The organism is Sphingobium tyrosinilyticum (assembly GCF_042654265.1).
In the GTDB taxonomy this organism is placed as follows: domain Bacteria; phylum Pseudomonadota; class Alphaproteobacteria; order Sphingomonadales; family Sphingomonadaceae; genus Sphingobium; species Sphingobium tyrosinilyticum.
Genome location: NZ_JBHSFZ010000004.1, coordinates 1 through 56,008 on the forward strand (window position 1 = coordinate 1; position 56,008 = coordinate 56,008).

Genomic DNA, 56,008 nt, shown 5'->3' on the forward strand with positions numbered 1-56,008 from the left:
CAGCGATGGCGGCGAAGCTGGTGGCGCAGCCGCGCCTGGGCAACTGGCTCACCAAGCAGGCGATCAACCATGTCGAGGAACTGATGGGCAAGAGGAACGCAATGGAGGCGCAATATCATATGCACCATTTCGCCCATGCGCAGAACGACCTCACCCAAGGCAGTTCGATCGCAGGGCTCGACGCCAAGAAGATGGCAGAGGCCAATAAGAAACAGGCGAGCGAATGATGGGCGATCCGCTGCACACGATATTGACCGAGCGGCTTGGCTGCCGCTGGCCGATCATCCAGACTGCCATGGGCTGGGTTGCCGAACCTTCGTTGGTCATCGGCTCGAGCAATGCGGGCGCCTTCGGTTTCCTGGGCGCTGCCGTCATGACTCCGCGAGAGGCGCGTGAGAAGATCTTGGCTGTGCGCCAGGGCACGGACAAGCCCTTCGGCGTCAATTTCCACAGCTTCCAGCCTGGCGCCGACCAGATTGTCGAGCTGATCCTCGCCAACAAGGATCAGGTGCGCGCGGTCAGCTTCGGGCGCGGCCCCAATGCCAAGATGATCGGCCGGTTCAAGGATGCGGGGATCCTCTGCGTCCCGACCGTCGGCGCGGTCAAGCATGCGCAGAAGATGGTGGAACTGGGCGTTGACATGGTCAATGTCCAGGGCGGCGAAGGCGGCGGGCATACCGGCTCTGTCCCCACCACCGTACTGCTCCCCCAGGTGCTCGACGCCGTCAAGGTGCCGGTGATCGCCAGCGGCGGCTTTGCCGACGGGCGCGGCCTTGCAGCGGCCATGGCCTATGGCGCGGTAGGCATCGCCATGGGCACGCGCTTCCTCCTCACCAAGGAAAGCCCGGTGCCTGACACGACCAAGACGGCCTATCTCAAGGCGACGACCGACGGCATCATCGTCACCACCAAGCTCGACGGCATCCCGCAGCGGATGGTGCGCACCCGCCTCATGGACAAGATCGAGAAGTCCGGAAAGCTGGGCATGTGGCTGCGCGCGATCGAGGCAAGCGCGGCGATGAAGAAGCTGAGCGGGGCAAGCTGGATCGACATGATCAAGTCGGCCAAGGGCATGACCGGTCATGGCCAGGTGCCCTTGAAACAGGCAATGATGGCCGCGACCATGCCGATGCTGATCCAAAAGGCCGTCGTCGATGGCGACATCGAACATGGCGTGATGGCGACCGGCGTGGTCGGCGGCCGCATCGGCGAGATCCCGAGCTGCCAGGAACTGGTCGATCGCATCGTTGCCGAAGCGCATGAGCGCCTTGCCGTCCTCGCGGGCCTCGGCCGCGAGGCCGCCAGCGCGGCCTGAGGAGCGGGCCTGAGGAAAAAGGACAAGACATGCCGATTACACTCACGATCAAGGACAAGATCGCCGAAATCCTGTTCGACCATCCGCCGGTCAACGCCTTCGACACTAAGGGCTGGGAATCGATTCCCGGCCTCGTCTGGGAAGCCTCGCGCAATCCCGATGTGCGCTGCATCCTGATCCGCGCCGAGGGCCGCGGCTTTTGCGGCGGCGTCGACATCAAGGAAATGGCCGCGCACCCCGAGCGCATCGCAAAGCTCAACAAGGATAATTATCTCACCTTCAAGGCGATCCGCGAATGCGAGATCCCGGTGGTGGGCGCGCTCCACGGCTTCGTCATCGGCGGCGGCGTCAATATCGCGGGCGCCTGCGACGCGCTGATCGCAGCCGAGGGGGCCTATTTCTCGCTGCCCGAGATCGATCGCGGCGCGATGGGGGGCGCGGCCTTCATGAGCCGCATGCTGCCTGTCCAGATGGTGCGCGCCAACTTCTTCACCGGCGGGCGCATCTCGGTCGAGGACGCGCATCGCCATGGATCGGTGCACAAGGTCGTGCCGCTCGATCGCCTCAAGGACGAAGCCTATGCTTTCTGCGAGGTCATCGCGTCCAAGAGCCGCGCGGCGCTCGTCATCGCCAAGCAGGCGCTCAATCTGATCGAGCCCACCGACCCGTCGGCCCATTACCGCATCGAACAGGGCTTCACGCTCGAAATGTACATGCATGAAGACAGCCAGAAGGCGCGCGACGCCTTCGCCGAAGGGAAAGGCACGGCAAAGTTCTAATGGATCTCACCTACACTCCCGAGCAGCAGGCGTTCCGCGCCGAAGTCCGCGCCTGGCTCGAAGCCCATGTGCCGTCCGCTCCGCTCGAGCATTTCGACGCGACCCGCGAAGGGTTCGAGGCCCACCGGCAATGGGAAAAGACCCTGAAGTCGGGCGACTGGGGCATGGTCACCTGGCCACGCGAATATGGCGGGCGCGGCCTCGACCTCATCCAGTGGCTGATCTTCGAGGAGGAATATTATCGCGCCGGTGCGCCCGGCCGCGTCAACCAGAACGGCATCTTCCTGCTTGGCCCCACGCTGATCGAATTCGGCACCCATGAGCAGAAGCAGCGCTTCCTCCCCAAAATGGCGAGCGGCGAGGAAATCTGGGCGCAGGCCTGGTCCGAACCGCAGGCAGGCTCCGACCTTGCCGGCGTGCGCGCCACCGCGACGCGGGACGGCGACGACTATATCCTCAACGGCCATAAAATCTGGTCGAGCCGCGCGGTGTTCGCCGACTGGGCCTTTGGCCTCTTCCGCGAGCCGGGCTCCGAACGGCACAAGGGGATGAGCCTCATCTTCTTCCCATTGGATGCGCCGGGCGTGACGGTGAACGCAATCAAGAAGATCAACGGCCATGTCGGCTTTGCCGAAATCTTCCTCGAAAATGTCCGCGTCCCCGCCTTCAACCGCCTCGGCGACGAAGGCCAGGGCTGGCACATCTGCATGGCGACCGCCGGTTTCGAACGTGGGCTCATGCTGCGGTCCCCTGCCCGCTACCAAGTGGCGGCGAAGAAGCTGGCGGCGCTTTGGCAGGCGCATAAGGAAACCGCCGACCCTGCGCTGGAAGCCGATGTCGTGCGCGCGCACATGAATGCCGACGCCTATGCGCTCAACATCTACCAGACGGCCTCGCGCCTGATGGCGGGAGCGAAGATCGGGCCGGAAGCTAGCACCAACAAGATCTTCTGGTCGGAACTGGACATTCATCTGACGCAGACCGCCTTGTCGATCCTGGGGCCGCAGGCCGAACTCACCCACGAGGCGCCGGACGCCAGCCCCGTCGATTGGATCGACGACTATATCTTCGCGCTCGCCGGGCCCATCTATGCCGGGTCGAACGAGATCCAGCGCAACATCATCGCCGAGCGCATGCTCGGCCTGCCGCGCTAAGGGGGAATAGGACATGGATTTCACCCTCAACGACGAACAGCTGATGTTTGCCGAGACGGCGCGCTCGCTCTTCGCTGACAGCTCGACGCCTGATCATTGGCGGCGCATGATGGAGGCGGGCGAGGCCATCGACCCGGCCCGCTGGGCATCGATCGTCGAGACCGGCCTCACCCTCGTCCTGCTGCCCGAAAACGCAGGCGGCATCGGGCTTGCCGAATCCGACCTCGCCCTCATTGCGCAAGAAGCGGGCTATGTCGTCCTCCCTGAACCGCTGGTCGAAAGCGCAGGCGTCGCAGCGCCAACGCTCGCCGCGCTCGCGCCCGATCACCCACTGCTCGCCGATCCCGCCGCGACGATCGCGATCGCGCATCCCGCCAACCCCTACGTCGCCAATGCCGACAGCGCAGCGGCGATCCTACTGCATCAGGAGGGCGAAGCTTTCCTCGCCACCCCCGATCAGGTGACGCTGACCGCCCAGCCCAGCATCGACCCGTTCCGCCGCCTGTTCACGGTCGAATGGAGCCCGCAGAACGCGACTGCGCTCGGCAAGGCGGACTGGGACCTGGCATTTGACCGCGCGTCCCTCTTCAACGCCGCCTTCGGCCTCGGCCTCGCCCAGCGCGCCGTCGATCTGGCCGTGGACTATGCCAAGGAACGGCAGCAGTTCGGCAAGCCCATCGGCAGCTACCAGGCGGTCAAGCATCACCTCGCCTCCGCCCAGGTGACGATCGAATTCGCCAAGCCGGTGGTCGCAGCGGCGGCCGCCGAAATCGGCACGCGCGACGTTCAAGCCCGCGCCCGCGTCAGCCATGCGAAGATCGTCGCGCTGGAAGCCGCCGACAAGGCCGCCCGCGCCTCGATCCAAGTGCATGGCGCCATGGGCTACAGCTGGGAGGTGGACGTCCACCTGTTCCTCAAGCGCGCCCTTGCGCTGACCCAGAGCTGGGGCACGCCTGCCTATCACCGCGCGCGCATCGCCACGCGCATCTTCACCCAGCCCATGGGGCCGGACCAGACCTTCGCACGGGAAGCCGACAATGCCTGAAGCCTATATCATCGACGCCGTCCGCACGCCCGTCGGCCGCAAGAAGGGCAGCCTTGCCCATGTCCACCCCGCCGACCTTGGCGCGCACCCGATCAAGGAACTGGTGACGCGCACCGGCATCGATCCTTCCCAGGTCGAGGACGTCGTCTGGGGCTGCACCGAGACGATCGGCGGCCAGGCGGGCGATATCGGCCGCACCGCCTGGCTGGTGGCGGGCCTGCCTGAAGAAGTGCCCGGCGTCACCGTCGATCGCCAGTGCGGCTCATCGCAGCAGGCGGTGCATTTCGCCGCGCAGGGCGTGATGAGCGGCACCCAGGACCTGGTGGTCGCAGGCGGCAGCCAGGCGATGAACCGCATCCCGATCATGGCCGCGATGATCGCCGGCGCCCAATATGGGTTCGACAGCCCCTTCATCGGAGCTAAGGGCTGGGACGCGCGCTATGGCGACGAGGAAGTCAACCAGATCAAGTCGGCCGAAATGATCGCCGACAAATGGGGCATCAGCCGCCAGGCCATGGAAGAGTTTGCCCTTGCCTCGCACCAGCGCGCCCAGGCCGCCTGGGACAATGGCTGGTTCGACAAGGAAGTGGCACCCTTCGAGGGCCTTGGCCGTGACGAGACGATCCGCCCCACCACTACGCTGGAAGGGCTTGCCAGCCTCAACCCGGTGCGCGAAGGCGGGATCATCACCGCGGGCGTCGCCAGCCAGAATTGCGACGCGGCCGCTGCGCTGCTCATCGCCAGCGAAAATGCGGTAAAGGAGCATGGCCTCAAACCCCGCGCCCGCATCCATCATCTCTCGGTCCGGGCCGCCAACCCGATCTGGATGCTGACCGGCCCGATCCCCGCCACCCAATATGCGCTCAAGAAGGCGGGCATGTCGATCAACGACATCGACCTCTTCGAATGCAACGAGGCCTTTGCCAGCGTCACCATGGCCTGGATGAAGGAACTCGACATTCCCCATGAGAAGGTCAATGTGCAGGGCGGCGCAATCGCGCTTGGCCACCCGATCGGCGCGACCGGCGCGCGGCTCATGACCACGCTTTTGAACGCCCTTGAGCGCACCGGCGGCCGCTATGGCCTCCAAACAATGTGCGAGGGTGGCGGCCAGGCCAACGTCACCATCGTCGAGCGGCTGTAACCGAGGAAGCCCGCCCCATGCCCTGCTATGCCTATCAGGGAATCGTTCCCGCCGTTGATCCATCGAGCTACGTCCATCCGCTGGCTTCGCTGATCGGCGACGTGATCGTGGGGCCGGGCTGCTTCATCGCGCCGGGCGCCTCACTGCGCGGCGACTTCGGGCGGATCATCGTCGAGGGCGACAGTTCGATCCAGGACAATGTCACGGTGCACGCCAACCAGCTGCGCGACACCATCATCCGCCGCGGCGCGACCATCGCCCATGGCTCGATCATCCATGGCTGCGAGATCGGCGAGAACAGCCTCATCGGTATGAATGCGGTGATCCTCGACAATGCCGTCATTGGCGATGAAAATCTCGTCGCGGCGCTTAGCTTGGTGAAGTCCGACACCGTGACCCCGCCGCGCAGCCTGGTCGCGGGCAACCCGGCTAAGGTGGTCAAAAGCTTCGAGCCGCACCAGGTCACCTGGCGCAACAATGGCGAGGGCGAATATCAGAAGCTCGCCCGTGCCGCGCTCACCGATCTGGTCGAGGCGGAGCCGCTGCGCGAAGCCAGCGCAGAGCGGCAGGCGCAGCGCAGCCAGTCCGAGGCCATCGCCGTGCGCCTTTCGGGCGAGACCGCGCAGCTGCGCGAGCGCAAGGCGGCGCGCGAGGAGAGCGAGGGATGAGCAGCGCGCTTGCCATCACCAACCTCCTCTACCGCTATGCCGAGCTGATGGACGCAGGCGACCTTGAAGGCGTCGCCGCGCTGTTCGCGCGCGCCAAGGTCAAGACCGGCGGCGGCGAAGTGGTCGAAGGCGCCGCCCCGATGCTCGCGCTCTGGCGCGCCCATGTGCGGCTTTACCCTTGCGGCACGCCGCGCACCAAGCATGTCATCACCAACCCTATTGTCGAGCTGGACGAAGAGGCAGGCACGGCCACCTGCCGTTCCTATTATACCGTGTTTCAGGCGACTCCGGACCTGCCGCTCCAGGCGATCTGCGCAGGCCGCTATCATGACGCCTTCGTCCGGGTCGAGGGCATATGGAATTTTTCGCAGCGGGATTATTCGCTGCTCGATCTTATCGGCGACGTGAGCCAGCATCTGCTGATCCCGGTCGCACCATGACGCGCAAGGCATTTTGAGGAGTAAGGCAAGTGGGTATCTGCGAAGGACGTGTTGCGATCGTGACCGGGGCGGGCAATGGCCTGGGCAAAGCCTATGCGCTGGGCCTGGCGGCGCAAGGCTGCAAGGTTGTGGTCAATGACCTTGGCGTTGGCACCCATGGCGAGGCAGGCGAGACCAAGGGCGCGGCCGAGCAGGTCGTGGACGAGATCAAGGCGATGGGCGGGGAAGCCGTCGCGAACACCGATGACGTCGCCGAATGGGAATCGGGCAAGCGCATGGTCGAACAGGCGCTCGACAGCTTCGGAGGCCTCCATGCCGTGGTCAACAATGCCGGCTTCGTGCGCGACCGCATGTTCTTCACCTGCTCTCCGGAAGAATGGGACGCCGTCATCCGCGTCCATTTGCGCGGTCATTTCTGCACCGCGCGCCACGCCGCTGAATATTGGCGCGCGCAAAGCAAGGCGGGCAACCCCGTCGATGCACGCATCATCAACACGACGAGCGGAGCGGGCCTGCAGGGCTCGGTTGGCCAGTCGGCCTATTCGACCGCCAAGGGCGGCATCGCTACGCTGACCCTGGTGCAGGCCGCTGAACTTGGACGCCTGGGCATCACCGCCAACGCCCTTGCCCCCAACGCTCGCACCCGCATGACCTCGACCGGGGCGTTCGACATGGACGCCAAGGAAGGCGAGTTCGACGTCTTTGCGCCCGAGAATATGGCGCCGCTGGTCGCTTATCTGGTCTCCGAACAGTCGAAGGGCGTCACTGGCCAGGTGTTTGAATTGAAGGGCGGCCAAGTCTTCCTCTCGCAAGGTTGGACCGACAGCCCCGCCTTCGACAAGGGCGCCCGCCTCGAAGCCCATGAAATGGATGCGATTGTGCGCAAGCTCATCGAAACCCGCGAGCCTGCAAAGCCCGTTTACGGAGCCGCCTGATGGACTTTGCGCTCAGCGACGACCAGCGCGCCATCCAGGAAGCCGCGCGCGACTTCCTCACCGATGCCGCCAACCCCGAGGTCATCCGCGCCGCGGTCGAAGGGACCACCGGCTTTGACGAAGGGCTCTGGGCGAGCTTTGCCGAAATGGGCTTTGCCGGGCTGATGATCCCTGAGGCGCAGGGCGGCCTGGGCCTGGGCGCGGTCGAAATGGCGCTGGTGCTCGAGGAAACCGGCCGGGTGCTGGCGCCTGTCCCCTTTTTCGAGACCGCCGTGCTGGCGGTCCAGGCGGTGCTTGGCGCAGGCAGCGAGGAGCAGAAGGCGAGCCTCCTCCCCCGCCTCGCCTCCGGCACGCGCGCGAGTTTCGCCGGCGCGGCAAGCCGCCCTACCCTGGCGAACGGCCGCCTCACCGGCACGGCCGATTTCGTGACCTTCGGCCATGTCGCGGAACTGATCGTCGTCGCCACCGGCGATGACAGCCTCGTCGTCCTCGAAGCCGACACCCCCGGCCTCACGATCGAAGCGCTCCCCAGCCTCGACCGCACCCGCCGCTTCGCAACGCTGACCTTCGACTGCGAAGTCACGGACGCCATGCTGCTGGGCGCACCCGGCAGCGCCAAGGCGGCGATCGAACGCACCCTCACCATCGGCGCTGGCCTACTCGCCGCTGAACAGACCGGCGGCATGCAGTACAGCCTCGACGCCACCGTCGATTACGCCAAGCAGCGCGTCCAGTTCGGCCGCCTGATCGGCTCGTTTCAGGCCTATAAGCATATGCTCGCCGACATGATGCTGCTGGTCGAAGCCTCGCGCTCGGCCGCCTATTATGCTGCGGCGGCGATCGACGAAGACGGCGAGGAACTCGCCGAGGCCGCCCATGCCGCGCGCGGCTATGTGTCCGACGCCTATCGCTCGGTCTCGGGCGACGCGATCCAGCTCCATGGCGGCATCGGCTTTACCTGGGAACATCACGCCCATCTCTATTTCAAGCGCGCCCGCGCTTGCGCCACCTGGCTCGGCACCCCCGATCAGCATCGCGAGGCATTGGCCGCCCTGCTGCTCGATGGAGACAAGATCGCCGTATGACGGGCGACCGCGCCCCCTCCTCCCCCATGCAGGCCATGGCGATGGACAGCTTTGCAGGGCCGCAGGCGATCCGCGCCCGCGCCCTGCCAGTCCCCGTGCCTGGCCCAGGCGAAGCGCTGGTCCAAATCGCGGCGGTGGGCGTCAACCCGGCCGACTGGAAGGCCTGTGCAGGCTTCCTCCCCTTCTTGCCCCAAGCCTTCCTGCCCCTGATACCCGGCTTTGACGGCGCGGGCACGGTCGTGGCGACCGGGGAAGGGGTGGAGGGCCTCGAGCCCGGCGCGCGCGTCGGCTTCATGTCCGCCCTGCCCTTGGGGCGCGGCGGGACTTGGGGTGACTATGCCATCTGCCTCGCCGCCCAGGCCGTCGCCCTGCCCGACAGCCTCTCTTTTGTTGAGGCCGCCACCATCCCGGTGCCGGGCATCTCCGCGCGCGAAGCCCTGCTCGCCCAGGGCCAGCTCCAACCAGGCGAGCGCGTGCTCATCAATGGCGGATCGGGCGGCACGGGCCTCTGGGCGATCCAGATCGCGCGGGAATGCGGGGCGCAGATCGCCGCGACCGCAGGCCCCGCCAACCAGGACCTGTTCACATCGCTCGGCGTCGCCTGCCCGATCGACTATCGCCAGGAGGATGTCGCGCAAAAGGTCGCCTCATGGGCGCCCGGCGGGGTCGACCTCCTCCTCGACACCGTCGGCCAGGGCAGCCTTGCCGATCCCGCCGCTCTGATCCGTCCCGGCGGCCGCTATGTCGCGATCGAAACCATGCTCCCCAATGAAGCGCTGCCCGATGCGGACAGCTTTGCCGCCAAGGGCATCCGGGCGATCCGCGCCTCGGCCAGCTTCGAAAGCGCGCCCGCCCATCTTGCAGCGCTCGTCGCCGCCACCGCCCAGGGCCGCATGACGCCCCCGCCGCTTGAAACCCTCCCGCTTTCAGAGGCCGCCGCCGCCATGGCGCGCGTGCGCGAGGGCCATGTGCGCGGCAAGATCATCCTTGTCACAGACCATCAGGCGGCCAGTACCGCCGCAACCATGAAGGACCCCGCATGACCCCGACCTCCCCCGTGCCGCCTTATCCGACGCCGCTGGGCCTACTCAAGGGCAAGACCGTGGTCGTCACCGCAGCGGCCGGCACCGGCATCGGTTTCTCCGCCGCCAAGCGCGCCGCGGAAGAAGGGGCGCGGCTCCTCATCAGCGATTTCCACGAACGCCGCCTCAATGAAGCGGCCGACCGCATCGCCGAGGAAGTGGGCTGCGCGCGTCCCGCCCTGTTCGTCTGCGACGTCACCAGCGAAGAGGCCGTGCAGGGCTTGCGCGATGCCGCGCTCCAGGAACTGGGCAAGGTCGACGTCCTCATCAACAATGCCGGTCTCGGCGGCGAGGTCGATATCGTCGAGATGACCGACGAGCAGTGGAGCCGCGTGTTCGACGTCACCTTGACCTCGCTCTTCCGCATGACCCGCGCCTTCTTACCAAGCATGTACGCCGCCAAATCGGGCGTCATGGTCAACAACGCCTCGGTGCTGGGGTGGCGCGCGCAAAAGGGCCAGGCCCATTATGCCGCCGCCAAGGCAGGGGTCATGGCCTTCACCCGCTGCGCCGCGATCGAGGCGGCCGAACATGGCGTGCGCATCAATGCGGTCTCGCCCAGCCTCGCCATGCACCCCTTCCTCGCCAAGGTGACCACCCAGGAAGCGCTCGACAAGCTCGTCGAGAAGGAAGCCTTCAAGCGTCCTGCCGAGGTTTGGGAAATCGCCAATGTCATGATGTTCCTCGCCTCTGATCTCTCCTCCTACATGACCGGCGAGATCGTTGCGGTCTCCAGCCAAAGGGCCTGAGCCGCCATGGCGACCATCTTCGAAACACCCCGCGCGCTGCTGGCTAAGGAAGGGACCAGGCTCGACACGTCGGACTGGCTGAGCGTCGAGCAGGAGCGCATCGACGCCTTTGCCGACTGCACGGGCGACCATCAATGGATCCATGTCGATCCGGTCCGCGCCAAGGACGGTCCGTTCGGCGCCACAATCGCCCACGGCTATCTCACCCTCTCCCTCGTCAACCTGTTCATGCCCCAGATCGTCGAGGTCCGCGGCTTTTCCGCAGGGGTCAATGTCGGCATGGACAAGACCCGCTTTCTTTCCCCCGTGATCGTCGGATCGCGCATCCGCGGGACGGGCGAGATCGTCTCGGTCGAGGAAGTGAAGGGCGGCGCCATCCAGGCGGTGATCCGCGTCACCGTCGAGATCGAGGGCCCGGACGGTCAACCGAGCGCCAAGCCCGCCTGTATCGTCGATACCATCAACCGCTATTTCCCCGAATAGACACAGCATGGCCGCGCGCGCCCCACTCATTCTCGCCCTCGCGTCCGGCCTTTTCGCCACCAGTCCAGTTGGAGCAACACCCATGCCTGATCCTGTCAAGATGCCAGATCCCGCCAGGATGGAAGCCGCCGTCCACGCCTATGTCGCCGCGTTCGAAGCGGGCAGCGCCGACCAGGTCGCCGCCCTCTATGCGCAGGATGCGACGGTTGAAGACCCCATCGGCAGCCCCATCCATCACGGCCGCGAGGCGGTCCGGGCCTTTTACGCTGAATCGATGAAGACCGGCGCGAAATTAAAGCTCGAAGGCCCGGTCCGGATCGCAGGCGACTATGCGGTCTTCCCCTTCTCGGTTAACCTCAATTACGACGGCGGGGCCAAGCGCATCGACGTCATCGACACCTTTCGCTTCAACGAGGCGAACGAGGTCGTCGAAATGCGCGCCTATTGGGGGCCCGCCAACATGCACGGCTTTTAAGCATCGGGCGGAAAAGCCTGCCCTGAGCCATGTCGAAGGGTGGGACTTTTCCGCATAGAGGATGCGTCAACAAAAAATGGACAAGGACTGAACTCATGCGTGAAGCAGCCATCATCTCCACCGCCCGCACGGGTGTCGGCAAAGCCTATCGCGGCGCCTTCAACGACACCGAAGCGCCCTTCATGTCCTCCCATGTGGTCGATGCCGCCATCGCCCGCGCCGGGATCGATCCCGCGCGCGTCGATGACGTCTATCTCGGCGTCGCCAACCAGTGGAACACGCAAAGCTACAATGTCGGGCGCCTCACCGTCCATGGCTCGGTCCTCCCCGACACGACCGCGGGCTTCTCGATGGACCGCAAATGCTCCTCAGGGCTCAACGCGCTCGCCTTCGCCGCGCGCGGCATCATCGCCGACGAGATCGACTGCGCCGTCTCGGGCGGCGTCGAGAATGTCTCGCTCACCATCGACAAACATTATCCCGCCTTCCGCAACCGCTCGGAATTCATCAAGGCGCGCGATCCCAACGCCTATATGGTGATGATCGAAACCGCCGAGATCGTCGCGGACCGCTATGGTATTTCGCGCGAGGACCAGGACCGCTTCGCCGCCCAGTCGCAGCAGCGCGCCGCCGCCGCCCAGGAAGCGGGCAAGTTCGATGACGAGATCGTGCCGATCACTCTCACCAAGGCGCTGTTCGACAAGGAAGGCAATGAGACCGGCAAGGAAGAACTGACCCTGACCAAGGACGAGGGCATCCGCGCGGGCACCACTTACGAGAAGCTTTCCGAATTGAAGCCGGTGTTCAAGAACGGCCAGGTCGTCAAGGAAGGCAAGCACATCACCGCAGGCAATGCGAGCCAGCTCTCCGACGGCGCGTCGGCCCAGATCGTCATGGACCTCGCCACTGCACAGAAGGAAGGGCTGCCGATCCTGGGCGTCTATCGCGGCTTCCAGGTCGCCGGCTGCGGTGCCGATGAAATGGGCATTGGCCCCGTGTTCGCCATCCCCAAGCTCCTGGAGCGCACCGGCCTTAAAATCGACGACATTGGCCTGTGGGAAATCAACGAAGCCTTCGCCAGCCAGGCGATCTACTGCCAGCGCACGCTCGGCATCGATCCTGAAAAATTGAACGTCAATGGCGGCGGCATCGCCATCGGCCACCCGTTCGGCATGACCGGGTCGCGCCTCGTCGGCCATGCTCTGATCGAGGGCAAGCGCCGCGGCGTCAAATATGTCGTGGTCTCCATGTGCGTTGCTGGTGGCATGGGCGCTGCCGGTCTGTTCGAGGTCGCCTGATCCATGCAGCTTGCCTTCGCCCCTGAACTGAAAGCCTTCCGCCAGGAAGCCGCCGACTGGCTCGATGCTCAGCTCGCCGGCCCCTTTCAATCCATCCGCGGTCAGACCAACCAGATCGACAATGTCGAGGAACGCCGCGCCTGGGAAGCCGCGCTGGGCGAGGCGCGCTGGAGCGTCGTGGGCTGGCCCGAGCAATGGGGCGGGCGCAATGCCTCGATCGCGCAGCAGATCATCTTTGCCGAGGAATATGCCCGCGCCAAGGGTCCGCCGCGCGCAGGGCATCTTGGGGTCGAATTGCTCGGGCCGACGCTGATCGCCCTGGGCAATGAGGATCAGAAGGCCCGCTTCCTCCCCGACATCGCCCGTGGCCGGGCGATCTGGTGCCAGGGCTATTCCGAACCGGGCGCAGGCTCAGACCTTGCCAATGTCAAGACCAAGGCCCGCCTCGAAGGCGACCGCTACATCATCGACGGCCAGAAGATCTGGACCTCGATGGGGACGATCGCCGACTGGTGCTTCGTGGTCGCCCGTACCACGCCGGGCAGCGTCGGCAACAAGGGCCTCTCCTTCCTCATGGTCCCGATGGACCAGCCCGGGGTCGATGCCCGCCCGATCCGCCAGATGACCGGTGAGGCCGAGTTCGCCGAGGTCTTCTTCGACGGCGCAGAAGCCCTCGCCATCGACCGCATCGGCGAGGAAGGCGAAGGCTGGAAGGTCGCCATGGCCCTGCTCGGCTTCGAACGCGGCGTCTCCACCCTCGCCCAGCAAATGCACTTCCGCAACGAACTGGACGAGATCATCGCCATCGCCAAGGCCAACGGCAAGGCGACCGACCCGCTCATCCGCCAGAAAATCGCCAACGCCCATGCGGGCTTGAAGATCATGCGCTACAATGGCCTGCGCATGCTCTCCGACGGCGACACCAGCGCCACCCTCTCAGGCGCCGCCTATACCTACAAACTCTACTGGTCCCGCTGGCATGTCGCGCTCGGCGAACTCGCCATGGAGGTCATGGGCCAACATGGCGAAATCGGCGTCAACGACGAACGCATGAACAGCCTCACAACCATGTACCTCATGTCCCGATCCGACACCATCTACGCCGGAACAGACCAAATCCAACGCAACATCATCTCCGAACGCGCCCTCAATATGCCACGCGAACCTAGAGGATGAGAGGGGAGCAGATGAGCACATCAGCTTCCCCGACACACCTCCCCTAAACTGCCCTATCGACAAGCAGGAGAATTAAGATGCCATTGGATCCTCAACTCGAGGCGATGTTCGCCGGGCAGCCGGATTGGGGCCCGGTCCGCACTTTCCCCTTAGATGCCCTGCGTGAAGCAGTGCGGTCCAGTTCCACCCAATTGCCCCCGCCGCCAGTGACCCTGGCCGCTGTCAGCGACCGGACTATTCCCGGTCCGGCCGGAGAGATCCCGGTGCGCATCTATACGCCGGAGGGTTCCGGCCCCTTCCCGGTGATCGCCTATTTCCACGGGGGTGGCTTCGTCGTAGGCGACCTCGACACGCAGGACATGATCGCGCGCGGTCTGGCAGCCGGCGCGGAAAGCATCGTGGTGTCGGTCGATTACCGCCTCGCTCCGGAACATAAATTCCCTGCAGCCTTCGATGATTGCTGGGCCGCGACGCAGTGGGTGGCCGCTAACGCCGCTGAACTGGGTGGAGACCCAGCGCTCATCGGCATAGCAGGCGATAGCGCGGGCGGCGTGCTGGCAAGTGCTTGCGCCCTTCTGGCTCGCGATGCGGGCGCACCTCGGCTTGCTGCGCAGATCAATTGGTACGGCCCCGGCATCCATCCGATTCCGGAAGAAGGCTCCGCAATCGAGTTCGCGAACGGCCCGATCCTGCGCCTGGATGACGCCCATTATTTCTGGGAACTGCACATCAATGATGACAGCGACTTCGACGACTTCCGCGCCAGTCCGATGAAGGCGGCGAGCCATGATGGCTTGCCCCCTGCGTTCATCGCCAGTGCCGAATGCGACCCGATCCGCGATGCCGTTGAAAGCTATGCTCCAGTACTCGAAAAGGCAGGGGTTGAGGTCGAAATGAAGCGTTACCCCGGCATGGTTCACGGCTTCGTGTCATGGCTCGGCTTCCTGCCCGGCGCCCAGGCTGCGATGGCCGACGCCTGCGCCTTTGCAAAGAAGCAATTTGCAGCGGTGCGTCAGACCGCCTGATGTGGTGAGGAAAAGGGCTCGTCCAGACCGGATGAGCCCTTTTGTCTATCATTTTTATCAATCCGAAGGCAGTGGCTGCCCGGCGATAAGCGCGCGCGCATCGGCTGACCCGTCTAGCAAACTGTTGACGCGGCATGCCACCTTCCACTCTGCGCCAATGCGGACGAGATGCCACATATTGGCCGAGACGCGATGCGCCTGCCAACCATCTCCCGACTTGCGGAACACAACCGAATAGGTCCGCGCGGTAGCCAAATCCCCGTTCAAATCGATTACCGGAGGACTGAGCACATGCGCCGCCCCGCCATTGATCAGCGCTTGATGGTTCTCGCCTTCCAGTAGCGCCTGTATAGCTGCGCGACCCCGATAGACGCCAAAGCCGCCGACTTCATAAATGCCGTCCTCAACCCAAAGCGCTGCGGCACCGGCACAGTTCCCAGCATCGGCCAATGGCCCATAATTGGCGATCAGGCCGCGTATCGCCTCCCGATCTTCCAGGGCGGCGATACGAGCAGCAAGCGCTTCAGACCTGGTCAGAGCTTCACGACCTTGCATTGCGGCACCGGATGCTCATTCGCTTCGATCCAGCGCCACAGGCCCGTGCCCTTGCGGTGGCCTGACAGATCGATCCAGTTGCCATAGCCGGGGTCTTTGTCGGAACAGACAAGGACGACGCTGCCGTCCTCCTCATATTTCGCCTGGGACCCATTAACCCAGACCTTGCGGTTCACATGGTCCATCGATTCCATCCACCAGTTGTCAATCTGAAAATTCCAGAAACGGCATTCGGGCGGCTTGGCGGTGATGATCAAAGCCTCATCAGGAGCGAGATCATAATAAATGTGGCCGTACCAGATCTTCGGATCGCCGCCGGCACGCTGATAAACCGACTGCTCCTTTCCTTCATAAAAACGGTTCGGCTGCTCCATGAACCATTGCGACCAATCGGCGAAAGTATTGCCCGTGCCCCGAACCCAGGCAGCCGCCCCATTTAACTGCGCCTCGATAGTCCCAGGCGTCAGAATTGCCGGAACCGCAGGTCCCTCGCTGATCCGCTCAATCTTCACGTCAGCCGCGGCTTCCGTCCGCTTGTCGTTGAAAGTCTGGCGGATGATCAGCAGCGTCGTGTCATCCGCCATCGGCAGCCAGTTGCCGGGCTTCTGCGCTTTGCTGACTATGATCTCGAAGCTGCCGTCCGGACGCAGCTCCATATCGGCAAGCTCGATCTCGCCGGTCGATGCCATCGTCCCGTCGATAGCGTAGCGATTTGCCTTCGAGCCGATCGAAAAATATGGGACGCTGTTGCGCTTGCCGGTGATGCGGTATTCGCGATCACCGCGCACCACGATCTGCTGATACAGATTGTCGGGATTATCCGCGCCAATCTTGATGGCGTCGTCGGTCAGCAGAAAGATGCGCGGGAAATCAGGATCGCTTGAATCGACCAGCATATTAAGCGCGGTACGTGTGAGTCGGGAGAGATAGCGCAACCCTTCGGCCTGATCGATCGGCATACCCGGTGCGCTGGGGCGGTCGAGAATTTCCCCCGCCTGCGCCAGCTTGTCACAAAAGTCGCGCCATACGGCGGACAGCCGCACCTCTCCCGCGTTTGTCTCAGCCACCACTATCTCCTATCTGCGTATCTGCTGGCCTAGTTTATCCTACATCCAGGCTGTCGAACAGAGTTTATAATGCTTTAATGCGTAAGATAAGGGAGGATGAAGATGGCCTCATAATCATTTTGCTTCACAAAGATCGAGGTGAAAGACATCGCCGCCGCCGAAACTTTCTGCAGTCAAGCAATTGGCCTTGACGTGAGCGTGAGATTGGAAGCCGGTGAGGGCGAAAATCTGATGCATGAGGTCGTCATGGCGCTGCCAGGCGCGCGTCCACCAGCGCCCAATCTCATCCTGGTCAGCTTCCCGAATCGCAGCTGTCCTCCGCCCGGAGAAGCCACCACCGGCTTCCTGGTCGAAAATGTGGATGCCGCGCTGGAACGGGCGCCTGCGGCGGGCGCTACGATCGACGTCCCCGCCATGGAAGTGCCCAAACACGGCATGCGCCTCGCATTCATCCTCGACCCGCAGGGCATCGGATCGAACTGCTTCAGGTCTTGAAGTCCTGAAGCCTCACATTTCGTGATCGATGACGGCGCGAGTGACTTCTCCCGCCTTCAGCGCTGCGATCGCCTCGTTGATCCGGTCGAGCGGCCACACGCCGCTGATCTGATCGGCAAGGTTCAGCTGCCCGCTCTGGGCTTGGGCGATCAGTTCGGGGTAATCGCGTTCGGGCACCGCGCCCCCGTTCATGGTTGCGATCACTTCGCCCCCCATGACAAAGCTGGTGAGCGGCAGTGCCGCCTCCGATCCATATCTCGACATGCCGATCAGCACTACCCTGCCGCCGCGCTTGGTGCAGCGCAGCGCGGTGTTGATTGCGCCGACCGCACCACTGCATTCGACCACGACGTCGATCGGACCATGATCGCGCGCCAGTGCCTCCGCCGCCGCCGCACTGTCCTGCGCCGGGTCCGCCAGCACAAACGCTTCGGCGCCGAACTGCCGCGCGACCGCCTCCTTTGCGGGATTGGCATCGACCGCGATCACATGAGCGCCATTACAAGCGGCGCCTTGGATTGCGTTCACCCCAATCCCGCCAATGCCAAAGACAACGACGGTGTCGCCCGTACGGACCTTACCCAGAACGCGCGAAGCGCAGACGCCCGTGGATACAGCGCAACCGATCAGCGCGCCTTGCTCAAGCGGCAAGTCCTTGATCGCGAACAGCTGTGACGCCTTTACGATGATTTCACTGGCGAAGGAGGAGACGTTGGCAAAGGAGGCGACCGGCGCCCCATCAAGCGTGAACGGAAAATCAGGCGTGAAGCCCCAGTTGATGTCGCAATTATGCGGTTCGCCACGGCGGCATTCACGGCAATCGCCGCACGGCGTCTGCGTACCCACGGCCACAAGGTCCCCAGTCGTCCAGCCTGCGACCCCGGGGCCGATTTCGGCGATCTCACCGGCGGCCTCATGTCCTAGAATGACCGGCAGCTTGGGAGCATGCGGCGTCAGCATCGCGATGTCGCTGTGGCAAATGCCTGAGCGTAGCACCCGCACGCGCACTTCGCCCTCACCTACCGGCCGCAACTTGACCTGATCGCTCACGAACAGCAACTGCCCGTCCCACACTGCGGCCCTCATGCGCTGAGGCTCGCCAACAGGGGGTAGTCGAAGGACGGATCGTTGCGATCGGCACGGCCGTTGGGCGCGTCCTTGCTCATGCGATCGACAGCATCCTGATCGACCTGGACGATGGATCCATGATCGAAAACCAGGCTGCGGTAGGTGAATTTCCATTCGCCATTGCGGCGCTCATAGCGGTCGAGATAGCGGCCCAGCGCGATGAACAGCTTCGCGTCTTGCCCCCGCGTGCGATGCCACGCCTCGACATAATGTTCGCCTTCCGCATGATCCCCATTGATAACAAACAGGCTGTTGCTGATGCTGTGCCGGGTCAGGTCCCAGTGCGCCGTGACTTCGGGCAGCCATGCAACGAACGCATCCGGTCCACCTTTGAACATCGCCCCATGGTCATCGATCGCATCATCATGATAAAGCGTGCGAACCAGCGCGAAATCCCGCCGGTCGCATCCGCGGCAGTAACGCATTACCAGATCGTGCAGTGCGATCCTGTCAAGCCAAGGCTGCGACATCTTCCTCTCCATTTCGGCCAGTTGACCGCTTTTTATCAACGCTGCTGGCGGGATAGCCAGCATCTGGCCCAGAGTGAATGCAAAAATTGCCTCCTGCCTGTTTTTGCCCTTGAGGCTCGTGGAACGGTAGACGTAATTGGCATTATGTGGCGAATCCGCTATAATCGGCGGAGCCCATCGCAATAAGCGGGGAAAGAGGATGGAACCTGACAGTTCGGTATTCCTGCTCTGTCCATTTCGTTTGCTGTGTCTCGCAAGCGGATCATCTGCGCTGATAGCGTTCAGCGTCATCTTGCTACTAACCTAATTCCACATTTCCGATTGCTCCTCGGAAAAGACTTGCCTTCGCTTTATAGCAAATCCTAAGTCGTCGAAAGAGGCCGACATTGGGATTTTTATGACCGAACATCAAAGGTCGATTGCAGACACAGCCGATGCGGATGCCGTCTCACACCGGTTGGAACAAAGCGAAGTCGTAAGCCCGAAAAAGCGTCGCAGATTGCGTCTCGTGCTTGGCACGGCTGCTATGGCAGTGCTGGTCGTTGGGGCCATCTGGTTCATACGCCATCAGGTCTATGGCAAATACCAGCAAAGGACCGAAGATGCCTATCTTCAGGCCGACAGCGTTACCGTGTCAGCGCGCGTATCGGGCTATATCAGCCAAGTGCTGGTCCGGGAAAATCAAGATGTAAAGGCCGGTCAGCCGCTCCTGCGGATCGAGGCGCCGGACTATCCCTCGCTGGCTGCGCAAGGTCAGGCCCAGATCAATCTGGCGGCCGCAAGCGCCGCCAATGCCGAAGCGATGATCGGCGAACAGGAAGCGGCGATCGCGCAAGCGCGCGCTGCGCTTGCCACGGTGCAGACCAAGGCCCGCTTTGCCGCATCGGAAGTCGCCAGATATGCACCGCTCGCCGCGACTGGCGCAGAACCCGCCGAAAAGCTCGCCACCCTTCGCACCCAGGCAGCACAAGCAGCGCAGGACGTATCGGCTCAACAGGCAGCGCTCGCAGGCGCGACGCGGCGTATCGCCAGCCTTCGCGCTCAGGTGGAGCAAGCCAAAGCTCAGGGTCAGAGCGCCCGCGCGCAGTTAGAGGCAGCGCAGCGCAACGTGCAGGACATGGTCGTCGTGGCAAGTGTCGCGGGACGGGTAGGCGATCTTACGGCCCGGGCCGGACAATTCGTCCAGCCGGGTCTGAGGCTGATGTCGGTCGTGCCGCTCGAACAACTGTATCTGGAGGCGAATTTCAAGGAAACGCAGCTGGGCCTGATGCGCCAGGGCCAGCCTGCCGAGATCCAGGTCGATGCCCTGCCCGGCATCAGCTTCCACGGCCATGTCGCCAGCGTTGCGCCAGGCACCGGTGCCCAATTCTCGCTGCTGCCCCCGCAAAATGCGACCGGCAACTTCACCAAGATCGTTCAGCGGGTACCCGTACGCATTGCGATCGATGCAGACCCGGCGCTAAAAAGGCTGCTGCTGCCCGGCATGTCCGTCGATGTTTCGGTCGATACCCGTTCCGCGCGGGACGAGATCGAACGGCTTAAGAACCGCCAGCAGGTCCGGCAGGACGCCGCAAAGTGAGCGCAGCGCTGCCTGCCGCCGAACAGCGCGCAAGCGCAGCCGATTGGCTGGCCGTTGCGGCAGGTACCTTGGGCGCTATGATGGCGATGCTGGACATTTCTATCGTCAACTCGGCGCTGCCCATCATCCAGGGCGAAATTGGCGCGAGCGGCACCGAAGGCACCTGGATCGCGACATCGTTCATCGTCGCGGAGATCATCATCATCCCCTTGGCAGGCTGGTTGCAGCGGCTCTTCGGGTTACGCAACTTCCTCATCATCGCCACCGTCGGTTTTGTGGCCTTTTCCATGATCTGCGGCATGGCGCAGACGCTAACGATCATGATCGCCGGCCGTATTGGGCAGGGTGTGACCGGCGGCGCTTTGATCCCCACTGCAATGACGATCATCGCCACGCGATTGCCGCGTAACCAGCAACCGGTGGGCAATTCCCTGTTCGGCGCGACCGCGATCCTGGGGCCGATCATGGGGCCGGTGCTCGGTGGCTGGCTCACCGAAAATGTCAGCTGGCATTATGCCTTCTTTCTCAACCTCCCCGTCGGCATAGCTCTGCTGATCCTTCTGTTCGCAGCACTTCCCCATGAGCGCGCCCGCTTTGACCTGATCGGCGAAGCGGACTGGCTGGGCGTGTTCGGCCTGATCCTGGGCCTTGGCGGCCTTACCGTCGTTCTGGAGGAAGGCGAGCGGGAACAATGGTTCGAATCCTCCACGATCATTTGGCTCACCATCACGGCCGTTGCCGGCTTTGCGATGCTGCTCGCAGGGCAGATGCGCGCGCAGCGGCCTGTGATACGCCTGCGTCTGCTGTTGGACAGGCAATTTGGCGCGGTGTTCATCATGGCGATGATGATCGGCATGGTGATCTACGGCACCTCCTACGTCATTCCTCAGTTCCTGACGCTGATCGCTCATTATAATGCACTACAATCAGGGCAGATCGTACTGCTGTCGGGCGTACCTATGGTGCTGATGATGCCCTTCATGCCTTGGGCCATCCGCAACATGCCGATCCATCTGTCGGTCCTGATCGGCCTCGTGCTGTTGATCGTCAGCGCCTATATGGAGACCGCGTTGACCTCCTCCTCCAAGGGAACCGACTTTATCGAGTCCCAATTGATGCGCGGCGTGGGCACTATCTGCGTCATGATGTTCCTCAACCAGGCGGCGATCCGGTCGGTGCCGGTGTCGCTGGCAAGCGATGCCGCTGGCCTCTACAATGCTGCGCGAAACCTCGGCGGCTCCTTCGCACTGGCGGGCATCGCCGTGGTGCAGGACCAGAGGCTCTGGCTGCACAGCCGCAGGATGGAGGAAAGCCTGCGGGCCAACGGCCTAGACGTCCAAAGCTATGTGGATATGCAGGCGCAGGCACTGGGCAGCCGTGAGGCCGCCTATCGGATGATTGAGCAGACCATCCAGACGCAGGCGCTGACCATGACCTTCATCGACCTGTTCTGGATGCTGATCATCGGCATCCTGTGCACCGCTCCGCTTGTTTTCTTCCTTCGCCCGCTGCCCCAGCATGCCGCGCCCGTGGCGGCACATTGAGATGCCGATGCGCTACAAATCCGCTCTTCTTTTCGCCCCTCTGCTGACCGCCGCCTGTACGGCCGGACCCGATTATCATGGGCCAGTGGCTGCCACTCCCGCCACCCCGCCCAGCTTTGTCAGGGGCGATGCCAGCACTGGCTTGCTTGAGGCGGCGCAGCCATGGTGGACGGCTCTTCACGATCCGATCCTGGACCAGTTGATGAACCAGGCGCTCTCGGCCAATCCGCGCCTCGATGCCGCCGCGGCCCGTATCCGCCAAGCGCGCTCGTCGCTTCGCCAGCGCAAGGCCGGCGGCCTGCCGACGATCAACGGATCGGCGCTTTACGCCAAGGCGCGGCTACCCGGCCAGTCGGAGGATGGCGACGCCACCACGCTCGACCTCTATAATCTTGGTTTCGATGCAAGTTGGGAGCTGGACCTGTTCGGCGGCCATCACCGCGCGGTGGAGGCGGCGCGCGCCGACGTCGAGGGAAGCGAAGCAAGCCTGGACGTCGCGCGCGTCAGCCTGTCGGCGGAGGTAGCGCAAAGCTATGTCGATCTGCGCGACCGGCAGCAACGGCTCGCCCTCGGCACCCAGGCGCTGGCCCTGCAGGATGAAGAGGTCGCGCTGACCCGCCAACGCTTTGAACGCGGGACGATCGCGCACGGCGATCTGTTGCAGCAGGAATTCGATCGCGACGGTGCACGCGCCAGGCTGTCGCCGATCCGAGCAGAGGTTGATGCGTTGAAGGACAAGCTGGCCATATTGACAGGCGCGGCGCCTGGCACGCTCGACGCGCTGCTCGATCCGCCCGCACTCCCGCCCCTTCCCCCGGCGCAAGTCGCGGTCGGTGATCCGGCGGCACTGCTGCAACGCCGCCCGGACATTCGCGCGGCAGAGCGCAAGCTAGCGGCGCAGACGGCGCGGATTGGCGTGGCGGATGCTGCGCGCTTTCCGCACATCAGCTTCCTCGGCCTGATCGGTCTTGGCGGTTCGTCACCAGAGGATCTGGTCGATCTCGACAAGTTTACGGTTGCCGCGGTGCCACGTATCAGCTGGTCATTCCTCGATTTCGGCAAGGCGCGCGCGCGCATCAATGCGGCGGAAGCGCAGCGGGACGAGGCGGCGGCCAACTATCGGGCGGCGGTACTGACGGCGCTGCAGGATGCAGAAGGCGCGCTGTCGCGGTTCCAGCGTCAGCGGGAAAGCCTCGCCGATCTGGTGCGAGCTGAGCAGCAGGCAAAAGCGGCGGCTGAATTGGCGCGGCAGCGGAGTGAAGCCGGGACGATTTCAATAATAAACTATAGAATTACGCAACGTCAGGCATTGGGTGCGACCCAAGCGAAGGTAGAGGCGATGGCGGCGCTGACCGGCAGTTTCATCAGTCTTCAGAAGGCGTTGGGCCTCGGGTGGCAGGGTGTGGGGAGCGCAGCCCCGGCGGTCCGCTGAGCAAAATCGTTACGAACTTACAACAAAATAAGGAGAGGCGGGATGAGCGAAGTTTTGGCCATGGGATGCCGCCGTCTGGTGGACAAGGTGATCGTCGTGGCGGGCGCATCTACCGGTATCGGACGGGCGACCGCGTTGCGGCTTGCGGCGGAAGGCGCAATTGTCGTCGCTGCGTCGCCCGCTCGAGAAAAGGACAGGATCGACAGCCTGGTGCAGGAAATCGAAAGCCAGGGCGGCCGCGCGCTGGGAGCCGAGTTCGATGCCACCGAGGATGCGTCGGTCGCGGCGCTGATCGAGACGGCTGTCAGGACATTCGGCGGTATCGACGCGGTGCACGCTAATTTCGCCGACCTGCGCGTGTTGATGACCGACAGCGACGTTCTTACCGTATCGGACGAGGTGCTGGAGCGCACGCTGGACGTGAACCTCAAAGGCATGTTGCGCATCACCCGCCATGCCCTGCCCAAGCTGTTGGAACGAGGTGGCGGCGCGATGATCTACACCTCTTCGGCGGCCGCGGTCGTCGGCGAACCAGTGCGTCCCTGCTATGCCATGGCGAAGGCCGGGATCAATGCGCTGGTCCGCCATGTCGCCAGCGGCTGGGGACAACAAGGTATCCGCGCCAACGCGATCATGCCGGGCCTCGTCATCACCCCCGAACTCCGGGCGACGATGCCGACCGACTTTCAGCAGGAAGTGCTAGCGCGCGGCCGCTCTCCGCGCCTTGGCCAGGTCGAAGATATTGCGGCGATGGTCGCGCATCTGGCGAGCCGGGACGGTGAGTGGATCAGCGGGCAGAGCATCGCCGTCGATGGCGGATCGACGGTGAGCTGAAATAAAATTGGAGGCGTTACACGACAGCCCCTCTCCCGTTCGGGCTGAGCCTGTCGAAGCCGTTCCTTTCCCATAAAAAGGAAGGAAAGCCCTTCGACAAGCTTAGGGCGAACGGAGATTTGGGGGTTATGCCGTTAGAAGTAGGTTGAACCGTCTTCTCCGCGCGCCTCCAAGATCATGCATGCAAAATAAGGGGCGCGAAGTTCATCACTTCGCGCCCCTTCTCTGACAGCCCCGCTCTTAGAAGCTGATCTTGGCGTCCACGCCGTAGGAAATCGGCTTATTAAAGGTAGCGCCGGCGAAACCGAGCGCACCGAAGTCGATGCCATAGACCAGGCGCTTCTGGTTCAGCAAATTGTCGCCCCAAACGCCCACATCCAGCTTGCCGCCACCCATATCGAGACCTTCAACCGACAGACGCGCCTTCACATTGGTCTGGCTGGGCGAGACGATATTTTCGTTAAAAGGCGCGGTGTTGTTGAGCGCATTGAAGTAGATCTTCGTGCGGTAGGAATAGTCGCCACGCAGACGGACCAGCGTGTCGCCGCCGCCGATCGGATGCGAATATTCCGCACCCAGATGGACGTTCCACTTCGGCGTGTAGAGCGGCTTCGCCTGATCAGCGACATCCAGAAGCGTGTTCGTGCCAGGGTCGCGGAAGAGGAAGGTCTTATAGTCCGTCTTCACATAACCGACCGAACCGTCGATCTGGAAGCCGGTGAAAGGCAGAGCCGTCAGTTCCGCTTCGAAGCCCGACAGCCGGACCTTGCCCGCATTGACGATCAGCGAAGTGGCACCGCCACTGCCAGCAGCGAACTGCTGAACCTGCAGATCGTTATAATCGGTGACATAGCCAGCGACGTTCAGACGGAGGCGGTTGTCGAACCATTGCGACTTGATGCCTGCTTCATAGGCAGTGGCCTTTTCCGGATTGAAGCCGTTGATGACCCCAGCACGCGGATTGATGCCGCCCGAGCGGTAGCCGGTCGATACGCGGCCATAGACCATCACATCGTCGATCACCTCATAAGAGACCGAGGCAAGCCAGGAGAAATTATCGAAGCTCCTGCGCCCGCGCTGCACCGGACTGACGTCGCCCGCCAGGTAGATGGTCTTGTCGTCGGCCGTATGGCGGCCGCCCAGCGTGACTTCGAGCTTTTCATCAAGCGACGAAGGCCGCCAGCTGACCTGTCCGAACACCGCCATCGACTGCGAGGTGCCGCCAAAGGCCTGGACCGGGTTAGCATTGACACCGACAGTGGCGAGGCCCGGGTTGAGCGCGGCGATGCCGTCCGCAACCGACTGCGGGAAGCCCAGGAAGGGCAGACCGGCCACCGGCGTCACGATCGTCAGCGCTTGCTGATTAGATTCCGACGATTTTTCGTAGAAATAATACATGCCGAGCAGGTAGTTGAAGTCACCCACCTTGCCGAGCGCCTGGAATTCCTGGCTGAACTGCCACTGCTTTTGCGGCGCGTTGTTGCCGGTATAGGGCACGACATCCTGGATCGAGACGAGCGTGGGCGAGGTGAAATCGACCACTGGCCCGCGCAGCACGCCATTACCTGACAGGTTCAGGATCGTGTCCTGGAAGAACTTGCGATAGCCGGTGATCGACTTGAGCGTCAGTTCCGGAATGGCGTCATAGCTGATGGTCAGGCCATGGCCCTGTACCCGGGTCTTGCTGCCATAGCGGAAATTGCCGTTGCGGTCGGTGAAGCCTGCCTGCTGGACGGTGCCCTGCCGTTCCGTGCTAACCAGGAAAGGCGCGCCGCCGAAATTGGGCGACTGCGAATAATAGTTTTGAGCCAACGGCGTCGTGGCAACGATCTGGAAGAAGGCCGGGGTGCCACGGCGGTCGTCATAGTCGAAATTATAATTGACGGTGACGTCGCCCAGGTCGGCTTGCAGCCCTACCGCAATCGATTCCGCGTTGAGCGCGCCCGGATCCTGCGACGAGGGGGTGAGCGTGTTGTTCACATAACCATCGCCCTGCCGATGCTGGTAAGCGAGCGACGCCTTGATGACGTCACCGACAATGTAGCCGGTGTCGAGCCGCGCACGTGCGTACCATTCGTTGAAGCGGCCATAGCCCGCCTTGGCCGTGACGTGCATGTCATTGGAAGGCTTTTTGGTGATCAACTGCAGCGCGCCACCGATGGTGTTGCGGCCGAACAGCGTACCCTGCGGACCGCGCAGCACTTCGATACGCTCCAGGTCGATAAGGTCGAACACGGCGCCGGCCGCGCGGGCGAGATAGACGCCGTCCAAATAGACGCCCACGCCCTGTTCAGACACAGCGGAAGGTTCGTTATTGCCGATGCCGCGGATATAGATGGTCGCGGCCGAAAGGCTGGACGGCTGCTGTTCGATCGTGATGTTCGGCGCAAAGTTCGGCACATCGGTCGGATCGGAAATATTCTGCCGCTCGATGAAATCACCGCTAAGCGCGGTAACGGCGACCGGCACGTCCTGCAGCGTTTCCGCAGAACGGCGCGCAGTCACGACGATGTCGCCGAGATTGGCGCCCTGTTCCTGCGCCGCGGTGGCCGAGGACTGATCCTGAGCCTGGGCCGAAACCGAGAAGGGGACCAAGATAGCCGCAACGCCGGCCAGCAACATAGACTTCATAACATCCTCCCAACACATGGCTGTTTATCGCCAACTGTTCCGGCGCTCTTATGCTTATCTGCACGCACTTCACCGGAAAAAACGCGCGACGCCTCGGAACATGAATTATCATGTCCGATTGGGCTCCATTAGTCGCACATATCGCTTACTTCAAGCGGTTAGTCGCCATCTGCGTATCATATGATCTTATATGCTACGCTGTTGCATATTTCACGCAGGGGGGAGCGGACGTCCGGCTACCCCAAGAGCCGGGAGCGGGGCGTTTCCACGTGGCGGACAAGCAGGATTTCCGCGGAGAGGCCAGAAGGCACCGAACATTGCTCATGCCAACCCGGCAGCCACACGACGGCCTTTGCGGGAAAGGCCAATTCGGTCCAGGAACTGGTGAAATCAACTGAAACGCCCGGCAGATCCCGCGCGAAGCCGGACGCCCATCCCATGAGCCTGGACCGCAAGTCATCGCCCCCGGCCGGACCCTGGACCAGGATGGCGGTACGGCTGCCGTCGCTGCCTGCACGATTCCCTCGTGACAGAATGACCTCTTCGACACCGGCTGACGCGATCAGCGGCCGGTTCATGAACCGCTCCTCGTCTTCCGCCATGATCTTGCCGATCGGGCCAGCCATGAGCGCCGCCGCCGCGTCGATATCGTCAGCCCAAAATTCGCTGATCGTATCCCAGCGGAAATCGGCTGCACCCGTCAGATGATTGCGCGCATAGCCGGAAAAGGGGAAATGGCCGATCGCAAGCGGAACATGATGTTCCTCATAATAGGCCTGGAACGCCTCGCGCGTACTGCCGGGCTTGTGCGCCAGGGCGCAGATCGATTTGGTCATGCTGCGGCACTCTTTTCTGAAAGGGCGACGATACGATCGGCGGCGGCATAAGGATCAAGACGGCGGCTTTCGACCTGTTGAAGAATGGCTTCGCCAGACAGATCAAGCGCCCGCGAAGCTAGCGCATCGCGGACGAGCGACAGCACCTGTTCCCGCGCCCGCAGGTGGCTGCGGCTGGCGAAGTCACCTTCCTGATCCAGAAAGCTGCGATGTGCCGCGATGGCATCGACGATCGCCGCGGCCCCCTCTCCCCTTGATGCGACGGCGCGGAGCAGGGGAACGTCCCAGCGCAGATCCCCAACTGCCTGAGCGCGCAGGTGAAGCATCAATTCCATTTGCCGCTGCGTGGCATCATGGCCGTCCCGGTCGGCCTTGTTGACGACGAAGATATCGCCCGCCTCCATCAGCCCCGCCTTCACCGCCTGAATTTCGTCCCCCAAGCCCGGCACGGCGACGATGACGGTTGTGTGGGCGAGGTTGACGACGTCGATCTCGTCCTGTCCTACACCCACGGTCTCAACGAGAACGATGTCATAGCCCATGGCGTCGAAGATGAGGCAAGCATCCTGCGTCGAACGCGACAGGCCGCCCGCCTGTCCGCGCGTGCCGAGCGAGCGGATGAAGACGCCGGGGTCGAGCGCATGGCGGCTCATGCGCACCCGATCGCCCAGGATCGCCCCGCCGGTGAAAGGGCTGGACGGATCGACGGCGATCACGCCGACCCGCTGGCCGCGCCTGCGCCATTCGGCGACAAGCGCGTCGGTGAGGGTCGATTTGCCAGCACCGGGCGGGCCGGTGACGCCCACCACCTGCGCGCGGCCGGTGTGTGGATAGATGGCGGCAAGGACCTCCGCCCCGCGTCGATCACGATCATCGAGCCAGCGGATGGCGCGGGCGCCTGCGGCGATGTCTCCCGCCAGCAGTCCTTGCGCCACCTCCGCCGGGCTGCGGAGCATCAGGCAGCGTCCTCCGCAAGGCGCTGCGCCCACCAGCTTTCGAGATAGGCAACGATGTCGCGCGTGTCGGAGCCCATGGTGAAGATGCGATCGACGCCCGCCTCCTCCAACAGTGGCTTGTCCTCCTCAGGGATGACACCGCCCGCGACGAGCAGCTTGTCGCCCCCGCCCGCTTCACGCAGCAGCCGGGCGAGCTTGGGCAGGCTGCGGGTGTGCCCCGCCGACAGGGTGGAGATGCCGACCACATCGACATCCTCCTGGACGGCGGCAGCGCACACCATTTCGGGGGTCTGCTTGAGGCCGGTGAAGATGACCTCCATCCCGGCCTCGCGCAGGGCATGGCCGATGACCGTGACGCCGACTGTATGCGTATCCATGCCGAGCTTCGCCAACAGCACGCGCAACGGACGTTTGGTGAAATTCGTCATACTGGTCAGATTCCCATCAGCTGGCTGTCGGCGCTATGGACGCCGAAGACGTCACGCATCGCGTTGCAGATTTCGCCATGCGTGGCGTAGAGCTTCACCGCCTCCAGGCAGGGCGGCACCATGTTCGCGCCGCTACGCGCGGCTTCGCGCACCCTTTCGAGCGCCACATCGACGGCGGGCTGGTCGCGCCGGGCGCGCAGGTCGCGAACCTTGCGGACCTGCTCCTCCTCCATCGCATCGTCGAGGCGAAAGATTTCGATCTCGCGCTCTTCTTCCGCCCGGGTGAGGTGGTTGACGCCGACCCATTTGCGGCGGCCTTCCTCTACATCCTTGTTCCGCTCATATTGCTCGCGGCCGAGCGCGCGCTGGATATAGCCGGTCTCGATCGCCTTCACCGCGCCGCCCATGGCGAAGATCTTATCCATTTCGGCGAAGGCGGCGTCCTCCATCTGCTTGGTCAGCGTTTCGACATAATAGGAGCCGGCGAGCGGGTCGATGGTTTCGGCAACACCCGTTTCATGCGCGACGATATGCTGGATCGCGGCGCCGACGCGGATAGCGTTTTCGGCCGGAAGCGCATGGGCCTCGTCATAGAGCGGGGTCGTCATCGCCTCCCCCGCTCCGCCGAGCGCGCAGGCGGTCGCCATGATGCCCAGCCGCGCGATGTTGTTGAGCGGCTGTTGGAGAGTCAGGGCGATGGTGGTCGGCGAGGTCATCATGCGGATCTTGAGCGCCTCGGGCTTCGATGCGCCGTACCGCTCCTTCATTAGCAGCGCCCAGCATTTGCGAAAGGCGCGCAGCTTGCAGACGCCTTCGAAGAAATCCATGTCGACGTTGACGACGAAGTGGTTGATGTAGGGCGCGACCGTGTCGATATCGAGCCCGCGTTCCAGCACCGCGTCGATATGGGCGCAGGCGATGGCGAGCGAATAAGCGATCTCCTGCACCGGATTAGCCTTGGCGGGCTGGAGCTGCGCGGAGATGATCGAGATCGGCGCCCAATTGGGGTGATTGCGGATGATATATTCGATGCAGTCGGTCGCAATCCGCAATCCATGTTCAGGCGGATATATGTAACGGCCGACGCAGGTATATTCGATCAAGATGCCGTTGACGATGTGCAGCACGAAGTCGCGGGGATCGATGCCCTTCTTCTCCAGGGCGGCGATGATCATCGCAAGGTTCACCGGCTGCGGCGCATTGCACACGCTCATCAGATATTTAAGCTTGTCGAACGGCAGGTCGAAGGCTTTCTCCAAATCCTCCAGGCTGTCGAGCGCCATCCCCACGCGGCCGACTTCTCCCTCTACGATCGGGTCGTCACTGTCATAGCCGTTGGTGGTGGCAAGGTCATATTCCAGGATCAGGCCGGACAAGCCCTGATCCAGCATGTAACGCGCGCGCTTCGCCCAATCCTCGCCCTTGCCGAAGCCGGTGACCTGGGTCATCGTCCAGAAATCGGTGCGATGACCATTGGGGCGGGTGGACCGGGTGTAAGGATATTCGCCGGGGAAGCCGAGATCGGCCATATAGTCGAAACCAACGGCATCGAGGTCCGCGGGCGTATAGAGCGGCTTGATCGCCCATTTCAGCGCCTGCGTCACGAAGGGATCGCGCCGCTCCGAGCGTTCACCCATGGCAGGGCCGCGGGTTTTTTCCTGCCAGCGCGCCTCCTCCTGCGCGATGGCGTCGGCGGCGGGAACGATGGGTCCGGTCGGGCGATTCATAGGGGCACTCTCCTTGGGTCCATTGCTTCCACCGCTTGGCCGCCCGCTCAAGGACGGAGGCGTCCCACCTGCATGATTGTCGCATGATCTCGTAATATTTCGCATTATGTGATAAGCGACGGCATCATGGATGCGATTTCCATCAGGCAGGCGCGGCAGAGCGCCGATGTCGTGCGGCGATCGCTGCGCATCGACGGCGCGGTCATTGAACTATGCGCCTTTCCCGAAGTCCGCGAAGAGACGATCCGGATCGTAGAGCCGCAATCGGTGCTGATGCTGGGGCTTTCTCGCCTGCTGACCGGATCGGAGGGGCGGATGGCGGGCGATCCCCGGCGGCCCTTTGCACGCATGGGCGCACTGGCATTGCGTCCAGCGCGCGTGCCGATGGAAATTCATGTCGGGCAAGGGGCGTTCGACACGCTCCGCATCCGGTTTGAGGATCGGCGGATCGCACCTGCACTAAGTGACGTGTCCTTTGACGATGCGACGCTCAGCGCCTGTTTCGACATGCATGTTCCCTCGATCGAAGAAGCGATGTTGCGGCTGGCGGCGGAGGTGGAGCATGTGGCACCCGACAGCCCAGCGGTCGCTGAGGCACTGGTCACACTGTTGCTGCTGGACCTTGGCCGCTTCCTTCAAGAGGCGTCGGAACGAGCAGGCAGGCGGCGCGGCGGCCTTTCCGCCCGCGCGCTACGGCTGGCGCTTGAGATGATCGATGCGCCGGGGGCCGCGCCCTCGCTCGACGCCATGGCTGAACGCTGCGGCCTCAGCCGGGATCATTTCATCCGCTGCTTCCACCACTCGACGGGCGTTAGCCCCGGCGCAGCGATCCGCCGCAGGCGCATCGAACGCGCCAAGGCGATGCTGACAGAGGATCATGGATCGATCGAGGACATCGCACGCGCGCTGGGCTATGCAGGAGCGCCGTCCTTCTCCGCCTCCTTCCGCCGCGAAACGGGGAGGCCGCCCGGCGCCTGGCGAGCATTGATGCGATGATGGAAGGGATGTGAATGGAGGGCATCGATTTCACCGCCAAAGTCATCGAATCCTGCCACGTTCCAGGGGGGCGGTTCGAACTGGTGGAATGGCATTGGCCGGACATCGTCAGTTTCGAGCGCACCGAACATCAGCTGATGCTGGAAATGTCGCTGCCCCCCATGTCGGCCGACGCGTCGGCCTATTTTCCGGACATCGCCCCCGATCGCCGTTGCTTCATGGGCGCGCTGTTCGTACGTCATCCAGGGATCGCCATCGGCGGCCGTTCGGAGGGGCGGCAGATCCGTGTTATCCGTTGCCTGTTCGACGACAAACACGGCCGCGCGATCATGGGCGAGGGCGAACCGTCACTGCCCTTCCTCCAGGGCCTTCTCAACATCCGGAACGACGCCTTGCGCAGCCTGATGCGGCTGACTCACAGGGAGTATTGATCAATCCGCTCGGCCGATCGCCCGAAGCGATGGAAGCGCTGTTTCAGCTGATCCGTGTCGAATTGCGCCGCGTGTTCCACCAAGCCGCCGGTGCTGCCACCGCCAGCCGCCTTGCGCCCTGGCAATTTCGCCGCGTGCGCGAGCGGATCGAAGCAGGCGCGCCGATGCCCGGCGTTGCGGAGCTGGCCACGCTGTGCGGCATCAGCCCCCGCCACTTGCACCGCCAGTTTATCGCCCTCACCGGCAAGACGATATCGGCCTATATCGAAACCTACCGGATCGAGCAGGCCAAGCTGCTGCTGGCCGCCGCGGAGGTGCCGATGAAACAGGTGGCGGAGCAGGCCGGCTTTTCGCACGGTAACAGCTTCGCCCGCGCCTTCCGCCGAGCGACCGGCCTGTCTCCCCGCGAATATCGGCAGCGCTCCGCCGCCCTCACCAACGAAGCTTCAGCGATGTAAAGCCCATCACCGGGCCGCCGAAGACGGATTCCGCGTCCTGATCCGGGTCCAGTTCAAACTCCGGGATCTGCCGCAGCCATTCCTGCAGGGAAATCATGATTTCGCGCTTTGCGAGATGCGATCCGATGCAGCGATGCGGGCCAAGGCCGAAGGTGACATGATTGTTCACCTTGCGATCAAGGTCGATCGTCTGCGGTTCCTTGAACACCGACTGATCCCGGTTCGCCACGGTATTGGGCAGAACCACGCGGTCATTGCGGCGGAACTGGACGCCCTTGAATTCGCAATCATGAGTCACGCGGCGATAGATATTGGACACCGCGTTGATCCGCATCAATTCCTCGATCGCCAGCAGGAAGGCGGAGGGGTCGTCCAGGCGATCGCGAAACTTTTGCCGCGCATCGGGCGATTTTGCGAGGTAGCGCCACACATAGGCCATCGTATTCGTGACCGTGTCCAGCCCTGCAACGAACAGCAGAAAGCCGCAATTGATGATGTCGGTCCAAGGGAAAGGATTGCCGTCCGCATCGCGCGACTGCACCACGGTGGATGCAATGTCACTGCCCGGATTGCGTTCCTTTTCGCGGAACAGCGCCTCCAGCACCTCGAAAATTTCCAGCAGGTTCGCCGCACGAATGTCCGGGTCGGTGCTACGAAAGAAGGTATCGGAAATGCGCAGGAATTCCGGCAAGCGCTCTTCGGGCAGGCCAAACAATTCCAGGAAGGTGCCGGTCGGGAATTTGGCGGCATATTCCTTGACGAAGTCGCATCCGCTCTTGGCGGCGAAGCCGGAAACCAGCCCCTCGGCGCGATGCTGCAAGCCGTCGGTCATCCGCCGGACGGCGAGCGGCGTGAACATGGGGGCCAATATTTTGCGGAACACGTCATGCTGCGGCGGGTCCACGCCGTTGGGCTGGAGAACCGGGTAAGGCTCCAACGGCGGAATTTGCGCCTTATGCGTCGAAAATATCTCGTGGTTCCGATACGCCTCGGCAATGTCGCTGTAGCGCAAGAATACCCAATGCCCGCCATTGCGCGGCGTATAGAAGATAGGCGGCGCGCCCCGGCGCACCAGCCCATGCCAGATTTGCACGGGATCGGAAACATCAGCGGGTACGTCGAAAAAGTCGAAGTCCAGTACCAGTTCAGACGGGATATGGACCGGCGATTGCGGATAGAAGCTCATACGCCCGTCCCTTTCGCAATGCGAAGAGCGCCTTCGGGACAGTTGCGAACCGCCATCCGCACTTTTTCTTCCAGTTCTGGCGGGAATTCAGGTTGTTCTATGACTACCTTGCCTTCTATGGCATCTGTCGAGAAGACTTCGGGACACAGGTCTTCGCATCGGGCATGACCCTGACAGACATTCATGTTCGCGATCACGCGCATGCGGCATACTCTCCTGGTCGATCGTTGCCGCTTTTTAACAGGGTGGCGACGGAAGGCCCATGATGAGGTGGGAGCAATATCCGCCATGAGGAACCGTTCAGGACATCCGTGGACCTTCGCCAGGCTTATAGCGACCCGGGATCGAGGCGTGTGCAAAGTCCCCTGACACGTCCCAGCATGTTCGCTTCGCCTTCCGCTGTCCGATCCACCGGCTCGAATTCCAATTCGACCATGCCCCGATAACCCTGATCCGCCACCTGCCGCAGGATCGCCGTCCAATCCAGCAGGCCCAAACCCGGATCGACACGATCAGGAACGTCGGCGAACTGGATAAGGCCAATTTCCGCCGCGCTCATCGCCAACGCGGATGGGACATCATGCCCCATCATGGCGACATGGCCCGTATCGAACAGCAACCGCACCGACGGCATCGCCACGGTGCGTACCATTTCAAGGGTGTCCTCCAGCCGGTTGAGCAGCAGGCCGGCGATGCGGGTTTCCGCGATCGGTTCGACCAGCAGGGTCAGGTCGCGGCGGGCGGCGGTTTCGGCGTTGCGCTTCAGATTTTCCGTCATCGCCACCAGTTGCGCGCCGCGGGATCGATCGGGGTCCAGTCCGGCGACACAGACGACGCCTGCCACGCCGAAGCGTTCGGCGAGCGCGCAGCTTGCCGTAATGCTCTCCTGCACGGCTTCGCGGCCTACCTCATCTTCGGCGCTCCAAAACGGCAGGTTCCAGCGCATCGGATCGCCGCCGAAGCTGGACAGGTTAAGTCCGCGCAACGTCATCCGCTCCGCCATGGCCGCCTGCTCCGCCGCAGGACGGAGCTTCAGGAACAGGTCCTGCACGCCTGAAAAGCCATGGTCGGCGAGCGCATCGATCTGATCGACCGGATCAACCGAGCGTCCAAGATGCGCCAGCAGCGGCCGGTCCGGTGCGCTGAGGCCGAGATGACCCGCCAGGCGAAAATCTGTTGTCACCGCGTGACCGTGTCAGCGAAAGCGATCAGCGCCCGGTTGAACGCTTCGGGCTGTTCCTGCTGCACGAAATGCCCGGCGCCCGGCACAGCGATCATGCCCCGCAAGCCCGGAACGCGCGACGGCATTCTTTCTTCCCAATCTGGAAAAAAGCCGAAGGCCGGGTCCTTCGCGCCGTAGAGGAATAGGGTCGGCGTTCCGACATCATGATCGGCCCAGCGCTCCCCGATCCGCCAGTTCGCGTCAGCCGTGCGATAGCTGTTGAGGCCGCCAATGAAGCGCAGCATGGGTTCGGCATCAACATATTCCGCGACGAAGCGGTCGAACTCGGCTTCGCTCAGCCAGGGCCAAGGGAGCGGGGGCGCGGGCGGCAGGACATCCAAATAGCCGCTGCCCACCGATGATGCAGTCTTCCAACTCCACAGGTCTCCTTCCGAGGAGAGAGCGTAGAACAGGCGCGCCAGAAATTCGCGGGGGCGCGCCGCCAGTTCCCGTTCGGCGGGACCGACCTGCTGGAAATAATGGAGATGAACGAAATGCTCTTGCGCCATGGCGGCGAAGCGTTCGCTAGGCAACCGATCGGGCGAGGAGCCTTCCGGTCGCGCGGGGGCGTCGGCGGGGTAGCGCGGCCCACTGCCCAGCATGGCGCGCCCTGCCATGTCATAATCATAGGGGATAGTGGCGACTAGGCCCGCAACCCTTTCAGGCGCGCGGACGGCAAGGTTCCAGGCATATTGGGCGCCGAAATCCTGGCCGACGATCACGGCCTGTGCGGCGCCATAATGATCGAGCAGCGCGATCAGGTAATCCTGCATATGGTCGGACGTATAGGCGGCGGGATCGGCCGGCCGATCGCTGCCGCCATAACCCAGGCTGTCGATCGCCACGGCGCGATAGCCCGCCTCTGCGAGGGGAGCCATCTGGTGCCGCCAGGACCAGGCAAGACCCGGAAACCCGTGGATCATCAGGACGAGAGGGCCCTCCCCCTGCTCCACCGCGCGCAGGCGATAGCGGCCGACGTCGATCAACTGTTCCTTCACAGGCATGCCCCCTCCTCTCCGCAGGCTATCCGCCATGCGAGGCCCGCAATCTCGCCCGCGCGCGCGCCGTGGACGGCAGCGGCTTCGCTGGACGCGTTGCCGCTGATCGCGCGATGATAGACGCCCTGGCGGATTGCGGCGTTACGAAACATCGCAAGCGTTAAAGCATAGCGCCAATGGGCGGGATCGATGGGGCCCGCGCCACTGCGCTCAGCATAGGTGCGCAGATAGTCAGCTTCGCTGGGAATACCGAGCGCGGGCAAGTCCGCGTCGGACAGGCCGCGATAGCCCTCCCTCGGCACGCGCCAGGCCATGACATGCTGGGCGAGGTCGGCCAGGGGATGGCCAAGCGTTGACAGTTCCCAATCGAGTACCGCGATGATGCGGGGCTCGTCCGGCGCGAATATCATATTGTCGTTCCGGAAGTCGCCATGAACTATGCGGATTGCTTCCAGCCCCGGATCGTTCGTGGGCAGCCAGTCGATAAGTTGCTCCATCGCCTCGATGCGCTGGGTTTCCGTCGCGCGATATTGCCTCGTCCAGCGAGCCACCTGCCGGGCGAAATAATTGCCCGGCTTGCCGTATTCGGCCAGGCCCACATCGGCCGGATCGATGGCGTGGAGCGCGGCGAGCACGCGGTTCATCTCGTCATAAATGGCAGCGCGCTCGACGGGGACAAGATCGGGGAGGCGCGCATCCCAGAAATTGCGGCCTTGCGCATAGTCCATGATGAAGAAGGGTGTGCCGACGATGCCGCTGTCCTCGCACAGGGCGAGCGGCGGGGCGACGGGCACGGCGCTGTCCTTGAGCGCGTCGGTCACGCGATATTCGCGTTCGATGGCATGGGCGGAGGGGAGCAGCACGCCATCGGGCTTGCGCCGCAGAACGAAGCGCGGCGCGCTGTCCACCGACAGCAGGTAAGTCGGATTGGACTGTCCCCCCGCGAATTTCTCCGCCGTGATTGAGCCGCCCGCACCCGGCACATGCTCGCGCAGCCACGGCGCGAGACGCGTCGTGTCGAGCGTGCGGACGTCAGTCATATTTCGCCAGCTCTAAGCGCCCGAGCTGGTGGCGGTGCACTTCGTCCGGGCCGTCGGCGAACCGTATCTTGCGGGCGTGGGCATAATAGCTCGCGAGGAAGAAGTCCTGGCTGATCCCCGCCGCGCCATGGGCCTGCATCGCCCAGTCGATCACCTGACAGGCCATGTTGGGCGCGGCGACCTTGATCATGGCGATATCCGCCTTCGCCACCTTGTTGCCGACCGTATCCATGCGGTGCGCGGCGTGGAGCGTCAGCAGCCGTGCCTGATCGATCATGATGCGACTGTTGGCGATGCGTTCGATGATGACGCCCTGTTCGGCAAGCGGCTTGCCGAAAGCTACGCGCGACTTCACCCGGCGGCACATAGCCTCAAGCGCGCGTTCGGCCATGCCGATCATGCGCATGCAATGATGGATGCGCCCCGGCCCGAGCCGCGCCTGCGCAATCTCGAACCCGCGCCCTTTGCCCAGCAGCATGTTGGAGGTGGGCACACGGACATTTTCAAAAAGAATTTCCATGTGGCCGTGCGGCGCGTCGTCATAGCCGAGCACGGTCATCGGCCGCAGCACGGTGATGCCGGGCGTGTCGCGCGGCACCAGGATCATCGACTGCTGCTTATGCTTGGGCGCGGTGGGATCGGTCTTGCCCATGAAGATCATGAGCGCGCAGTCCGCCTCGCCCATGCCCGAAATCCACCATTTGCGGCCGTTGATGACATAATCGTCGCCGTCACGGACGATCGAGCTTTCGATATTCGTCGCGTCCGAGGAGGCGACCGCAGGCTCGGTCATAGCGAAGGCGGAGCGCATCTCGCCCGCCAGCATGGGTTTGAGCCAGCGCTCCTTATGCTCTTCCGTCCCGAACCGCTCCAGCGTCTCCATATTGCCAGTATCAGGCGCGGCGCAGTTGAAGACGGCGGGGCACCAGTGGACCCGGCCCATCTCCTCGCAGAGCGGCGCATATTCGAGGTTGGTGAGCCCCGCGCCATGGCCGCTTTCGGGCAGGAACAGGTTCCACAGCCCCGCTTGCCTAGCAAGCGGCTTGAGCTGATCGATGAGGGTGACATGCGCCCACCGATCGCCGGTCGCCACCTCCTCATAATAGCGTTGCTCGTTGGGATAGATATGCGCGTCCATGAAAGCGCGCAGCCGCGCCAGCAGGTCTGCAGTCTTGGCATTGGGCTCATAGCTCATGCGTAAAAGCCCCTGCCCTCGCGCGCATATTGGACGAGTAATGGCGCGGGCGTCCAATAGGCGTCGCCCTGATCGGCGCGGAACGCCTCGATCGTCGCTAGCACCTTGTCCAGCCCGATCTGGTCGGCCCAATGCATGGGGCCGCCGGTGTAGCTCGGCCAGCCAAGTCCGTTGACCAGCGCGACGTCGATTTCATGCGGGCGGGGCACGATGCCTTCGCTCAGCAGCTTCGCGCCTTCATTGACCATGGCGTAGAGCAGGCGTTCGCGGATCTCGTCCTCGCCAATCTCGCGGAGCGTCAGGCCATGGCGCTCGGCATGGGCGGCGATCATCGCATCGGTCTGCAGATTGGGGCTGGCCTTGCGGTTCTCGTCATAGCTGTACCAGCCCGATCCGGTCTTCTGCCCCAGCCGCCGTTGCGCAACCATCTGTTCAGGGAAATCGGCGCGCAATTCGCGCTCCGTCGCGGTGGCGGCACGGGCCTTACGCGCCGCGACCTGCACATCGAGCCCGGCAAGGTCGCCTAGCGCAAAGGGACCCATTGGGAAACCGTAGGACAGCAGCACCTTGTCGATGGCGGCAGGCTTGGCGCCCTCCTCGACCAGGAAGAAGCCTTCGCGCGATCGCTTGGACAGCATGCGATTGACGATGAAGCCATCGCACACGCCCGACAGGACCGGCAGCTTGCCGATGCGTTTGCCGAGCGCCATGATCGTCGCGACGACTTCGGGATCGGTCTTGGCCGCGCGGACATTTTCCAGCAGGCGCATGACATGGGCGGGGTTGAAGAAGTGCATGCCGCACACATCATCGCCCCGGCCAGAAGCTTCGGCCAGCGTGTCGATATTGAGAAAGCTGGTGTTGGACGCCAGTATCGTGCCCGGCTGCGTCACTTGCCCAAGCTGCGCGAAGACCGCCTTCTTGATCTCCAGATCTTCGGTTACCGCCTCGATCACCAATTGGGTCGCGGAAAGGTCGCGCGGGTCGCCGCTGGTGGTGATGAGCGCCATCCGCTTGTCCATCGCCTCTTGAGACATGCTGCCTTTGGCGACGGAGGAGGACCACATTTTCGTGATCGCCTTCATCGCCGCATCGACATTGGCCGGGTCGAGCCCGACGGCGATCACCGGAAAGCCCGCAGTGACGAGCGCCATGACGATACCGCGGCCCATGACGCCCAGGCCGATGACGCCCACGCGCTCGACAGGACGGGTCGCGGTGTCAGCGGGAAGGCCCGGGATGCGCGCCACTTCGCGCTCGGCCGCGAACATGTGGCGCAACGCCTTGGACTGCGCGCCATGCATGCACTCGCGAAAAATCGCCAGTTCTTGGCGAACCGCCTCATCAAAGGGCAGTTCATAGGCTAGGCGCATGGCGTCCAGCGCACGGAGCGGGGCGGTCTGTCCGCGCATCTTCTTCGCCACCGCCTTGCGCGCCTCCTCGAACAATGCCGGATCGTCGGCGGGCATCGGCAGGGTCGAGGAGCTGCGCGGCCCCTTCCCTTCCGCAACCAGCCCCTCGGCGAAGGCACGCGCGGCGGCCGCCAAGTCGCCGCCAGAAGCGACCGCATCGATCAGGTTGGATTTCAGCGCGTCGTCAGTGCCGATCTGGTTGCCCTCCGTCACCAGCTTGATCGCGGTGGCAAGGCCCGCAAGGCGCGGCGTCCGCTGCGTGCCGCCGCCGCCGGGCATCAGGCCCAGCTTGACCTCGGGAAAACCGAATTTCGTGCCCGGCGCGGCGATGCGGTAATGGCAAGCGAGCGCAACCTCCAGCCCGCCGCCCAACACGGTGCCATGGACGGCAGCGATGATCGGCTTGGTTGCACGGTCCATCATCTGCATGACTTCGGGCAGGCCCGGATCAGCCATGGGCTTGCCGAATTCCTTGATGTCGGCGCCCGCGATGAAGGTCTTGCCCTCGCACCGGATGACGAGCGCGGCGAGCTTCGGGTCGGCCTCCGTCTTGCGGATCGCTTCGGCCAGGCCCTGGCGGACGCTGGCGGAGGTGGCATTGACGGGGGGATTGTCGATCACCGCTTCGGCAATGGCGCCGTGGGTGTGGAAGCTGACGGTATCGGACATGCGAAATTCCTATTCAGGATGCGGGCGCGACGGTCAGGAGCACTTTGCCCTTCACTTTGCGCTTTTCGAGATGCTGGAGCGCCGCCACTGCGTCGGGCAGGGCGAAGCGGGTATCGATGACGGGCCTCAGCTTCCCTTCCGCCAGCCATGCGAGCAACTCACGCATATTGGCGCCCTGTGTGACAGGATCGGCGCGGACGCTGTTGCCCCACAGCACGCCGACCGCCGACGCGCTTTTCAGCAACAGCAGATTGGCGGGGATCGAAGGGATTTCCCCGCCCGCAAAGCCGATGACAAGCAGGCGGCCACCCCAGGCGAGGCTCTTGACCGCCGTCAGGTTCATCGGCCCGCCGACCGGGTCATAAATAACATCGACGCCCTTGCCATCCGTCAGCGCCTTGATCCGCTCGCGCAAATCCTCTTGCGCATAGTCGATAAGGTCGTCCGCGCCCTGCGCCTTCGAGAGCGCCAGTTTTCCCGGGCTGGAAGCAGCAGCGATCACCCGCGCGCCCATATGCTTGCCCAGCTCCACGGCGGTCAGGCCAACGCCCCCGCCCGCGCCCAGCACGAGCAACGTTTCGCCGGGCTTGAGGTTCGCGCGGTCCTTCAGCGCGTGATAGGATGTGCCATAGGTGATGGCGATGCCCGCCGCGACTTCCAGATCCACGCCGTCCGGCACTGGCCACACCTGAGTAGCGGGCGCCCGGACCTGCTGCGCAAAGGCTCCACTGCCGGTGAAGGCGATGACGCGGTCTCCAATGGAAAAGCCCTCCACGCCTTCGCCGATCGCAGCGATGCGCCCGCCGGCCTCACTGCCCGGCACGAAAGGCAGCGGGGGCTTGGTCTGATATTTGCCCTGCACGATCAGCACATCGGGATAATTGACCCCCGCCGCCACGACGTCGATCACCACTTCGCCTGGCCCCGCATCGGGGGCGGGGAATTCGCCATGATGAAGGTCTTCAACCGGCGCGAGCGCCTCGCAGATCACGGCTTTCACATCACTCTCCTAAGCCTCGCCATCAGGCGTGCAGCCCTTGATTAGGCTTTGTTCGGCCATGCTACCATTTCGAAATTCCGACCCATAGCATCAGGAAAACTGATGGATCATGAGAAAGAGAGGTCATTTTCCTGATCCACCCACTCCTCGCTTCTTTGACGGGCAAAGTCGCGGAACGCGCGGCAGGCGTGCGGCTGCTCGGTATCGCGGCGGCTGACCAGACTGACGATACGGGTGAAGCGCAGTTCGGGAACCGCCAGTTCGACCAGTTCGCCGCGCCCGATCTCGTCAGCCACGGTCAGGCTGGACAGGCAGGCGAGCACCGCGCCGTCGCCAACGATGCGCTTGATCGCTTCGACGCTGTCGCCTTCGAAAACGATGTTAAGCGAGTTCAAGGATTTCAGCGCCTCGACCGTGAAGGATATGCGCTCGCTCGATAAGGTCTTTTCCAGCGCCCAAGGCTGGTCCGCTAGTTTCGCCAGCGGCACCGTCGCCCGTCCGGCGAGCGGATGGCCCGGAGCGGCACACACCACCAGCCGATCGCGCAGCCAGGGTTCGGCCTCCAGATAGCTGCTATTGACCGGCGCACCGACGAAGCCGACGTCCAGCGCCATGTTGCGCACCCCCTCCATCACCTCGTGCGATGGCATGATGCGCAATTCCACGCGGACGCCGGGATGGCGGCGCATGAAAGCGGCGCATAGGCGAGGCAGGACATAATCTCCCACCGGCACCGCCGCGCCGATTCGCAACCGCCCGCGCACTTCCTCGGGCAAGGACAGCGACTCCATATCGGCGACCTGCACCAATATGCCGCGCGCCATCTCCAGCATGGGCCGCCCTCGATCGGTCAACAGCATGCGACGGCCGGAGCGGGCGAAAAGCTGCACGCCCAGATGCGTTTCCAGATCCTTGAGCGACATGCTGGCCGCCGATGCGCTGAGGCCGATCTCGTCCGCCGCGCCCGCCACGCTGCCGGTGCGGGCGACGGCTTCGAAGACTGCGATCTGGCGTAAGGTTATCCTCACCCTGCCTCCCAGCGCCACCAATTGCCGAATGGGCGGAAAAAGCGCCGTGGAGAAGCAGGATCAGGAATAAGCAAAGCTGGTCGCGATCAGCGCAGTTCGCCCCGGTGCATGGCTTCCGCGCGCGCCTTGAGTGCCTTGGCCGTGTCGTTGAATGCGCGCGTCACCCAATCCCCGCAAAAGCGCATGACATGGATGCCATTGGGACCGGTAAAGGCGTCGGTCGACTGGTAGCGGCACTTTTCCGCGCCCAGTTCCTCGATCATCTGGTCGCGCCGGGCCGGATAGGGCCAGGCTTCGCTGTCATACATTTCCCAGGATAGAAGGCGCCCGGGCTCGAACGCACACACATATTCGCAATTGGGCGCAAGCGAGCCGGGATTGGCATAGTTGACCAACCGCATATGGACCGGCGCGCCCATCTCCAGCGTCGATTCTGCCCATACGCAGAATGGGTTCCATTCACCATAGCGCGGCATATCGGTCAGAATGTTCCAGACCACCATGGCAGGCGCATCGATTTCGATCGGGTCCGACGCGACCAGCGTTGCCGGATCATAGACTGCGAAGGGATCGAACCGCTCCACGGTCAGGCTTTCCACGGACATCCTCTTCTCCTTCGGCTTGTAAGCGGCGCGGGACATGAGCGGCCTGTTCGATCACGCGAACGGGCAAATTTTTTGCAACTCATGCAGCTGTTTGCGTAGATGATAGCACGGCGGATCGGCGGGTCAATGTCATCCAATGCCCCAGATCAGGCTTGACCTGCGTAACATCTTGACCAATTCAGCACGCATGACGAAGCAGGCTAAGGGAAAGAAAGCGGGAGTCCGCCGAGTCCCCGTCCGTGCGTCACGCACAAGCAGAAACAGACGCACGCTTGCCGCGCGTGGGAGAGATCATGGCCGACACTTACGACTTCATCATTGCGGGCGGCGGCTCTGCGGGCTGCGTGCTGGCAGGGCGACTGTCGGAAAATCCGCGCAATCGGGTGCTGCTGCTCGAAGCGGGCGGGAAGGATAACAGCGTCTTCATCCATGCGCCGGGCGGACTGCTGCCGATCATGTACCGCGGCATGTTTCAATGGATGCATGTCAGCGTACCGCAGACGCATGCCGGTGGGCGGCAGATGTACACGCCGCGCGGCAAAGTCCTTGGCGGCTCTTCCTCCATCAACGGCATGGTCTATGATCGCGGCGCTGCCGCCGATTATGACGGCTGGCGGCAGCTCGGCAATGAAGGGTGGAGCTATGACGATGTGCTCCCCTATTTCAAGAAGCTGGAGGATTTTCAGCCCGGCGGCGAAGAAGGTTATCACGGCCGCGGCGGTCCTGTAGTTGTCACCCGGCCGGGGATCGAAAATCCGCTGGCCAAGGCTTTTCGCGATGCCGCCGTGGCGGCGGGCGTTCCCTATAATGACGACCCCAGCGGATCGCAGCGGGAAGGTGTTGTTCCCGCCGATGTCACCGCCTCGGCGGGCTACCGCTGGAGCGCTGCGCGCGCCTATCTGAAGCCCGCGCTGCGCCGCCCGAACCTGCGCGTGATCACCGGCGCCCATGTGGAGCGGGTGATCGTCGAGGAAGGGCGTGCGACCGGCATCAGCTGGCGGCGCGCCGGTCAGCTGGAACAGGCGAACGCATCGCGTGAGGTGATATTGTCCGCAGGCGCAATTCATTCACCCTGGATTTTGCTGCTCTCGGGCATTGGCGACGGCGAACATTTGCGCCAGGTGGGCGCGCCGCTTGTCCACCACCTGCCAGGCGTCGGACAAAATTACCGGGATCATGTGGCGGTCAGCGTGAAGCAATATTGCACGCAACCCGTATCGCTCTTCAACGTCTTCCACCCGGTCGTCGCTGCAAAGGCGGTCGCGAACTTCCTGCTGTTCCGCAAGGGGCCGCTCGCCAATCCGCCTGCGGAGATCGGCGCTTATCTAAAGACCATGCCAGGCGCGGAATATCCGGACGTGAAGGTGCATTTCGCCATGGCCCTCTATGAAGCCATGGGGCGCAAGCTCATCATGGACCATGGCTATTTCGCGCATATCGACTTGCTGAACCCCGAAAGCGTGGGCGAGATCAAGCTGACTGGTCCAGACGCCTCCGCGCCGCTGTCGATCGACCCCAACATCCTGTCCACCGCCAATGACATGGCGATGGGCCGCGCGGCGATCCGGGCCGTGCGCAACATCTTCGCACAGATCCCCTTCGACCCCTTCCGTGGCGAGGAACTGGCCCCCGGCGCGAATATCCAGTCCGATGACGAGCTGGACGCCTATCTGCGCGAAACAGCCATTTCGGACATACACGCGGTGGGCACCTGCCGCATGGGACATGATACAATGGCGGTGGTCGATCCGCAGCTCCGCGTTCGTGGCGTCGCCGGGCTGCGCGTCGTTGACGCCTCCGTCATGCCGCGCGTGCCGGGCGGCAACACCAACGTCCCGACCATGATGGTGGCCGAAAAGGCCGCCGACATGATCCTGAAGGCTTGAGGGATCGTCAGATCGCATGCCGCGAGATCGCCAGGCGACCAGACATATAGCTGCTCGTCCTGGGCGGGGTTTACCTCGCCTGCCGGATTGGCAATCCTTGGCCACAGGACCGGATGATAAGGGAGAGGCGGATGTCTGAGCTGCGTTTCGATGGCAAGGTCGCAATCGTGACTGGCGCCGGAGGCGGCCTGGGGAAAGCTTATGCGTCGCTGCTCGCCGCGCGCGGGGCCAAGCTGCTCGTCAACGATCTTGGCGGCAATTTCCAAGGCCAGGGCCAGGATGTCAGCTATGCCGAAGCCGCGGCGCGCGACATTCGTGATGCGGGCGGCATTGCGGAGGCCAATGGCGACAGCGTGGCGACCTCCGCAGGCGTCGAGGCGATCGTGCAGGATGCCCTGAAGCGCTGGGGACGCGTCGATATATTGGTCAATAATGCGGGCATCGTCAGCGCGTCCGGCACTCTGGCCACCGTCACCGATGAGGAATGGGAAAAGGACATGGCCGTTTCGGCCAGCGGCACTTTTTACCTCTGCCGGGCGGTGTGGGAAGGCATGCTGGAGCGCGACTTCGGCCGTATCGTCAACATCTCATCCGGATCCTGGTTCGGCATGGGCAGTGCGGTTCCCTACCCGGCGGCTAAGGGCGCAGTATGGGCGATGACCCGCGCGCTGGCCGCCGCGACCAACGCCCTGGGCAAGAATGTGAAGATCAACGCCATTATGCCGATCGCAGGCAGCCGCATGACGCAACTCATGGGGCCGGAAATTCACGGTCTCATGGAACGCGATTTCCCCGCCCGCGCCGTAGCACCGGTCGTCGCTATGCTCGCGCATGAAAGCGCGCCCTGCAATGGCGAAATGTTCACGGCAGGCGGCGGAGGCTACACCCGCGTGTTCGCAGGCGTCACCCAAGGCTACCGCGCTACCGACAAGGACTGGACACCCGAAACTGCCCTTGCACAATTCGATAAGGTGATGGACACGAGCGGCTTCCGCATTCCTGAAGGATCGATGGACGAAGCTGCCCTCTACACCTCGGATGTGCCATGGGAGGCGTTCAAGGCCTTCATCAAATAAGTCAGTTCAACAAGGAAAGCAGTTAATATGACCGGAAGGTTGCAGGACAAGGTCGCCATCATCACCGGCGGAGCGCGCGGCATGGGCGAAGCGACGGTGCGTCTGTTCGCCCGCGAAGGCGCGAAGGTCGTCATCGCCGACGTGCTGGAGGCGGAAGGTCAGGCACTGGCCGCGGAGCTGGGCGATCTCGCCATGTTCCAGCGGCTAGACGTGTCTGACGAGGGCAGCTGGACGGCATTGGTGGACGCCGTGATGGCGCGCCATGGCCGGATCGACGCACTGGTCAATAACGCAGCCGTCGTGGCCTTCACCCCCATCATCGCGCTGACCTCCGAACAGATCGACCGGGTGCTCGGCATCAATGTGAAGGGCACCATGTTGGGCCTCAAACATGCTGGCGGCGCGATGTGCGCCGCCGGGCGGGGGGCGATCGTCAACATCTCGTCCGTCGATGGCTTGCGGGGCGCGAATTCGCTTGCGCTTTATAGCAGCTCGAAGTGGGCCGTGCGCGGGCTGACCAAGACCGCGGCGCTGGAATTCGGCCATCTCGGCGTGCGCGTGAACAGCGTGCATCCCGGCGGCGTCAACACCGTCATGGGCAATCCCCAGGCGCTGGAGGGCGAGGCCAAAAATGCCGGTTATGAACGCGTTCCGATGCAGCGCATCGGCGAACCGGAGGAAATCGCCGCCGCCAGCCTGTTCCTCTGCTCTGACGAGGCGAGCTACATCTGCGGTGCCGAATTGTCGGTCGATGGCGGTTGGTCTGCGGGCTACTACCATCATTATCTGCCCGGCGCGCCCGCATCGCTGACGTCGATCTGATCTCAAAAAATTCTGGAGAAGCATGAATATGACTGAAGAAGAAAAGGTTTTTTCTGGCGGCGTTGCCGTCATCACCGGCGCGGGTGCTGGCATCGGCATGGGCCTTGCCCGCCGCTGCGGTGAAATCGGCATGACCGTTGTCGTGACCGACATCGACAAAGGCCGGGCTGACAAGGTCGCCGCCGAGATCGTGGCGGCAGGCGGCAAGGCAGAGGCCATCCAGCTCGATGTGTCCAAACCCGAAGCGCTCGACGCGCTCGCCCAGGATGTGTTCGACCGTCATGGCGCCGTCCGCCTGCTCATCAACAATGCCGGCATCGAAACCATCGGCAATGTCTGGGAAATTCCGGCCGCCCGGTGGGAAGCGACGCTCAACATTAACATCCATGGCGTCGTCCATGGCGTGCGCGCTTTCGTGCCGCACATGCTGCGCGTCGGCCAGGAGGCATGGATCGCTAACCTCGCCTCGATCGGCTCCTTCGGCCAGATGCCGACGCAGACCGCCTATATCATGAGCAAGCACGCGATCCAGTCGTTCAGCGAGTGTCTCTATCTGGAAATGCAGGTGGCAAAGGCGCCGATCAACGTATGCTCGATCATTCCGGGCATGCTGAAAACCAGCATCTTCGACGCCGAAGCAGGCGTAGGCGAGCCGGAAAGCGCCGCTTCGCACCGTGCGACTATGGCGCATATGATGGCCAATTACGGCATGGACCTGGACGAAGGCTCCCGCGTCTTCGTCGAAGGCCTCGCCGCCCGCAAATTCTGGATTTCCAGCCAGCCCGAAATGACGGAACAGGCCGTCGCGGGGCGGATCGCCTTCTTCCAGAACCAGAGCAATCCCGAACTAGGCGAGCAACAGCGCGCCTTGCTCGGCATTTAACGAGACAGCCGGGCGGGGTCTGTCCCCGCCCGGTTCCCCGTCAAAACGGCCGCATTCCGCCCTTCTGTATTTCCGCTTTTTCCTCCATCCGAAAAGGCCGCCAATGCGGGACCAGAAGTTCGCAAACAGAGAGGAGAAGGTGAGATGAAGACGCACGTGATCGTGACCGGCGCGGCAGGCGTGCTGGGCCGGGCCGTGACGAAGGCGCTGGAAGAAGCTGGGCATAAGGTGACCGGCATCGACCGCGCACCGGACGCGGGCGCGGTAGGTGCTGGCGCCTATCTCGGCAACATCGATCTCACCGATCCTGCGGCAGCGTCTGCCGCGATCGAAAAGGCGATCGGCGCGAGCGGCCCATTAGGAGCGCTCGTCAATGTGGCGGGCACCTTCCGCTGGGAAACCGTCGCGGATGGCGACATCGCCACCTGGGCCACGATGTTCGACATCAACCTGCGCACGGCCGTCAATGCAGTTCGGGCCGCGCTGCCGTCCCTTCGTGACGGCGGCGGCGCGGTGGTTAGCATCGGCGCGGCCTCGGCGATCAAGGCGGCGGCGGGCATGGGCGCCTATGCCGCGAGCAAGGCGGGCATCGCCAAGCTGACCGAAGCTCTGGCCGAGGAAGAAAAGGACAATGGCGTGCGCGTCAACGCGGTTCTGCCCTCGATCATCGACACGCCCGCCAACCGGGCCGACATGGCCAGCGCCGATTTCACCCGTTGGGTTTCGCCTGCGCAGATCGCGAGCGTCATCGCCTTCCTGCTGTCCGATGGCGCATCTGCCATCACAGGCGCTTGCATCCCTGTCACCGGCCGCGTCTGACCTTCAGATAATGGGCGGGGATGCGCCCCGCCCATTACCGCCAAGATCAGGCGGCCGTCTCTTCCGCCGTCGCCTTCTCATGGATGACGAAGTCGTCGAGCTTCGGCTCGCGCGATTCATTCCAATAGTCGAGCAGGCGGAAAGGCCAGGAGCCGATCACCCGGCCCTTGCTGTTCTTGTAGTAGCTGTTGGCCTTGGGATGGGTCCAGATCATCTTGGGCATCTGACCCTGCACCCGATCGTTGAACGTAGCGTTGGCGTCCTCCGTCGGCTCCATCGCGCTCGCCCCGGTTTCCACCAGATGATCCAGGCACTCCAGGATATAATGAACCTGCGCCTCTGCCATCAGGTTGACGCCCGCGCCATGGTTCGGACCTGCATTGGGACCCATGATGTGGAAATAATTCGGGAAGCCAGGGACCATCAGCCCGAAATAACCGACCGGGTCCTCATCGCCCCATAGCTCTCGCAGGTTGACGCCATCACGCCCGATAATGTCCAGCCATCCCGCCATGCGCGCCACATCATAGCCGGTCGCCAGAATGATGGCATCGACGCGATGTTCGGTGCCATCGGCGGTCCTGATCGCACCAGGGAGCACGCGCTCGATCCCCGCCGTTTCCAGCGTCACATTATCGCGGCGGAACATGGTCAGCCAGTTGGTGTCCATGACGATCCGCTTGGAAAAAACCGGGCAGTCCGGCGTCAGCTTTTCCATCAGGTCCGGCCGGTCGCCCAGCTTCGCCTCCAAGTTCGACATGCAGAACTTTCGCAGCCGTTCGTTAACCAGCGAAACCGAAGGGCTCTCGGCGGGCCATTCGGGATCCTTGATCAGGTTGGAATAGAGCCCGTCCGACCCGGTCCAATAGATGCCAAAACGGAACCAGGCGAGATAGAAGGGGATGTGCCGCATCGCCCATTGCACGCCTTCGGGCACCTTGGCGGCGGCCCATTCGCTCGGCACCACCCAATGGCCGGACCGCATGAAGACGGTGAGATGCTCCACCTCATCGACGATCGCAGGGCCGCACTGCGCGGCGCTCGCGCCCGTGCCGACCATCGCCACCCGCTTGCCCTTCAGGTCCAGGTCCGGGTCCCATTCGGCAGTGTGGACCAGTGGCCCTTCAAAGTCCTTCAGACCCTCGATCTTGGGCCAGACCCAGCGGCTAAGGCGTCCATGCGCATTGATGACGGCATTGGCCCGCACGGTGGACTTGCCGCCATGCTTGTCGTTGAGCTCGACCTCCCAGACCTGCTCATCCTCGATCCAGCGCATGCCCAGCACTTCGGTTTCGAAGTGGATATGGTCGCGCACGCCATAGCTGTGGGACGCGCGGATCAGATAGTCGAGCATCTCGCGCCCACGCGGACGGTAGGTGGACCATTCAGGATTGAGCGCGAAGGAATAGGAATAGAAATGGCTCGGCGTATCGACGCCAGCACCCGGATAGCGCGCCACCCACCAAGTGCCGCCGACCTCGGAATTCTTCTCGATTACCTCGAAATCATAGCCGCCTTCCTTCAGCTTGATCGCGGCGGCGAGGCCGCTGATGCCCGCGCCGATGATCAGCACCTTGAACCCCTGCGGGATCTGCTGGCGCGCAGGGCGGTGCGACCGGTCATGCTGCGGCCCAAGACCCGATTGTTCGAGCAGCAACGGGATGAACTCTTTCGAAACCGGTTCCCCCATGCCGACACTCATGATCCGCTGCAGCAGCGCGGGCTCTGGGATGGTCAAATCGGCCTCGTTCGGACTGGTCAGCAACGCCCGCATCTTCTCGCGAAGCTCCGCCGCCAGATCGTCGGGAACAGCAGTCTGCTTACCAGAACTCAGCGCATGGACATGCGGCTGAAACTTGTCGAGCAGGGCCATGTCGCGGCTCAGATGCACATAGGTCATCAGCAATGTCGGCAGGTCAGCCGCCGCCAACGCATCGCGCAGCGCCTGGTCTTCGGCAAGCGGCAGTTTCTGATCTTCGGTCAGCGCAACGGTCATCAATCTATCTCCTTACGCTGCCCGGGCTATGGATCTGTTGCAACGGCAGCAACGACCAACCGCACCGATCCGGATAGGAGGAAGAGTGAGGAGGCGGCGTCAGTTCGATTGGCCCAGTGCGTTCATCGTCTCGGAAGACTTTGTTCGGGGGCAGCGGGTTTTAGTCCTTGCTGCATCCTAAAACGCCAGCTTGCTACGCAAGAAGTTGACATTATGGCGTGGAAAGGCACAGTTCGCGTGAAGTTTGCGGGAGGGAAACGGCGCACCGGCGATAAGCCCGGCACGCCGGTCACCCGCGTGGAAACATCCGTACCGGAATGGGGCTATAATGAGTAATTGGGATAAGGAAGTCGATATCCTCGTGGTCGGGTCGGGCGCGGGCGGCCTGCTCGCGGGCCTGGTCGGTGCGCATAACCGTGCGGACGTGCTGATCGTGGAAAAGGCTGACCTTTGGGGCGGCACGTCTGCCACCTCGGGCGGCGGCATCTGGATTCCCCGCAGTGACGTCGCCAAGGCCGCGGGCTTTGAGGATAATCTGGACGACGCCTTCACCTACCTGCGGGCGCTCTCCGCCGACAATGTTCCGGACGAAAATATCCGCGCCTTCGTCGATAACGCAGCGCCCATGCTGCGCTGGGTCATGGCGAACACGCCGGTCCAATATATGGCCTTCCCCTATCCCGATTATCATGCGGAAAATCCGGGCGGCTCGGCCCAGGGCTACCGCACCCACCTGCCCCTCCCGATCAGCGGCAAGCCGCTCGGCAACGAAGTCCGCTCCCTGCGCTTCGCCTCCCCTGCGGCCAGCCTGTTCGGCTACATCAACTGGCACTTCACCGAAACCAGCGAACTGCTCTACCGCACCAAGGGCTGGATAAAGAATCTCGCCGTAAGCATGGCGCGCTACTGGCTCGACCTTCCCTTCCGCCTCACCTCACGCAAGGACCGCCGACTGACGCTGGGCAATGCACTGACCGGCGGCCTGCGCATGGCGCTCAACGATCGAGGCGTGCCGCTCTGGCTGAACACGCCGCTCATCGACCTGGTACGCGAAGGCGACCGGGTGACGGGCGCTATCGTCGAAAAGGACGGCAAGCCCTACCGCATCGGCGTCCGCCAGGGCGTGGTGCTGGCAGCGGGCGGTTTCGACAAGAACCAGACGATGCGCAACGCCAACGCGCCGCTCTATCCCACTGCCCAATATTCGGGCGGCGTTACCAGCAATACCGGTGACAGCATCCGCGCGGGCGAGGCGATCGGCGCGCGTACGCTCAACCTGCAATCGGCTTGGGCCGCGCCGGTTTTCTACGTGCCGGGCGAAGATCGCGGGCGCCTCTGCACCGTCGAACGCGCGCTGCCGGGCTGCATCATGGTTAACCAGAGCGGCAAGCGTTACCTTAACGAGGCCGCCTCCTACCATATCGTCGGGCAGCAGATGGCGCGGCGCGATGCCGAACATGGCGACGCCAATCCCAGCTGGATGATTTTCGATCACACTTACCGCCACAAATTCCCGATGGGGCCGCTCTACCCGCTGATGCCCACCTTCCTGCATAGCAAGGGCGTGCGCAGCATCCTGAAGCAGGGCCGATCGATCGAGGAATTGGCGCGCAAGATCGGCGTCGATCCCGCGACGCTGTCTGAAACGGTGGCCCGTTTCAACACCCATGCGGCCAAGGGCGAGGACCCCGAATTCCACCGGGGCGAGGCCGCCTACGATAAGATGTATGGCGATTTCCGCCACGTCCCCAACCCCTGCCTCCGGCCGCTGGACAAGGGGCCCTTCTACGCTCTGCCCATCTATCCGGGCGACATCGGCACTAATGGCGGCCTGCTGACCAACGCCAAGGCGCAGGTGCTCGACGACACGGGCGAACCCATCACCGGGCTCTATGCGGTCGGCAACAATGCTGCCTCAGCCATGGGTGAAAGCTACCCCGGCGCAGGCGTCACGATCGGACCCGCCATGACCTCCGCTTATGTGGCGGCCCGCCACATGACCGGCGCCAACGCATGATTGAGGCAAACCGGCGGCAAGTGCTTCGCTTTTTCGAAGGGCTTACCGCCGGCGCCTTCCCGGACGATCTCTTCGCCCCGGACCTCACTTGCTGGACCACCGCCGGTGATATGGACGCGGGCCTGTATCGGGCTGTGCCGCGGATGCTGAAGTCCCTCTTCCAAGATGGACTTGCCTTTCACATTGACGCCATCATTGCCGAAGCGGACCGCGCCGCAGCGCAAGTCCGATCGAAGGGCGTCTTCGAGGGCGATCAGCTCTACACCAACGATTATGCCTTCATCTTCGGCTTCAAGGACGGCCGCATTTCGTCCGTGGCGGAACATCTTAACCCCCTTTGCGTGCCTGAAGCGCTTGCGGCGCGGATGATGGCGGCCATGCACGGCTGATGAGCACCGCCCGCGCCCCAACGATCCGCATCGCCGCCGCCCTGATCGACAGCGATAGAGGTCGCATGCTCCTTGTGCGCAAAGCGGGGACGCCTTGGTTTATGCAGGCAGGCGGCAAGATTGAAGAGAGCGAAACCCCCTTCCCCGCACCGCAACGCGAATTGCTGGAAGAGTTGGGTGGACGCTGCACGAGGATGAAACCCGTATATCGGCCAATTTTCCTCCCCCGCAGCCGATGAAGCAGGCCATGTGGTGCAAGCCGACCGCGCTCGCCAGCCCTTGCCGTCGGGGCGGAAAGAGCGGAAGCCATCGGGGTCGAATTACTGGAGGCCGAGCCGATGCCTCCGGCACCGCTCACGAGAACGCACGTCTGCCAGTGGCGTCCAGACTGCGGCGATAGTCCCGCCGCTTGCCATCAAGCTTCGTTTAGCCGCCTCGCTTCATCCGTAACCACTCGCCGCCATTCGATCCGCACCAAGTCTGTGCCGATCTCTGTCTCCAGAAAGAGCCTGTCGCCGGAGAAGGCATAGCGGCGCGGCTGGTCGGAACCGATCCAGTCGGGATACCATGCGCCATCGACATGATGGGTGATGACGCCTGCCATGGCATCAATCGAATATCGGCCAAAATAACCGCTATAGCCGCGCATAGACGCGCCAAGTTCCTCATCGCTCACCTGATAGACGCTGGGCTTCCCGAACAGCGGCCGGTCGGGCCGCATCAGATGGCAACTCATATGCCCATCGGCGCTATACATGATCTGGCCTACGGCATCGGTTCCAAAGGGATAATCCTTCGTCCCGTCCGAGTGAAAGGTTGTCCACAACACCAGCTGCCATCCGCCGGTAAAGGCGGCGAAGGCCTGCGCTGCGTTCATCTCGGGCCGGGTCAGTCTCTGGGGCAGGCCGCTCATGGTGCGGTCTCCTCCCGCCGGATCAGCGACAGCGGCTTGGTGCCGGGCGGATAATGTTGCGGCCGCCCCGGATTATAGGCGTCGTTCAGTACCCCGATGAAGGCCATGTCATCATAGGGGTCGGACGGCGGATCGAAGGATATGCCCCTCCGCCGCAAATCGGCCATGAAGATCTCCGCGACCATGTCGTGGGTCAGGTCGTCTCGGTGATCGGAATGGAGCTTCAGATCATCCAGGTCATGATAGACCTCCGCGTTCCAATGCAGCATCAACCGAAGGTCATCCGTATGCAGCACCGCGTTGATGGTATCCCCCGTCTTCATCAGCCAGCGATCGCGGTCATCCGGATCGACGCCCAGTTCCGTGTCGAACGATAGCCCTTCATAGATGCGCCGCGCAGGCGGACCATTTGACTCGGGCCGGTGATACATGCGCTCATTCTGGCAGATCAGGCCCTTGTTCCACATCGGCGCGGTCACGCGCTGCGGCTGTCCGGCGATGCCGTCCGGCCAATAGGTAAAGCCGCCGGTCGGACATTTGCACCACCAGGCGACCACCTGCGTCATCTTCACCATCCACCTGTCGAACAGCCCCGACTTGCCCATCAGCGACAGGATCCAGAGCGGTGCTTTTTCTTGCGGATGCCGCGGAAGGTCACGCCGTCTATGTGGCCGGGATCGGTCGCCTCGAACGGCCCTGAGAGGCTGAAATACATGAAGGTCGGCCTCGCCAGACCCGCGCCCCAATAGGCCCGCGCATGCGCGCGCAGCCTGGGGTCGAGGAATATGTCATCCAGTTCGGTATAATAGCTGGTCCCATGGCTCGCGACCCAGCCGCGAAACTGCGCGACGATGAAATGGTCCATAGACATGTTGGGCTGGATACGGCCGCTCGTCGAAGCCGCGATCTGCTCAATATTCTGGAATCGTCCCTTGGTCACCATCGGCCACGGACCATAGTTCCGGATCATGTCTAGTAGCATCGCGTGCTGCGCGGGCGTATAGACATTATCGATTTGAATGGGCGGCGCGACTGGCCGCATGTCCGCGGCCGTGCCCGTTGCGATGCTTGCCACCTCGCCCTCCTCTACGTGCCCGGCGATTGGCCGCCGGCGCGAGTCCTAAAAGACGATGATGACATCATGGCCGAGCGACCGCCAGCGGCCAGCACCCCCTGCGATGCAACCTTCCGCCTGACCGGAAAGAAAAAGGGCTGGCGGGGTTTTGTTTTTGAAGATGTGCGGCGCTGGTTTTTTGAGAAGGGCCGCGGGCGCACCTGTTCAAGCCGGTCGGGGGTTTGACTGGCGGGTCAGGGCGAGGGCGATCTTCTTGATGTTCTGGGCGGCTGCGGCGAGGAGGCACTGGCAAGCGACCCTTATTCGGCCTCGGAAGCGCGCATAACGATGACCATATAGCTGCTTGGCGTCGGCGAAGGAGCGCTCGACGGTTTCCTTGCGGCGCTTGCAGACGGCCTTACCCTAAGGGGTGAGACGATGGCCCTCGCATCGGTCTCTGATGTCCTGCCAGACATGGCGGGTGATGACGCGTTGGGGCTTGGCGGCGCTGGTGCAGGAGGCGAGTAGCGGGCATTGCCGGCGGATCGCGGGGTCAGACTTGTAGTGGCGATAGCCATGGCGATCGGTCGTGGCATAGGGCAGCAAGGGCAGCAGCTGACCTTCGGGACAGCGATAGCTGTCCTGGTCCGGCTCCCAATGGAAGCGGCTCTTGCGCATCATACCAGGCTTAGGCGGGGTCGGGTTGCGATGGCCGGTAACACCGAGAATGCCGCGCTCCTCTAGCCCTTGAGCAATGCCGGCGGTGGCGTATCCGGCATCGAGCCCCACCGCCGCGACAGAAAAGCCAAAGCGCTCGCGCTGCCGGTCGAGGCGTCCGAGATAGACGATCGCTTGAGGCCGCGTTCCCGTCGCTCCTGGGTGATCGCGGCGTCGAGCGCCTCCCAATAGTCCGAGCGCGATTTGGCGACGACTGCCTTGTCATATTTGTTCTTGTTGGCGTTGGCCTTAAGATGGGTGCTGTCGGTGTACAGCACCGTGCTATCCACCAGGCCATGGCCGATCGCCTGCTCGACAATCCGGTCGAATATCTCCTGCGCCACCGTCGTGTCGCCATGGCGGCGACGCCGGTTCTGCGACACCGTCGAGGCATCGAGGATCGCACCGGTCAGCCGCAGCCGCAGGAACCAGCGATAGGCAACGTTGACCTGGATCTCGCGGCAAGTGCCGTTCCGAGCGAACCCCAAACAAATAGCCAAGGAACAGCGCCTTGAACATCAGTGTCGGATCCAACGCAGGCCGCCCGCGTCGATCTTGCGCAGCAGGTGATCCGCAGGAACCAACTCCTCGAGCGTCACTATCTCGAGTGCCGTCTGCTCAGGTCCAGGCTCTCTCACCATAGCCTGAAGAATCACAAACC

General features: G+C 63.4%; 55 protein-coding genes and 2 pseudogenes. 33 read left to right on the forward strand and 24 right to left on the reverse strand.

Annotated features, from left to right (window positions below):
* The 17 genes and pseudogenes from ACFO3E_RS02520 to ACFO3E_RS02600 all read left to right on the forward strand — a co-directional run.
* Positions 1–227, forward strand: a pseudogene (locus tag ACFO3E_RS02520) (enoyl-CoA hydratase); the annotation flags it as partial.
* Positions 224–1,315 (forward strand): NAD(P)H-dependent flavin oxidoreductase, encoded by a 1,092-nt coding sequence (locus ACFO3E_RS02525; RefSeq protein ID WP_417765089.1) that lies wholly within the window; start codon positions 224–226, stop codon positions 1,313–1,315. The pseudogene ACFO3E_RS02520 and the gene ACFO3E_RS02525, both read left to right, overlap by 4 nt.
* Positions 1,316–1,344: 29 nt before the next feature.
* The gene (locus ACFO3E_RS02530) at positions 1,345–2,094 is read left to right on the forward strand and encodes an enoyl-CoA hydratase family protein (RefSeq protein WP_066531057.1); all 750 of its coding nucleotides are present in this window, start codon (positions 1,345–1,347) and stop codon (positions 2,092–2,094) included.
* On the forward strand, positions 2,094–3,248 hold the full coding sequence (locus ACFO3E_RS02535) for an acyl-CoA dehydrogenase (RefSeq protein WP_066531056.1): 1,155 nt from the start codon (positions 2,094–2,096) through the stop codon (positions 3,246–3,248). The genes ACFO3E_RS02530 and ACFO3E_RS02535 overlap by 1 nt, the downstream gene beginning before the upstream one ends.
* A 13-nt stretch (positions 3,249–3,261) precedes the next feature.
* Positions 3,262–4,293: an acyl-CoA dehydrogenase family protein gene (locus ACFO3E_RS02540; protein WP_380802289.1), complete on the forward strand. Its 1,032-nt coding sequence runs from the start codon at positions 3,262–3,264 to the stop codon at positions 4,291–4,293.
* Entirely contained in the window at positions 4,286–5,437 is a 1,152-nt protein-coding gene (locus ACFO3E_RS02545; protein WP_066531054.1) for an acetyl-CoA C-acetyltransferase, read from the forward strand. The genes ACFO3E_RS02540 and ACFO3E_RS02545 overlap by 8 nt, the downstream gene beginning before the upstream one ends.
* 17 nt (positions 5,438–5,454) lie before the next feature.
* The gene (locus tag ACFO3E_RS02550) at positions 5,455–6,105 is read left to right on the forward strand and encodes a gamma carbonic anhydrase family protein (RefSeq protein WP_066531051.1); all 651 of its coding nucleotides are present in this window, start codon (positions 5,455–5,457) and stop codon (positions 6,103–6,105) included.
* Positions 6,102–6,545 carry a nuclear transport factor 2 family protein gene (locus tag ACFO3E_RS02555; protein ID WP_066531047.1) on the forward strand — a complete coding sequence of 148 codons (444 nt, stop codon included), beginning with the start codon at positions 6,102–6,104 and terminating at the stop codon, positions 6,543–6,545. The genes ACFO3E_RS02550 and ACFO3E_RS02555 overlap by 4 nt, the downstream gene beginning before the upstream one ends.
* 29 nt (positions 6,546–6,574) lie before the next feature.
* On the forward strand, positions 6,575–7,480 hold the full coding sequence (locus ACFO3E_RS02560) for an SDR family oxidoreductase (RefSeq protein ID WP_066531045.1): 906 nt from the start codon (positions 6,575–6,577) through the stop codon (positions 7,478–7,480).
* The gene (locus ACFO3E_RS02565; protein ID WP_380802293.1) at positions 7,480–8,565 is read left to right on the forward strand and encodes an acyl-CoA dehydrogenase family protein; all 1,086 of its coding nucleotides are present in this window, start codon (positions 7,480–7,482) and stop codon (positions 8,563–8,565) included. The genes ACFO3E_RS02560 and ACFO3E_RS02565 overlap by 1 nt, the downstream gene beginning before the upstream one ends.
* On the forward strand, positions 8,562–9,608 hold the full coding sequence (locus tag ACFO3E_RS02570) for an NADP-dependent oxidoreductase (protein WP_380802295.1): 1,047 nt from the start codon (positions 8,562–8,564) through the stop codon (positions 9,606–9,608). Before ACFO3E_RS02565 ends, ACFO3E_RS02570 begins: the two co-directional genes overlap by 4 nt.
* A complete protein-coding gene (locus ACFO3E_RS02575) occupies positions 9,605–10,396 on the forward strand; it encodes an SDR family oxidoreductase (RefSeq protein ID WP_066531041.1) in 792 nt (263 codons plus the stop codon). Before ACFO3E_RS02570 ends, ACFO3E_RS02575 begins: the two co-directional genes overlap by 4 nt.
* Positions 10,397–10,402: 6 nt before the next feature.
* Positions 10,403–10,879: a MaoC family dehydratase gene (locus tag ACFO3E_RS02580; RefSeq protein WP_066531039.1), complete on the forward strand. Its 477-nt coding sequence runs from the start codon at positions 10,403–10,405 to the stop codon at positions 10,877–10,879.
* An 82-nt stretch (positions 10,880–10,961) separates the two neighbouring features.
* A complete protein-coding gene (locus ACFO3E_RS02585; RefSeq protein ID WP_225870624.1) occupies positions 10,962–11,354 on the forward strand; it encodes a nuclear transport factor 2 family protein in 393 nt (130 codons plus the stop codon).
* Positions 11,355–11,449: 95 nt separating this feature from the next.
* Positions 11,450–12,652, forward strand: a complete 1,203-nt coding sequence (locus ACFO3E_RS02590; RefSeq protein ID WP_066531036.1) for an acetyl-CoA C-acyltransferase — start codon at positions 11,450–11,452, stop codon at positions 12,650–12,652.
* A 3-nt stretch (positions 12,653–12,655) separates the two neighbouring features.
* On the forward strand, positions 12,656–13,828 hold the full coding sequence (locus tag ACFO3E_RS02595; RefSeq protein ID WP_066531035.1) for an acyl-CoA dehydrogenase family protein: 1,173 nt from the start codon (positions 12,656–12,658) through the stop codon (positions 13,826–13,828).
* Between the two features lie 77 nt (positions 13,829–13,905).
* Positions 13,906–14,853 (forward strand): alpha/beta hydrolase, encoded by a 948-nt coding sequence (locus tag ACFO3E_RS02600; protein ID WP_066531033.1) that lies wholly within the window; start codon positions 13,906–13,908, stop codon positions 14,851–14,853.
* Between the two features lie 57 nt (positions 14,854–14,910).
* Here the strand turns inward: ACFO3E_RS02600 and ACFO3E_RS02605 are convergent, their stop codons facing one another.
* Both ACFO3E_RS02605 and ACFO3E_RS02610 read right to left on the reverse strand, forming a co-directional pair.
* Positions 14,911–15,408, reverse strand: coding sequence for a nuclear transport factor 2 family protein (locus ACFO3E_RS02605; protein WP_380802300.1), 498 nt, complete (start codon positions 15,406–15,408; stop codon positions 14,911–14,913).
* Positions 15,387–16,475: a DUF1214 domain-containing protein gene (locus ACFO3E_RS02610; protein WP_225870623.1), complete on the reverse strand. Its 1,089-nt coding sequence runs from the start codon at positions 16,473–16,475 to the stop codon at positions 15,387–15,389. Before ACFO3E_RS02610 ends, ACFO3E_RS02605 begins: the two co-directional genes overlap by 22 nt.
* 138 nt (positions 16,476–16,613) lie before the next feature.
* On the opposite strand from ACFO3E_RS02610, the gene ACFO3E_RS02615 reads away from it, so the two are divergent.
* Positions 16,614–16,970 (forward strand): VOC family protein, encoded by a 357-nt coding sequence (locus tag ACFO3E_RS02615; protein ID WP_380802303.1) that lies wholly within the window; start codon positions 16,614–16,616, stop codon positions 16,968–16,970.
* Positions 16,971–16,982: 12 nt separating this feature from the next.
* On the opposite strand, the gene ACFO3E_RS02620 is transcribed toward ACFO3E_RS02615, so the two are convergent.
* Together ACFO3E_RS02620 and ACFO3E_RS02625 are read right to left on the reverse strand one after the other, a co-directional pair.
* Positions 16,983–18,056: an alcohol dehydrogenase catalytic domain-containing protein gene (locus tag ACFO3E_RS02620; protein ID WP_066531028.1), complete on the reverse strand. Its 1,074-nt coding sequence runs from the start codon at positions 18,054–18,056 to the stop codon at positions 16,983–16,985.
* Entirely contained in the window at positions 18,053–18,568 is a 516-nt protein-coding gene (locus ACFO3E_RS02625) for a nuclear transport factor 2 family protein (RefSeq protein ID WP_197486360.1), read from the reverse strand. The genes ACFO3E_RS02620 and ACFO3E_RS02625 overlap by 4 nt, the downstream gene beginning before the upstream one ends.
* Before the next feature lie 508 nt (positions 18,569–19,076).
* Here ACFO3E_RS02625 and ACFO3E_RS02630 point away from each other — a divergent pair.
* The 4 genes from ACFO3E_RS02630 to ACFO3E_RS02645 are packed head-to-tail and all read left to right on the forward strand — an operon-like array spanning position 19,077 to position 23,957.
* A complete protein-coding gene (locus tag ACFO3E_RS02630; RefSeq protein ID WP_335676294.1) occupies positions 19,077–20,147 on the forward strand; it encodes an HlyD family secretion protein in 1,071 nt (356 codons plus the stop codon).
* Positions 20,144–21,691: an MDR family MFS transporter gene (locus tag ACFO3E_RS02635; RefSeq protein WP_380802306.1), complete on the forward strand. Its 1,548-nt coding sequence runs from the start codon at positions 20,144–20,146 to the stop codon at positions 21,689–21,691. Before ACFO3E_RS02630 ends, ACFO3E_RS02635 begins: the two co-directional genes overlap by 4 nt.
* A gap of 7 nt (positions 21,692–21,698) precedes the next feature.
* Positions 21,699–23,123: an efflux transporter outer membrane subunit gene (locus tag ACFO3E_RS02640; RefSeq protein ID WP_380802309.1), complete on the forward strand. Its 1,425-nt coding sequence runs from the start codon at positions 21,699–21,701 to the stop codon at positions 23,121–23,123.
* A 42-nt stretch (positions 23,124–23,165) separates the two neighbouring features.
* Positions 23,166–23,957 carry an SDR family NAD(P)-dependent oxidoreductase gene (locus ACFO3E_RS02645; RefSeq protein WP_225870621.1) on the forward strand — a complete coding sequence of 264 codons (792 nt, stop codon included), beginning with the start codon at positions 23,166–23,168 and terminating at the stop codon, positions 23,955–23,957.
* 240 nt (positions 23,958–24,197) lie between these two features.
* Here ACFO3E_RS02645 and ACFO3E_RS02650 read toward each other — a convergent pair whose 3' ends face one another.
* From ACFO3E_RS02650 to ACFO3E_RS02670, 5 genes are all read right to left on the reverse strand, one after another.
* Complete coding sequence (locus tag ACFO3E_RS02650; RefSeq protein ID WP_380802311.1) at positions 24,198–26,588, reverse strand: TonB-dependent receptor; 2,391 nt, start codon at positions 26,586–26,588, stop codon at positions 24,198–24,200.
* Positions 26,589–26,824: 236 nt separating this feature from the next.
* The gene (locus ACFO3E_RS02655) at positions 26,825–27,424 is read right to left on the reverse strand and encodes an EthD domain-containing protein (RefSeq protein WP_380802314.1); all 600 of its coding nucleotides are present in this window, start codon (positions 27,422–27,424) and stop codon (positions 26,825–26,827) included.
* A complete protein-coding gene (gene meaB / locus ACFO3E_RS02660) occupies positions 27,421–28,380 on the reverse strand; it encodes a methylmalonyl Co-A mutase-associated GTPase MeaB (RefSeq protein WP_380802316.1) in 960 nt (319 codons plus the stop codon). The genes ACFO3E_RS02655 and meaB overlap by 4 nt, the downstream gene beginning before the upstream one ends.
* On the reverse strand, positions 28,380–28,808 hold the full coding sequence (locus ACFO3E_RS02665) for a cobalamin B12-binding domain-containing protein (protein WP_066531018.1): 429 nt from the start codon (positions 28,806–28,808) through the stop codon (positions 28,380–28,382). Before ACFO3E_RS02665 ends, meaB begins: the two co-directional genes overlap by 1 nt.
* A 5-nt stretch (positions 28,809–28,813) precedes the next feature.
* Complete coding sequence (locus ACFO3E_RS02670) at positions 28,814–30,535, reverse strand: methylmalonyl-CoA mutase family protein (protein WP_380802318.1); 1,722 nt, start codon at positions 30,533–30,535, stop codon at positions 28,814–28,816.
* A gap of 126 nt (positions 30,536–30,661) precedes the next feature.
* Between ACFO3E_RS02670 and ACFO3E_RS02675 the strand changes: the two genes are divergently transcribed.
* The 3 genes from ACFO3E_RS02675 to ACFO3E_RS02685 are packed head-to-tail and all read left to right on the forward strand — an operon-like array spanning position 30,662 to position 32,420.
* On the forward strand, positions 30,662–31,531 hold the full coding sequence (locus ACFO3E_RS02675; protein WP_380802320.1) for a helix-turn-helix domain-containing protein: 870 nt from the start codon (positions 30,662–30,664) through the stop codon (positions 31,529–31,531).
* 14 nt (positions 31,532–31,545) lie between these two features.
* Positions 31,546–31,962, forward strand: a complete 417-nt coding sequence (locus ACFO3E_RS02680) for a hypothetical protein (RefSeq protein WP_380802323.1) — start codon at positions 31,546–31,548, stop codon at positions 31,960–31,962.
* Positions 31,959–32,420 (forward strand): helix-turn-helix transcriptional regulator, encoded by a 462-nt coding sequence (locus ACFO3E_RS02685; protein WP_380802326.1) that lies wholly within the window; start codon positions 31,959–31,961, stop codon positions 32,418–32,420. Before ACFO3E_RS02680 ends, ACFO3E_RS02685 begins: the two co-directional genes overlap by 4 nt.
* On the opposite strand, the gene ACFO3E_RS02690 is transcribed toward ACFO3E_RS02685, so the two are convergent.
* The 10 genes from ACFO3E_RS02690 to ACFO3E_RS02735 all read right to left on the reverse strand — a co-directional run bounded on the left by ACFO3E_RS02690 (position 32,395) and on the right by ACFO3E_RS02735 (position 42,775).
* A complete protein-coding gene (locus ACFO3E_RS02690) occupies positions 32,395–33,606 on the reverse strand; it encodes a cytochrome P450 (RefSeq protein WP_380802328.1) in 1,212 nt (403 codons plus the stop codon). The two genes, ACFO3E_RS02685 and ACFO3E_RS02690, sit on opposite strands and share 26 nt — an antisense overlap.
* Entirely contained in the window at positions 33,603–33,809 is a 207-nt protein-coding gene (locus ACFO3E_RS02695; protein WP_066531006.1) for a ferredoxin, read from the reverse strand. Before ACFO3E_RS02695 ends, ACFO3E_RS02690 begins: the two co-directional genes overlap by 4 nt.
* Positions 33,810–33,934: 125 nt before the next feature.
* Positions 33,935–34,789 (reverse strand): TIM barrel protein, encoded by an 855-nt coding sequence (locus tag ACFO3E_RS02700; protein WP_380802331.1) that lies wholly within the window; start codon positions 34,787–34,789, stop codon positions 33,935–33,937.
* Positions 34,786–35,832 (reverse strand): alpha/beta fold hydrolase, encoded by a 1,047-nt coding sequence (locus tag ACFO3E_RS02705; protein ID WP_380802334.1) that lies wholly within the window; start codon positions 35,830–35,832, stop codon positions 34,786–34,788. Before ACFO3E_RS02705 ends, ACFO3E_RS02700 begins: the two co-directional genes overlap by 4 nt.
* Entirely contained in the window at positions 35,823–36,866 is a 1,044-nt protein-coding gene (locus ACFO3E_RS02710) for a phosphotransferase family protein (RefSeq protein WP_380802336.1), read from the reverse strand. The genes ACFO3E_RS02705 and ACFO3E_RS02710 overlap by 10 nt, the downstream gene beginning before the upstream one ends.
* Positions 36,859–38,061: an acyl-CoA dehydrogenase family protein gene (locus ACFO3E_RS02715; RefSeq protein ID WP_066531000.1), complete on the reverse strand. Its 1,203-nt coding sequence runs from the start codon at positions 38,059–38,061 to the stop codon at positions 36,859–36,861. The genes ACFO3E_RS02710 and ACFO3E_RS02715 overlap by 8 nt, the downstream gene beginning before the upstream one ends.
* Positions 38,058–40,142 (reverse strand): 3-hydroxyacyl-CoA dehydrogenase NAD-binding domain-containing protein, encoded by a 2,085-nt coding sequence (locus tag ACFO3E_RS02720; protein ID WP_380802339.1) that lies wholly within the window; start codon positions 40,140–40,142, stop codon positions 38,058–38,060. The genes ACFO3E_RS02715 and ACFO3E_RS02720 overlap by 4 nt, the downstream gene beginning before the upstream one ends.
* Before the next feature lie 13 nt (positions 40,143–40,155).
* Positions 40,156–41,142 carry an NADPH:quinone oxidoreductase family protein gene (locus ACFO3E_RS02725; protein WP_380802342.1) on the reverse strand — a complete coding sequence of 329 codons (987 nt, stop codon included), beginning with the start codon at positions 41,140–41,142 and terminating at the stop codon, positions 40,156–40,158.
* Positions 41,143–41,249: 107 nt separating this feature from the next.
* Complete coding sequence (locus ACFO3E_RS02730) at positions 41,250–42,170, reverse strand: LysR substrate-binding domain-containing protein (protein WP_156518668.1); 921 nt, start codon at positions 42,168–42,170, stop codon at positions 41,250–41,252.
* Positions 42,171–42,256: 86 nt separating this feature from the next.
* A complete protein-coding gene (locus tag ACFO3E_RS02735; protein ID WP_066531705.1) occupies positions 42,257–42,775 on the reverse strand; it encodes an SRPBCC domain-containing protein in 519 nt (172 codons plus the stop codon).
* Between the two features lie 293 nt (positions 42,776–43,068).
* Between ACFO3E_RS02735 and ACFO3E_RS02740 the strand changes: the two genes are divergently transcribed.
* From ACFO3E_RS02740 to ACFO3E_RS02760, 5 genes are all read left to right on the forward strand, one after another.
* A complete protein-coding gene (locus ACFO3E_RS02740) occupies positions 43,069–44,661 on the forward strand; it encodes a GMC family oxidoreductase (protein ID WP_380802346.1) in 1,593 nt (530 codons plus the stop codon).
* 131 nt (positions 44,662–44,792) lie between these two features.
* Positions 44,793–45,737 (forward strand): SDR family NAD(P)-dependent oxidoreductase, encoded by a 945-nt coding sequence (locus ACFO3E_RS02745; protein ID WP_380802348.1) that lies wholly within the window; start codon positions 44,793–44,795, stop codon positions 45,735–45,737.
* Positions 45,738–45,764: 27 nt separating this feature from the next.
* On the forward strand, positions 45,765–46,559 hold the full coding sequence (locus ACFO3E_RS02750; protein ID WP_380802351.1) for a glucose 1-dehydrogenase: 795 nt from the start codon (positions 45,765–45,767) through the stop codon (positions 46,557–46,559).
* A 28-nt stretch (positions 46,560–46,587) separates the two neighbouring features.
* On the forward strand, positions 46,588–47,442 hold the full coding sequence (locus tag ACFO3E_RS02755) for an SDR family NAD(P)-dependent oxidoreductase (RefSeq protein WP_380802354.1): 855 nt from the start codon (positions 46,588–46,590) through the stop codon (positions 47,440–47,442).
* A 144-nt stretch (positions 47,443–47,586) separates the two neighbouring features.
* Complete coding sequence (locus tag ACFO3E_RS02760) at positions 47,587–48,261, forward strand: SDR family NAD(P)-dependent oxidoreductase (protein ID WP_380802356.1); 675 nt, start codon at positions 47,587–47,589, stop codon at positions 48,259–48,261.
* A gap of 46 nt (positions 48,262–48,307) precedes the next feature.
* Here the strand turns inward: ACFO3E_RS02760 and ACFO3E_RS02765 are convergent, their stop codons facing one another.
* The gene (locus tag ACFO3E_RS02765) at positions 48,308–50,257 is read right to left on the reverse strand and encodes a flavin-containing monooxygenase (protein ID WP_380802358.1); all 1,950 of its coding nucleotides are present in this window, start codon (positions 50,255–50,257) and stop codon (positions 48,308–48,310) included.
* A 328-nt stretch (positions 50,258–50,585) separates the two neighbouring features.
* Between ACFO3E_RS02765 and ACFO3E_RS02770 the strand changes: the two genes are divergently transcribed.
* From ACFO3E_RS02770 to ACFO3E_RS02780, 3 genes are read left to right on the forward strand one after another with little or no spacing between them, the layout of a single operon-like run.
* The gene (locus ACFO3E_RS02770) at positions 50,586–52,274 is read left to right on the forward strand and encodes an FAD-binding protein (RefSeq protein ID WP_380802361.1); all 1,689 of its coding nucleotides are present in this window, start codon (positions 50,586–50,588) and stop codon (positions 52,272–52,274) included.
* Complete coding sequence (locus ACFO3E_RS02775; RefSeq protein ID WP_380802363.1) at positions 52,271–52,663, forward strand: nuclear transport factor 2 family protein; 393 nt, start codon at positions 52,271–52,273, stop codon at positions 52,661–52,663. Before ACFO3E_RS02770 ends, ACFO3E_RS02775 begins: the two co-directional genes overlap by 4 nt.
* Complete coding sequence (locus tag ACFO3E_RS02780) at positions 52,663–52,902, forward strand: NUDIX domain-containing protein (protein ID WP_197486359.1); 240 nt, start codon at positions 52,663–52,665, stop codon at positions 52,900–52,902. Before ACFO3E_RS02775 ends, ACFO3E_RS02780 begins: the two co-directional genes overlap by 1 nt.
* Before the next feature lie 176 nt (positions 52,903–53,078).
* Here ACFO3E_RS02780 and ACFO3E_RS02785 read toward each other — a convergent pair whose 3' ends face one another.
* The 4 genes and pseudogenes from ACFO3E_RS02785 to ACFO3E_RS02800 form a co-directional block, all read right to left on the reverse strand.
* On the reverse strand, positions 53,079–53,576 hold the full coding sequence (locus ACFO3E_RS02785) for a lipocalin-like domain-containing protein (RefSeq protein ID WP_225870619.1): 498 nt from the start codon (positions 53,574–53,576) through the stop codon (positions 53,079–53,081).
* A complete protein-coding gene (locus ACFO3E_RS02790; protein WP_380802367.1) occupies positions 53,573–54,181 on the reverse strand; it encodes a hypothetical protein in 609 nt (202 codons plus the stop codon). The genes ACFO3E_RS02785 and ACFO3E_RS02790 overlap by 4 nt, the downstream gene beginning before the upstream one ends.
* Positions 54,181–54,651, reverse strand: a complete 471-nt coding sequence (locus tag ACFO3E_RS02795; RefSeq protein ID WP_380802370.1) for a hypothetical protein — start codon at positions 54,649–54,651, stop codon at positions 54,181–54,183. Before ACFO3E_RS02795 ends, ACFO3E_RS02790 begins: the two co-directional genes overlap by 1 nt.
* A gap of 204 nt (positions 54,652–54,855) precedes the next feature.
* Positions 54,856–55,988 (reverse strand): annotated as a pseudogene (locus ACFO3E_RS02800) (transposase).
* Positions 55,989–56,008 lie beyond the last annotated feature (20 nt).

Excerpts from the sequence above, each read along its gene's own strand:
- ACFO3E_RS02525 (WP_417765089.1), top strand. The coding sequence starts at position 224 with ATGATGGGCGATCCGCTGCACACGATATTGACCGAGCGGCTTGGCTGC.
- ACFO3E_RS02530 (WP_066531057.1), top strand. The coding sequence starts at position 1,345 with ATGCCGATTACACTCACGATCAAGGACAAGATCGCCGAAATCCTGTTC.
- ACFO3E_RS02535 (WP_066531056.1), top strand. The coding sequence starts at position 2,094 with ATGGATCTCACCTACACTCCCGAGCAGCAGGCGTTCCGCGCCGAAGTC.
- ACFO3E_RS02540 (WP_380802289.1), top strand. The coding sequence starts at position 3,262 with ATGGATTTCACCCTCAACGACGAACAGCTGATGTTTGCCGAGACGGCG.
- ACFO3E_RS02545 (WP_066531054.1), top strand. The coding sequence starts at position 4,286 with ATGCCTGAAGCCTATATCATCGACGCCGTCCGCACGCCCGTCGGCCGC.
- ACFO3E_RS02550 (WP_066531051.1), top strand. The coding sequence starts at position 5,455 with ATGCCCTGCTATGCCTATCAGGGAATCGTTCCCGCCGTTGATCCATCG.
- ACFO3E_RS02555 (WP_066531047.1), top strand. The coding sequence starts at position 6,102 with ATGAGCAGCGCGCTTGCCATCACCAACCTCCTCTACCGCTATGCCGAG.
- ACFO3E_RS02565 (WP_380802293.1), top strand. The coding sequence starts at position 7,480 with ATGGACTTTGCGCTCAGCGACGACCAGCGCGCCATCCAGGAAGCCGCG.
- ACFO3E_RS02570 (WP_380802295.1), top strand. The coding sequence starts at position 8,562 with ATGACGGGCGACCGCGCCCCCTCCTCCCCCATGCAGGCCATGGCGATG.
- ACFO3E_RS02575 (WP_066531041.1), top strand. The coding sequence starts at position 9,605 with ATGACCCCGACCTCCCCCGTGCCGCCTTATCCGACGCCGCTGGGCCTA.
- ACFO3E_RS02580 (WP_066531039.1), top strand. The coding sequence starts at position 10,403 with ATGGCGACCATCTTCGAAACACCCCGCGCGCTGCTGGCTAAGGAAGGG.
- ACFO3E_RS02585 (WP_225870624.1), top strand. The coding sequence starts at position 10,962 with ATGCCTGATCCTGTCAAGATGCCAGATCCCGCCAGGATGGAAGCCGCC.
- ACFO3E_RS02590 (WP_066531036.1), top strand. The coding sequence starts at position 11,450 with ATGCGTGAAGCAGCCATCATCTCCACCGCCCGCACGGGTGTCGGCAAA.
- ACFO3E_RS02595 (WP_066531035.1), top strand. The coding sequence starts at position 12,656 with ATGCAGCTTGCCTTCGCCCCTGAACTGAAAGCCTTCCGCCAGGAAGCC.
- ACFO3E_RS02600 (WP_066531033.1), top strand. The coding sequence starts at position 13,906 with ATGCCATTGGATCCTCAACTCGAGGCGATGTTCGCCGGGCAGCCGGAT.
- ACFO3E_RS02605 (WP_380802300.1), bottom strand. The coding sequence starts at position 15,408 with ATGCAAGGTCGTGAAGCTCTGACCAGGTCTGAAGCGCTTGCTGCTCGT.
- ACFO3E_RS02620 (WP_066531028.1), bottom strand. The coding sequence starts at position 18,056 with ATGAGGGCCGCAGTGTGGGACGGGCAGTTGCTGTTCGTGAGCGATCAG.
- ACFO3E_RS02625 (WP_197486360.1), bottom strand. The coding sequence starts at position 18,568 with ATGTCGCAGCCTTGGCTTGACAGGATCGCACTGCACGATCTGGTAATG.
- ACFO3E_RS02640 (WP_380802309.1), top strand. The coding sequence starts at position 21,699 with ATGCGCTACAAATCCGCTCTTCTTTTCGCCCCTCTGCTGACCGCCGCC.
- ACFO3E_RS02645 (WP_225870621.1), top strand. The coding sequence starts at position 23,166 with ATGAGCGAAGTTTTGGCCATGGGATGCCGCCGTCTGGTGGACAAGGTG.
- ACFO3E_RS02650 (WP_380802311.1), bottom strand. The coding sequence starts at position 26,588 with ATGAAGTCTATGTTGCTGGCCGGCGTTGCGGCTATCTTGGTCCCCTTC.
- ACFO3E_RS02655 (WP_380802314.1), bottom strand. The coding sequence starts at position 27,424 with ATGACCAAATCGATCTGCGCCCTGGCGCACAAGCCCGGCAGTACGCGC.
- meaB (WP_380802316.1), bottom strand. The coding sequence starts at position 28,380 with ATGCTCCGCAGCCCGGCGGAGGTGGCGCAAGGACTGCTGGCGGGAGAC.
- ACFO3E_RS02665 (WP_066531018.1), bottom strand. The coding sequence starts at position 28,808 with ATGACGAATTTCACCAAACGTCCGTTGCGCGTGCTGTTGGCGAAGCTC.
- ACFO3E_RS02670 (WP_380802318.1), bottom strand. The coding sequence starts at position 30,535 with ATGAATCGCCCGACCGGACCCATCGTTCCCGCCGCCGACGCCATCGCG.
- ACFO3E_RS02675 (WP_380802320.1), top strand. The coding sequence starts at position 30,662 with ATGGATGCGATTTCCATCAGGCAGGCGCGGCAGAGCGCCGATGTCGTG.
- ACFO3E_RS02680 (WP_380802323.1), top strand. The coding sequence starts at position 31,546 with ATGGAGGGCATCGATTTCACCGCCAAAGTCATCGAATCCTGCCACGTT.
- ACFO3E_RS02690 (WP_380802328.1), bottom strand. The coding sequence starts at position 33,606 with ATGAGCTTCTATCCGCAATCGCCGGTCCATATCCCGTCTGAACTGGTA.
- ACFO3E_RS02695 (WP_066531006.1), bottom strand. The coding sequence starts at position 33,809 with ATGCGCGTGATCGCGAACATGAATGTCTGTCAGGGTCATGCCCGATGC.
- ACFO3E_RS02705 (WP_380802334.1), bottom strand. The coding sequence starts at position 35,832 with ATGCCTGTGAAGGAACAGTTGATCGACGTCGGCCGCTATCGCCTGCGC.
- ACFO3E_RS02710 (WP_380802336.1), bottom strand. The coding sequence starts at position 36,866 with ATGACTGACGTCCGCACGCTCGACACGACGCGTCTCGCGCCGTGGCTG.
- ACFO3E_RS02715 (WP_066531000.1), bottom strand. The coding sequence starts at position 38,061 with ATGAGCTATGAGCCCAATGCCAAGACTGCAGACCTGCTGGCGCGGCTG.
- ACFO3E_RS02720 (WP_380802339.1), bottom strand. The coding sequence starts at position 40,142 with ATGTCCGATACCGTCAGCTTCCACACCCACGGCGCCATTGCCGAAGCG.
- ACFO3E_RS02735 (WP_066531705.1), bottom strand. The coding sequence starts at position 42,775 with ATGTCCGTGGAAAGCCTGACCGTGGAGCGGTTCGATCCCTTCGCAGTC.
- ACFO3E_RS02740 (WP_380802346.1), top strand. The coding sequence starts at position 43,069 with ATGGCCGACACTTACGACTTCATCATTGCGGGCGGCGGCTCTGCGGGC.
- ACFO3E_RS02745 (WP_380802348.1), top strand. The coding sequence starts at position 44,793 with ATGTCTGAGCTGCGTTTCGATGGCAAGGTCGCAATCGTGACTGGCGCC.
- ACFO3E_RS02750 (WP_380802351.1), top strand. The coding sequence starts at position 45,765 with ATGACCGGAAGGTTGCAGGACAAGGTCGCCATCATCACCGGCGGAGCG.
- ACFO3E_RS02755 (WP_380802354.1), top strand. The coding sequence starts at position 46,588 with ATGACTGAAGAAGAAAAGGTTTTTTCTGGCGGCGTTGCCGTCATCACC.
- ACFO3E_RS02760 (WP_380802356.1), top strand. The coding sequence starts at position 47,587 with ATGAAGACGCACGTGATCGTGACCGGCGCGGCAGGCGTGCTGGGCCGG.
- ACFO3E_RS02765 (WP_380802358.1), bottom strand. The coding sequence starts at position 50,257 with ATGACCGTTGCGCTGACCGAAGATCAGAAACTGCCGCTTGCCGAAGAC.
- ACFO3E_RS02770 (WP_380802361.1), top strand. The coding sequence starts at position 50,586 with ATGAGTAATTGGGATAAGGAAGTCGATATCCTCGTGGTCGGGTCGGGC.
- ACFO3E_RS02775 (WP_380802363.1), top strand. The coding sequence starts at position 52,271 with ATGATTGAGGCAAACCGGCGGCAAGTGCTTCGCTTTTTCGAAGGGCTT.
- ACFO3E_RS02780 (WP_197486359.1), top strand. The coding sequence starts at position 52,663 with ATGAGCACCGCCCGCGCCCCAACGATCCGCATCGCCGCCGCCCTGATC.
- ACFO3E_RS02785 (WP_225870619.1), bottom strand. The coding sequence starts at position 53,576 with ATGAGCGGCCTGCCCCAGAGACTGACCCGGCCCGAGATGAACGCAGCG.
- ACFO3E_RS02790 (WP_380802367.1), bottom strand. The coding sequence starts at position 54,181 with ATGGGCAAGTCGGGGCTGTTCGACAGGTGGATGGTGAAGATGACGCAG.